Raw genomic sequence first — 56246 nt, 5'->3', positions numbered from 1 at the left:
CACTGCTGGACGCGCTCGGAGTGCTCAGCGGCGCGCGGGAGCGCGGCGCCCGCGAACTGGACCGGTTCCGCCTCCTGGACGGTGACCGGGTGCTGATGGAGGCGGACTACCGACTGCTCCCGCCCCCGTACGACCACCTGTTGACCGTTCCGCGCCCCCATCTGCTCGATGAACTGCTCGCCCACTGCCGCCGGTCACCACATTTCCGCTATCTGCCCGGACGGCGGGCCGGGGGGCTGCTGCGGTGCGAGGGGCGGATCGCCGGGGTCGTCGCGGACGGACCGTCGGGGCGCTGCGCGGTGCGCGCCCGGGTCGTCGTCGGCGCGGACGGCCGTCTCTCGCGGATCCGGCGGCTCGCGGGCATCGGGGCGGGCCGTACCGGACCCCTCGGCCAGGACGTGCTGTGGTGTTCGCTGCGGACGTCCCCCGGCGGGGCGCCGCCGCCGGACGAGGTCCGCGTGGTGCGCACCCCGGGCGGCCCGGTGCTCGTCCACGGCGGCTGGCCCGACCGGATCCAGCTCGGCTGGACCCTGCCGCAAGGCCACGGCGGCGCGCTGACCGCCTCCGGCCTGGAACCGGTCGCCGCGCGGCTGGCAAGGGCCGTCCCGGAGTACCGCGGGCTGATCCTCGACCAGCTCCTCGCACCGGAGGACGTCACCGTGGTGGACGTCTTCTCCGCACGTGCCGAGCGATGGGTCGACGACGGTCTCGTGCTCATCGGCGACGCCGCCCACACCCACGGCCTCCTCGGCGCGCAGGGCGTTCATCTGGCCGTCCAGGACGCCGTGGTGCTGCATCCGGTGCTCACCGGTGCGCTGGCCGCCGGGGACACCGGAGCGGCCCGGCTCGCCGCCTTCGAGCGCCGTCGCGGACCCGATATCGCGGCCGTCATGCGCCGCCAGAGCCTCCACAACCGGGTGATGCACGCCCAAGGCACGTACGCCACCCGCGTACGCCCCCGGCTTGCGCGCGCACTGCGCCATACGCCGCTCTACCGCCGGGCGCTCCAGCGCGTCGCCTACGGCAATCCATCGATCCGGATCGCCGATGACCGCGCCTGCGGCTGGGCGTAGTGGGAGGGCCGCGCGATGGCCACGGGCCGATGGCCGGAATCAGGTCGCCCCTCCGATTCCGGCCAGGGCCGCCCTAGGGTGGCCGTATGCACACCGTTGCCGTCCTGGCGCTGGATCAGCTCATCCCCTTCGATCTGGCCACGCCGATCGAGGCGTTCTCCCGCACCCGGCTGCCCGACGGCCGGGCGCCCTACCGGGTCCTGGTCTGTGCCCCCGCGCCATCGGTGGACGCCGGGCTGTTCACCCTCCGGGCGCCGTACGGACTGGAGGCGCTGGCCGACGCGGACACCATCGTGCTGCCCGGGGTGAGCGACCCCCGGGTCCCCGTCCCGGACGAGGTGACCGACGCGCTGCGGCGCGCGGCCGCCCGCGGCGCCCGCCTCGCCTCGATCTGCTCCGGGGCGTTCGTCCTGGCCGCCACCGGACTGCTCGACGGCCACCGGGCCACCACCCACTGGCAGGCCGGGGCGCTGCTGGCCGAGCTCCATCCCCGGGTGGAGGTGGACCCCGGGGTGCTCTACGTCGACAACGGCCAGTTCCTCACCTCCGCGGGCGCGGCGGCCGGACTCGACCTGTGTCTGCACATCATCCGGCGGGACCACGGTTCGGCCGTGGCCGCCGACACCGCCCGCCAGGCCGTGATGCCGCTGGAACGCGAGGGCGGCCAGGCCCAGTTCATCGTCCACGACCATCCGCCGGTGCCGCAGGGCTCCCAACTGGAACCGGTACTGCGGTGGATGGAGGACAACGCCGGACGTGAGCTCACCCTCGCCGAGATCGCCGCGCAGGTCGGGATGAGCACCCGCACCCTCAACCGCCGCTTCCGGCAGCACACCGGCACCAGTCCGCTCCAGTGGCTGCACCGGGCCCGGATCCGGCAGGCGCAGTACCTGCTGGAGTCCACCAGCCAGCCGGTGGAGCGGATCGCCGGGCAGGTCGGCTTCGGATCGCCGACCGCGTTCCGCGACCGCTTCAAGCGGGTGGTCGGCACCAGCCCGCACAGCTACCGGGCCGCCTTCCAGCACGCCTCCGGCTGACCGCACCGCTCCCGCCCGGACGGTGGCGGGCCGTCACCGGGTACGGGTCGAGGCGGGCTCGAGTCACGGCGGCGACCATGGGCGTCCCCAGCGAGAACACATGCGAGGAGCGCCGATGGTGTCACACGCAGCCGGACTGTCGGTCGTGGTGCTCGGCGGCACCGGCGCCCTGGGCCGCCAGGTGTGCCGGGCCTTCCAGGACGCGGGCGCCCGGGTGCTGACCGTCTCCCGCGGCGGCCCGCCCGGCGGCCCCGCCGGGCCCCCGGACCACCTCCGGCTGGATCTGACCTGCGCCCGGGCCGACGCCCTGGCGGAAGTGCTCGCCGCGGCCGGCGCCGATGTGGTGGTCAACGCGGCGGGCCGGACCGATGGCGGCGCCGGGGAGCCGCTCGCCGCGGTCAACTCCCGGCTGGTGGATGTCCTGGTGGAGGCCACCGCCGCGCTGGAGCGCCGCCCGCGGCTGGTCCACCTGGGCACCGTCGAGGAGTACGGTCCGGTCTGCCCGGGCGTGAGCGTCACCGAGGACCTGCCGCCCTCACCGGTCAGCGGCTATGGCCGGAGCAAACTGCTGGGCGCCCGTGCGGTGCTGGACGCCACCCGGGCCGGGGCGGTCGACGGCACCGTGCTGCGGATCGCCCATGTCTTCGGTCCCGGGGCGCCGCGCGGCAGTCTGCTGGGCACCGTCGCCCACCATCTGGCGGTGCGGCGCCCGGCGGCGCTGCGGCTGGGCCCGCTGGACGGCCGGTGGGACTTCGTGGACATCCGGGACGTGGCCACCGCCGCGGTGGCGGCGGCCGCCTCGCCGCGCGCGGTCGGACAGGTCGTCAACATCGGCGGAGGACAGGCGCTGGGCGTACGGCGGCTGGTCGAGCGGATGATCGTGCTCAGCGGCTACCCGGTGCCGCTGGTGGAGGACCCCGGCGCGGACGGCGGGTTCGGGCCCGGTCCCGACTGGCAGCGGGTGGACATCTCCCGGGCCCGGCTGCTGCTGGGCTGGCGGCCCCGGCAGCGCACCGCCCGCTCGCTGCGCGACCAGCTCGCGGCGGCGGGGGTGCCCGAGCGGGGCGGGGCGTTCGCCCGCGCGGTCAGCCCGCCCTGGGCCGCCGCCCTGGAGCGCGCGACCGCTCCCGGACGTCCGGGAGCCCCGGGGAGCGCCGGGAGCCATGGGCCGCTGGCGGTGGAGCGCCCGTGATGGACCTCGGTCTGGAGGGGCGCACCGTCCTGGTCACCGGTGCCACGGGCGCCGTCGGCCGTGCCGCCGCCCGTGCCTTCGCGGATCAGGGCGCCCGGGTGGCGCTCGCCTACCGCCACCGGCGGGACGCAGCCGAGGAGTTGGCCGCCGAGCTGGCCGGGCCGAACGGCGGGCGGGCCTTCGCCGTGCCGTACGCGCTGGAGGACTCCGCCTCACCGCGCTGGGTGGTGGCGGCCGTGGAGGAGCGCTGGGGCGGGCTGGACGTCCTGGTGGCCAACGCCTGGCGGTGGGGCGAGCGGCAGGGCGCGGGCGCCCGTTTCGAGGAGGTGAGCGAGCAGGACTGGCTGCCGGTCGTGGCGGACAACCTGGCCCCCGCCATCCGTACCGTCCAGTGCGCGGTCGCCGGGATGCGCAAGCGCGGCTGGGGCCGGATCGCGCTGGTCTCCCCGCACCCCGCGCTCGTCGCCGGGCACGGCGGGGAGTTCCACGGGGTGGCGAAGGCCGGGCTGCACGGTCTGGCGCGCTCCCTGGCCGAGGGCGGCGCGGGCGCCGACGGGGTCCTGGTCAACGCCGTCTGCGCGGGCCCTCCGGCGGCCGGGGAGGCGAGCGCCCCCGAGGACGTCGCCCGGGTGCTGCTGTTCCTCTGCTCGGCCGCCAACGCCGCCGTCGGCGGCCAGACGCTCACGGTCGCGGGGGCCCGCTGACGGATCCGGCCCGAGACCCACCCGGCGGGCGGCCACCCGGCGCCGGACCGACCGGTCCGGCCTCGCTCGACATCCCGGAGGAGACTGTGCGCGTCCTCTTCACCACCTGGGCCTCCGGCGCCCATCTCGTTCCCCTGGTGCCGCTGGCCCGTTCGCTGCTGGCCGCCGGTCACCAGGTGCGGTTCGCGGTGCCGTCCGGCTGTGCGGCGGCCGTCGCCCGGACCGGTCTGGTCCCGGTCCCGGTCGGTTCGCTGCCCCCGGCCGCCGTCAGGGTGGCGGCGGCCGCGCGCCGTCCGGCCGGGCACTGGCCCGCGGACTGGCCGATGCGGCCCGCCGTGCTCAGCCCCGAACAGCACGGTGTGCTGCGGGCGTTCGGCGACCGGCAGGTGCGGATCGCCGAGGGGATGGCCCAGGGGCTGGTGGCCTTCGCCCGCTGCTGGCAGCCCGATCTTGTGGTGCATGACGCCAGCGCCTACGCGGGCACGGTGGCCGCGGCGGCGCTGGGGGTGCCCGCGGTGGGCCAACTCTGGGGCAGCACCGCCGTGGTGCGGCTGGAGCGGCACCGGCTGGAGGGGCCACCGCTGCCCGGGTACTCCCGCCTGATGCGCCGTTACGGGGCGGACCCGGAGCGGGAGCCCGATCTGTGGCTGGACCCGTGTCCGCCGAGCCTGGCGCTGCCCTCGCGGTCCCGGCGGCTGCCGGTGCGCTTCGTCCCCGTCGACCTCCCGGCCGACCCGCCGTACGCGGCGCCCCGGACGTCGCCCGCCCCACCCCGGCCCCGGGCCGCGCCCGTGCCCCCCGGCCGTCCTCCGTACCGCCCGGTGCGGTCCGGGCCGGTGCGGGTCTGCGCGGTCTGGGACGACGCCGCGGGTCCGCCCGAGGCGGTGCGGGCCGCGCTGCGGGTGGCCGAGTCACGGGGCGTGGAGGTGGTGCGGGTGGGCAGTGCCGCCGAGGGGCGGCCGCCCGCCGGACCGCTGCACCGGGTGCTGCCCGGCTGTGGCGCGGTGCTCCACCCCGGTGGCGGTACGACCCTGATGGCCGCGACGCTCGCCGGGGTGCCGCAGCTCGTGGTGGCGCCCCGGCTCGAACAGCAGCTCAACGGGGCGCGGTTGGCGCGGGTGGGTGCCGGGACACTGGTGCCCGCCGATCACCTCGACGGTTCGCCGAGGACGTCCGCGGCGGCCGGGGCGCGGCTGGCCCGCCATCTGTTCGCGCTGCTGGAGCAGCCCTCGTACGCCGCCGCGGCGCGCACCCTGCGGCGGGAGGCGCTGGGGATGCCGGGGCCGGACGAGGCGGTGGGTGTGGTGACCCGGCTGACGGACCCGGACCGGGGCCGGGCGGACCGTTCCGTCACCGACCGGGGCGCCACCGACCGTTCCGTCACCGACCGGGACGGCCGTCGCCGTGCCGATGAGTCATGACCGCGCCGCTGCTCCTGGGCGTGCGCAAGGGGCATGCGAAAGGCCCCCCACCGAAGTGAGGGGCCTCACACATGTCTGTGCGCCGCCAGGGACTCGAACCCCGGACCCGCTGATTAAGAGTCAGCTGCTCTAACCAACTGAGCTAGCGGCGCCTGCTGACGTAGAAGACCTTAGCACCCTGGTCGGGCTGGGTGAAAATCGATATCCCTCAGCCCGGAAAAACGGCGGGAGCGCTGGTCACAGGGGTGGTGGCGAGATCGGCACCACCCGCGCGGGCGGCCCGGACACATGCCCACAGCAGCACCTCGGGACCGGGCAGCCAGGGGTTGCGCACATCCGGGGCCACCAGCCAGCGCGGGGACGGCGCCGCCGCGGTGTCCCCGGGGGACTCGGCCGCGGGTGGATCCGGGGGGAACAGCGGCGGAACGGTCACCGCGTCGCCCCAGCCGTAGCAGAGCAGCGGGGGAGCGGCGGCGCCCCACTCCTCCCAGCCGAGCAGCGCGGGCAGCCGCTGGGCCGCGCCCGGGGTGGCGAAGAGCATGACGCGGCCCCCCTGGGCGGCCACCGGGCCGGTCCCCGGGCCGTCCGTCCATAACCGGCTCACCACCCGGCGGCCGAAGAGCGCGTCCATGCTCACCACATCGAAGGCCGTACCGCAGGGCAGGGCCACGGACGCGGCCGGATGCCGGGCCCACAGGGCGTGCACATCGCGGGGGGAGTGGCTGGCCGAAGCGAGCCAGTCCGCGCCCGCCGGGGTGACGAACGCGGCGGTGTGCTGGATTTCCCGAGGCCATCTGCTCATGTTTCTACCTTTACCGTCGGTACGGACGGCGTAGGGGGATGAGTCAAAACCGGGACACGGCGGCGGGGAATGGAGTACCTTCCGCCCGCATATGCCCCCGGCTCGTGATCGCGGCACCGGGACCGACGTCCCCTCCGCACCGCGGGGCACGACCCGCACATCAGCCACCCCTCCTTCACCACGGATCCCACGACCGTCAGTCCGACGGGTCGCCGCCCCGCATCAGCTCCCGGCCGAACTCGACCATCTTCTTCGCGTAGTCCTCGGTCCACTCCGCCCGCTCGGCGATCACGGCCGGGGTCAACCGGTCGAACCGCCGCGGGTCGGCGAGCTGGGCGGCGGCCATCGCCTGGAACTCCATGGCACGGTCGGTCGCCGCGCGGAACGCCAGTACCAGCTCGGTGGAGCGGGCCAGCAGCTCCCGCGGGTCCTCGATGGACTCCAGGTCGAAGAAGTGCGCCTCGTCCTTGACGGCGGCCGCCGGCTCGAAGAGCAACGGTGCGGGTTTCAGCCGCCGGGGCGCGGCGCCGTGCGGGCCTTGAGCCGGATCCGGCTCGGGCATGTGATCGCTCCTCCTGGGTCGTGAGACACGGTCGGTTCGCGGTGCTTCCCGCTCTCCATTGTCGCGCGCGGGGCAAGAGCGCCCCCGCCGTACGCCGCCGACCAGGGTTTCTCTCCCCACCCCGCCGCCCCGTGAACCATACGGCGGGCAGAAGCCGTGGATCGGCACCTCCCCGGACCGCTCCGGCACGCCCCCCGGCCGGCTCGGGAGGGCGGGTCAAGGGGCCGGGCGGTCCGGCGTCAGGATCCGGACAGCACCTTGGACATGGCCTATGGCCGCCAGGGCACCCGGTGCTCGGAGAGATGGGACAGGACCGCGTGGTTGGCCTCCCAGCCGTCCGGGAACTTCACCGTGACGCCGAGCTGGACCGGCTCGGTGGACGGGTGCTCGTCCAGCAGCTCGGCCACCCCCGCACGGCAGACCACCACACAGGCGTGCCGGTGCCGGGAGGCGAGGACGCACAGCCGCCCGGTCTCCAGATGGAAGGCGGTGGCGTCCGGCCGCCCGGACAGCGGGTGCAGGACCACCGTCACATCGAACTCACGCCCTTGGAGGCGGTTGGCGGTGTCGACAGTGACGCCACGGACCCCGAGCCCGCTGAGCGCCGCCCGTACCGCCGCCGCCTGGTCCCGGTGCGCGGTGCCGACCGCGATCCGGTCCGCGGTGAGCGGCACCGGCTCCTCCGAACGCTCGCTGACCGAGGCGCCGCCCCGGTCCAGCAGCCGCCGCACCACCTGGGCGACGGCCGTCACCGCCTCCGGGTCGGTGCGCGGGGTGCGGCGCGCGGGCAGCTCCAGCAGCCCCCAGCCCGAGACGGCCGCCTCGTCCAGCACCCGGTCCGGCCCCGAGCCGTCCGAGGCGACCCCGAAGCTCAGCCGCCGCTCACCGTGGCCGGTGCCGCTGCGGAACGGGGTGTACGGGTAGAAGGCGTCCGAGACCAGCGGCGCCGCCGAGGCGGGCAGCCGCCAGGACACCGGCAGCCGGTGCTGCGGAAGCGTCGGGTTGTGCGCGAGCAGCGTGGTCACCGCGCTCGCCGACGGGTCGTACGACAGCCCCGCCCACTGGTCCGCGCCGACCACGCTGAACGGGTCGAGCTGCCCGGGGTCACCGACGAACAGCGCCCGTTCGAAGAGCCCGGCGACGGCCAGCAGTGCGTCGGAGCGCATCTGGTACGCCTCGTCGACGATCGCGTGCCGCCACGGCTCCACGTTCTTGATGTGCGCCCACTTGGCGGCGGTGGACACCACAATGTCCAGCCCGGCGAGATCCGCGACCTTCGCCGAGGCGCGCACCGACGGATGCGCGTCGAGCACCGGGTCGTAGGGGTGCGGATCGCTGCTGTGCAGCCGCCCCACCGGAAGGTCCGGATCGGCGGTGGCCAGCCGGTCCACCAGATCGTCCACCTGGGCGTTGGTCTGCGCGACCACCATCAGCGGCCGCCCGGCGGCGGCCAGCTCCCGTGCCGCCCGCACCACCAGCGTCGACTTGCCCGCGCCGGGCGGGGAGTCGACCACCACCCCGCGGTGGGCGCCGCGCAGGGTGTCGCGCAGGATCGCGTCGGTCGCGCGGGCCGCGGCGGCCGACGGGTCGAACGGTCCGTCCCCGTGCACCGCCCCGGCCGTCCCCGGGCCACCGTCGACACAGTCCGTGCCGGTCACAGATAGTCCTCCTCGGTCACCGGGTCGGGGGCGGGGCCGGGCATCACGGCCTCCGGCGGACCGCCGTGGGTCCACGGGGTGCTCTCCGCGTCCGGCAGCTCCGGGCCGCCGCGCGGCGCGTGCTCGAACAGCGTCCAGCACGTCCGGTCACCCGGCTCGGGCACCGAACCCGGCTCCGGGGTCTTGCCGCGCCCCATCCCGCCGGTCAGCCGCACCACCAGGGCACCCGGCGCGTGCGCGCCCGCGAACTCCCCGGTCTGCGTCCGGCCGTCGGCCATCACCCGGTACAGCTTGACCTGCTCGGCCAGCTGCGGACGGTCCTCGGTGACCACCGTGACCAGGGGCCGCGGCCGGGGCACCTTCGCCTCCGACCAGGCCATCTCCACCTCGGTGACCTCGCCCGCGAACGCCTCCCCGGCCAGCCGGCGCCCCGCCATCACCAGCGGGTCGTCCAGCGCCTCCTGGGCCTCCAACTGCGCCTGCGCGGTCTCCCGCGCGGCCAGCTTCTGCGCCGCGGTCACCGCGTCGTCCCGTTTGGGCTGCGGCGGTTCGCCCGCGCGGACCCGGTCCCGGTGGCCGGTGAACGACCAGCGGTCCCGCTTCCAGCGCTCCGCCACCCGCTCGCCCGGCGGCAGCTCGCGCAGCAGGTCCACACCGTGCCAGAGCGCGTCCCAGGTGGGCCGCAACTGGGAGGCGATCAGCTCGCGCAGTCCGTTCTCGGCGAGCCGCAGCCGGGCCTCGCCCCCGGCCACGCCGCCGCCGACCTCCGCGCGCGCCGCGTCGTAGCGGGCGATGGCCGGGGCCAGCAGCTTGTTGTCGAAGGCCGGGTCGGTGGCCGGGCCCGCGGGCGGGCACAGCAACTGGCCGCCGGCGTCCCGCGCGGATTCCGCCCGCAGCGCGGCCTCCGGTCCGGTGACCCCCGCCGGGGGGTCGATCCAGGCCAGCAGCGAGCCCAGGTGCTGGTCCTCCAGATTGCTCTGGCCGGTCGCCCAATGACGGCCCAGCAGCTCGGTCAGCGACAGCAGCAGACTCGACCCCGGCACCCGGGACCGCTCGCCGTAATGCGTCAGCCAGCGGCCGAGCAGCGGTACCCGCGCGGGCGCGGGGTAGGGCGTGTCCGGGTCCTGGTCGGCCGTCCGCCGGAACCGCATCGAGCGGCCCAGCAGCCGGACGAAGGCCACGCCCGCCGCGCTGGGCACCAGGAGCTGCGGGGCGTCCGCGCACAGCTCCACCTGGACCGGCACCTTCTTGCCGGTCTCCGGATCGGTCTCCTTGCGCTCCTCCAGGTCCACGGCATCGGCGTAGGAGTCCAGGTACGGCAGCGTCTCCTCGGCCAGCTCGGCGAGGAAGGCGAACCGCAGATCACGGTTGCGCGGCTGGGGGACGACCAGCAGCCGCGGCGCGTCCCGGTCGGTGCCCACCAGCGCCCCCAGGGGCGCGCCCGCCTCACCGGCGGTGGTCAGCGGGACGAACACCAGCGGACGGTCGGACAGATGGCGGTGGCGCACGGTGGCGACCGGCCGCGCCCGCCCGTCCCGGACGGCTTCCATCCGGGCCAGGGTGGTGATCAGCGACATACCGCCGCCCCGGGCGCCGCGAGCGCCTCGGCGCGCAGGGCCGCCGCCCGGCGCAGGGCGTCCACCGCCGGATCGCCGGTGGGCCCGGCGTCGGTCTCGAGGGCGGCGGCCAGCACGGCCTCCACCGTGGTCAGCCCGCCCAGCTCGCCCCGCACCCCGCGGCCCAGCGACTCCACGGCGCCCGCGCCCCGGGACCGCGCCCGGCAGTGGACCGCCAGCTCGCACGCGGCCAGGCACTCCGGGGCGTAGGCCGCGTCCACGGCGTCCACGGCGTCGGTCAGCTCGTCGACCGGGCGGGTCGCGGTGCGGCCGTCGTCCGCCAGCCGCAGGTCGAACGTGGTGCCCTCGGGGAGGGCGGCGGCGATGTCCTCGATCCGGGTCAGCCGGGTGAGCTGCCGACGGGTGACGGAGAGCTGCTTGCGCACATCGACCAGTTCGGCCGTCGGCAGGTTGGAGAAGTCCTTGGGGCACACCAGCAGCACCTGGTGGCGCACCCGGGCGGTCCGCGCCGCGCCCCCGCCGTCCGGTCCGGGCTCGCCGTCCGGCTTGAGCTCGCCGACCCGCGCCGCCACCTGCTCCAGGGCCAGCGCGTACACCGCGGACTGCCGGGCGGCGGCGCCCACCTTGGCCGGGTCCGCCGAGCCGTCGACCATCGGGAAGGACTTGATCTCGACGACCGACCAGGAGCCGTCGGGGTGCACCACGATCGCGTCCGGCTCCAGGAAGGCCGGGGAGCCCGCCACGTCCAGGCTGACCATCGGGTGGTCCAGCACCGCCCACCGCCCCGCCGCGGTGGCCTCGCGCAGCGCCAGGGCCGTCCGCGCGGTGCGGCCCTGGGGGCCCGCGGCGGTCAGATCGGGGGCGTCCACGCCGCCCGGAGCGGGTGCGGGCGAGCCGTCCCGCAGCCGCTCGTGCAGCAGCCGGACCAGCGCCTCACCGCGGTCGGCGGTGACCCGCGCCTCGAAGGAATGGCCGCGCTGGATCGCGAACTGGGACTGTCCGAAGGAGGCCGGGGAGCCCAGCGCCCGCGCGAGCGCGCCCTTGTCGATCCCGGCGCCGTCCAGCAGGGCACGGCGACGGCAGCCGGGGTTGGCGGCCAGCGCCGCCAGGGCGCGGGCGTCCATCGGATGCGGAACGGTCCGCGGACCGCGCAGCTCAGCGAGCCGCTGCCGCAGTGCTGTCGTCGGTCTCGGCCGCGGCACCGGCTCCTGCCGTGCCGTGGTTGCGTTCCCTGTCCGCGCCCCTGCTCTGCTGTCGGGGGATCCGTTCCCGTTCACGCGCCGCAGTCTCGCACTTGTCACTGACATTCGTGGCCGCACCGGGGTTTCCGGTGGCCGCGGCCACCGGCCGGGCGGTCTGCGGAACGGCCTCCCCGGCGGGGCGGAACCGGGCGAACAGCCGGTCGGCCAGGCGCAGCGCGGGCTTGGCGAGCAGCGCGCCGACCCCCATGACGGCCGCACCGGCGGCCGCGTCCAGGAAGTAGTGATTGGCGGTGCCCATCACCACGATCGTGATGGTCAGCGGATAGAGGACCGCGAGCACCTTGGTCCAGGCGGCGCGGCCGTGCCGCCACAGCGCCACCCCGCACCACAGCGCCCAGCCCACGTGGAGACTGGGCATCGCCGCGAACTGGTTGGTCAGCCCGCCGAGCCCGCGCGGCGCGCTCGCCTCACCGCCCCACCAGCCGTACGAGCTGTACTGGGCCATGGTGTCCACGAAGCCGTATCCGCCGTCCAGCAGCCGGGGAGGGCAGGTGGGCAGCAGGGTGAAGCCGATCAGCCCGATGAGGGTGGAGACCAGCAGCCAGGTGCGCAGGAAGCGGTAGTCGGACGCCTTGCGGCGCTTCCACATCCACACCAGGACCGCCGGGGTCGCCACGTAGTGCAGCGAGGCGTACACGAAGTCCGCCGGTATGCCGATCCAGGCGTGCGCGGTGAAGATGTCGTTCAGCGGCGACTCGAAGTCCAGGTGGAAGCGCTGTTCGAAGCGGAGGAGGCCCAGACCGTGGTCCACTGCCGTGGACACATCACCGCGGGCCAGCAGACGACCTGCCGAATACGCGGCGTACACCACGGCTATCAGCGGCAGTTCGGTCCACCAGCGGGGCCGACCGCCCTGTGATGCCCCGGCACGGGGCGCGGTAGCGGTAAGGGGCATCCGGGCGCTCTCCCAAATATCAGGCGACCACAACAAGGCGCTCGGCCAACCGTACGGTGTAGGCGGAGCGACCCGTGCACCGCCCCCGGAATGCCCCGGTGACGGCGGGGACGCCCGTCGCCGGTCCCCCCGGCCGACAGATGCGCGAAGGGGAAGACGCCGGGATCGCCCCGCGGGTTGCCTCCAGAACGCGTGAGCGATGATGGAGGGCGGCGGACCCTGCGCGGTCCGCACCCGCGTTCGCATCGGTCCGCGGGCGGCGGTGTGCGACGGGGCACGGCGGCGCGCCGCGGTGGTCCATCCGCTGAAAGGCACCCCCATGGCGACACAGCCACCCCGCATTCTCCTGGCCCGGCACGGACAGACGGAGTGGTCGCTGCTCGGGAAGCACACCGGCCGCACCGACATCCCGCTGCTCGACGAGGGGCGGCGCGGCGCCAAGCTGCTCGGTGAGCGGCTGCACCGCACGCCGTGGGCCGGACTGCCGGAGGCCGAGGTCCGCACCAGCCCGCTCTCGCGCGCCAGGGAGACCTGTGAGCTGGCGGGCTTCGGGGACCGGGCCCAGGAGTGGGACGCGCTGCTGGAGTGGGACTACGGCGCCTACGAGGGGCTGACCCCGGCCGAGATCAAGGCGTCCCGGCCGGACTGGCTGATCTGGCGCGACGGCGTCCCGGAGGGCGAGGCGAGGGAGGCGATCGCGGCCCGCGCGGACCAGGTGGTGGCGTGGGCGCTCGCGGCCGACCGCGATGTGCTGGTCTTCGCGCACGGTCACATCCTGCGCACCCTGGCCGCGCGCTGGCTCGGCTACGACATCTCCTTCGCGTCCCGGATCCGGCTGGATCCGACCTCGCTGTCGATCCTGGGCTGGGCGTACGGCGAACCGGCCCTGGAGCGCTGGAACGACACGGGCCATCTGGCCTGACCCCGGCTCGGCCGGGTGCCGCCTCCGGCGGGTGGGGGCGTGGTGTCGCGGTGACCGCGCCGTTCGGGGCGGCCGCGGCCACCCCGGCCCCTCGGGTGACTCCGGCCGCGGCCTCGTATGGCGGCCGCTGGTCCCCGGGCGGCGCGTCCGGTGGGCGCGGACGTGAGCGTGCAGGGCCCGAGCCCGCGTCGTGCGCGGTGCTGCGGTACCGCCTCCGCTGGGGCGGGAAGGTCCGGCGGCGCGGCCCCGGAGCGGATACGTCATGCCGCTGTGCCCGCGGCGACCCGCGCGGTCCGGCGCCTCCAGGGGCCTCGTACGACGGTGGGCGGCGACGGGAGCGCCCGGCATCGCCGCGCCCGGTAGGAGCGGACGGATCCGGTGCCGTCCGGGTGCGCGGTGCCCTGCCCGGGACGAGGCGGGCAGGCCGGTCCCGGGTCGGCGTCGGCGATTTCCGGGGTCCCGCGCCGCATGTCACACCCGGTGGGCGGCCGTCTCGTAACGGTCCAGGAAGTCCGCGACCGGGGCCTCGCCGCGGTGGAGGCGGAGCCGCCGGGCGGTCTCGTCGAGCATGCGGCGGATCCGGGACGAGGTGACCTGATCCATCAGCCGCAGGGCGCGGCCCGCCGCGGCGGCGGCCTCGTCCGGCGCGCCCTGCTGCGCGAGGTCGCCCGCCAGCTCGGTGGTGAACAGCGCGATGTTGCGGGTGAAATGGGGGTCCTGGAGAGCGACCGCGCGGCGCGCGTGGTCCACGGCGCGCCTCCAGTCGCCCAGCGCGGACCAGCACTGGGCCTCCAGCCCCTCCAGCTCGGCCTCGCCGTAGAAGCTCATCCACTCGGGGTCGGCGTCCGAGGGGCCGCGGCCGAACAAGGTCTGGGCGCGCAGCAGGGCCGTCTCGCAGCCGCCGCGGTCGCCGAGCCAGGCCCAGCCGCCCGCCTCGCGCAGCGCCAGCAGGGACAGCAGCCGCGGCGAGGAGAGCCGTTCGGCGACGCGCTGGGCGGCCTGGGCCGCCCGGACCGCCTCGCGGGGGCGGCCCGCGTCGCGCGCCAGGAAGGCGGTGTTGCAGAAGGCGTGGGCCTCCAGGGCGGCGTCCCCGCTGACCCGCGCGGTGGCCAGCGCCTCGGCGTAGTGCGAGCGGGCGTCCGAGAGACGGCCGGAGTCATGGGCTAGCCAGCCCACCGAGATGGCCAGTTCACCGGCGCCCGCGTAGAGCCGGGCGGCGACCGAGCGGCTGTAGCCGCCCGCGTCCAGCAGGGCGTAGGCGGCGCTCAGCGGTTTGGAGGTGTGGCTGTAGAGGGTGTCCGCGCCGTGCCGGTCGTCCAGGACCCGGATCCGGCGCACGGCCTCCTCCACGGCGGCGGCCTCCGCCTCGCCCACCCGGCGCCCGGACCGCCGGGGCGGGGGGACGAGCGGGGTCGCGGCCACGGCGGCGGCCGCCGCCCCACTGGTCATGAAGGCACGGCGTAGCAGTTCGCTCTCCTCGAAGACGTCGACGGTCGCCCCCGCCCCGGGTGCGGGCGCGGGGAGGGTGCCCGCGCCGTGGCGGGCGCCGTGGCCGCGGACCGACTCCCGGGAGGCGAAGCCCAGATCGGTCAGTGAGCGGCCGGGGAACATATGGCGGAAGACGCGCTCGTAGGCGTAGTTGGGGCAGCGGATCGCCCCGGACTCGACCCGGCCGATGTAGCGGGCGTCGCAGGAGACCTGTTCGCCGATCTCCCGCGCGGCGCGGCGCACGGAGGCCGCGAACTCGGCGGCGGAGAGCGGGCCCCGCAGCCGCCGGAACGCGTCGTTCGGCCGGGGCGGCGGAAGGTCTGGAAGCGGCGTCATGTGCAGCCTCTCCCTTGGGTACTGCCAGGTGGGCGGGGGAGAACCGTAGCGGCTGGGAGAATCCCGCCATTGGGAGAATTCCAGCAAAAGGGATATGTCACCCGTGATCTGCCATGAACTGCCATCCTTTACGGCGGCATTCGGCCGTAGCCGTTGACACCGTCCGGGCGTTGAACCCCTTGCAACCCGATGAAGAGGGAGGCCGGAGTGGACATCAGCCGCTCACGGACGACTGCCCAGCATCCCCCGCGCACCGCTCACCATCACCATCCGCCGCGCCAGGACTGCGATCTGGTCACCGTGCCCGCCCGGCAGGGGCTGGAGGCGGTGGACATCCTGCGCCGCGCCTGCGACGGACTCGGTCCCGTCCTGCACGACACCGCCTGCGACACCCTCGGCTTCCTGGTGCCGCCGGGTACCGCGGACGGCTGGGACCTGCCGGGCAGCGCCTGCACCCAGACCTCCGGGCGCGGCATCCGGATAAGCGCCGTGCCCGGCTCAGGTCCGGGAGGTGATCCGGTGAGCGGGGCGCCGCCCCGTGCGCCGGACGAGCCCCCGGGCATCGGCACCGGCTGGCTGGTGCCGCCGGACGCCGCGTACACCGTGGCCACCGATCCGGTGGAACTGCGCGCGGCGCTCGGTGAGGCGGCCCGCACCATCGAGGCCGTCGACCGCTGCCAGTGAGCACGGCGACGCCCGGTGATCCCGGGCGTGATTCCCGGGTCTGATCCCCGGGCCCGATTCCTGGGCCCGATTCCTGGGTGCCGGTGACCGTCCGCGGCCGCTGTCGGTGGCCGGACGCATACTGGGGTCCATGGCGAAAGGCACACACAAGCGAGCGGCGCACGGGCGCGGAGCGGGCCGGGGACGCACCCCGGAGCCGGCCGCGGCACCCGTGGACGGGGGGCTCGCCGAGCTGGTGCCGGACCGCGACCACCCGCGCGCCTTCACCCTGCTGCTGGACGGCAAGCCGCAGTCGCATGTGGACCTCGACGACCCGGCCCGCCTCGGCTTCGAGTACCAGCGCCGGTTCGGCCATATCGCCGATCTCGCCGCGCCGCCCGGCCGTCCGCTGCACGCGGTCCACCTCGGCGGCGGCGCCTTCACCCTCGCCCGTTACATCGCGGCCACCCGTCCCCGCTCCACCCAGCAGGTCATCGAGATCGACGCCCCGCTCGTCCAGTTCGTCCGGCGGGAGCTGCCGCTTGACCCCGGCGACCGGATACGGGTGCGCTCCACCGACGCCCGCGCGGGGCTGGCCAGGATCCCCGACGGCTGGGCCGACCTGATCATCGCGGACGTCTTCGGCGGTGGCCGTACCCCCGCCCATCTGACCAGTGTGGAGTTCCTCGGCGAGGTGCGGCGGGTGCTGCGGCCCGACGGGAGCTATGCCGCCAATGTCGCCGACGGGCCCCCACTGGCCCATCTGCGGGCCCAGATCGCCACCACCCGCGCGGTGTTCCCCGAGGTGTGTCTGACCGCGGACCCCGCCGTGCTGCGCGGCCGCCGCTTCGGGAACGCGGTGCTGCTCGCCGCCGACCGCGCACTGCCGGTGGCCGAGCTCACCCGCCGGGCCGCGAGCGATCCGCACCCCGCCCGGGTCGAACACGGCCGCCCGCTGCAGGACTTCACCGGTGGCGCGGTCCCCGTCACCGACGCCACCGCGGCACCCTCCCCGGCCCCGCCGCCCGAGGTCTTCGACTGACGCGGGACCGCGAACCGGAGCCGTGGCACGGGTCAGGGCTCGTCCACCCGTACCTTGGGCGGACCGTCGTGCCAGGTGCAGTAGACCGAGGTGGTGTCCGTGCCCGAGACGAAGTCCACCCGGATCCACTGCGTCTGCTTCCACACCTGCATCTGCCAGCCGCTGTCCGGGGTGGCCGACACCAGATCCGCCCAGGAGTCACGGATGTCGAAGACGACCCGGCCGCCCCGCACCGGATAGCTGCGGACGTTCCCGCCCGCCTCCGGCTTCGACTCCTTCGTCGGCCCCACCGTGGGATCCGGTTCGCCACCGCGCGACGGCGGCTTCGGGGAGCGGTCGGGCGACGGTGACGAGGGCTGCGCGTCCGGCGACTCCGGGGGCGGAGCGGGCTGGTGGGTCGAGGAGGAACGCTCCTGTGTCGCCGGCCGGCCGTCGTCCGCGATCGTCAGTGCGCGCGGCGGATCGTACGCCGTGCCGGTCAGCACCGTGCGCACGCCGAACCAGGACAGCGCGACCGCGGCTCCCGTGGCCAGCACCCACGCCAGGCATTGGACCAGACCTCGTTGCATTCCCCCCATCCTGCCTCACCCGGATGGCGTACGGTGCCGCTCATGGCAAGTGTGCTCGTCGTCGAGGACGACCAGTTCGTGCGGTCGGCCCTCATCCGCCAGCTGACCGAGGCGTCCCATACCGTCCGCAGCGTGGGGACCGCCCTGGAGGCGCTGCGTGAGGTGGCGCAGATCGGATTCGACGTCGTCATCCTGGACCTCGGCCTGCCCGACCTGGACGGGGCCGAGGCGCTCAAGATGCTGCGCGGGATCACCGACGTCCCGGTCATCGTGGCGACCGCGCGGGACGACGAGGCGGAGATCGTCCGGCTGCTCAACGACGGTGCCGACGACTACCTCGTCAAACCCTTCTCGGTGGCCCACCTCTCGGCCCGGATGTCCGCAGTGCTGCGCCGCTCCCGCTCCGCCACCGCCGGGGAGACCCCGCCCTCGGGGGTGCTGCGGGTCGGCGGCCTCACCGTCGATCCGCTGCGCCGTCAGGCCGCCCTGGACGGGGCCGGACTCGACCTCACCCGGCGCGAGTTCGACCTGCTGGCCTTCCTCGCCGGACGCCCCGGGGTCGTGGTGCCGCGCAAGGAACTGCTGGCCGAGGTCTGGCAGCAGTCCTACGGCGACGACCAGACCATCGACGTCCATCTGTCCTGGCTGCGCCGGAAGCTGGGGGAGACCGCGGCCCGCCCCCGCTATCTGCACACCCTGCGCGGCGTCGGGGTGAAACTGGAACCCCCGGTGCAGAGCGGGGAGTACCGGGAGCGCCGGGAGTACCGGTGAGATGGGCCCTGGTCAAGGTCTGCCTGGCCGTCACCGCCATGGTCGTGGTCGCCTTCGCCGTACCGCTCGGCCTCGTCGTCAAGGAGTTGGCCCGCGACCGGGCGTTCGCCGACGCCGAACGGCAGGCCGCCCAGATCGGTCCGGCCCTGGCCATCACCACCGAACGGGCCCGGCTTCAGCGTGCCGTGGCCAGCACCCAGGCGGGCGGGGACGGCCGGATGGCGGTGCACGTCCCCGATGTGCCGGGCAGCCGGGGCAGCGGCTATGACCTCGGCAGGACCCGGGCCGACCGGAGCGCGGTGGCCACCGCGCGCAAGCTGGGCCGGTCCTCGGTCGCCGAAGCGCCCGGCGGCTACACCCTGCTCCAGCCCACCGCGCTGAGCACCGCCCAGGTCGCGGTGGTGGAGGTGTTCGTGCCGCGTGCCACGGTCACCAGCGGGGTCACCACCTCCTGGCTGGTGCTGGCCGGGGTCGGTGTCGCCCTCATCGTCGGCGCCGTGGCCACCGCCGACCGGCTGGGCACCCGGCTGGTGCGCCCGGCGAAACGGCTCGCCGGGGCCGCGCACGACCTGGGCCAGGGGGAGCTGGGGGTGCGGGTCCCCGAGGAGGGTCCGGCCGAACTGCGCTCCGCGGCCGTGGCGTTCAACTCCATGGCCGACCGGGTGGTCCAGCTCCTGGCCGGGGAGCGTGAGCTGGCCGCCGACCTCTCCCACCGGCTGCGCACCCCGCTCACCGTGCTGCGGCTCAACGCGGCCTCGCTCGGCGACGGACCGGCCGCCGACCAGACCCGGGCCGCCGTCGCCCAGTTGGAGCGCGAGGTAGACCAGATCATCCGCACCGCGCGGCAGCAGAAGGCCCAGGTCCCCTCCGGCTGCGATGTCTCCGAGGTGATCCGGGAGCGGATGGACTTCTGGTCCGCGCTCGCCGAGGACCAGGACCGCACCGTACGGCTGGCCGGGGTGGACCGCACCGTACGGGTCCCGGTCGCCCGCCCCGAACTCGCCGCCGCCCTCGACGCGCTGCTCGGCAATGTCTTCCGGCACACCCCCGAGGGCACCGCGTTCGCCGTGGACGTCCACAACGGCGAGGACAGCGTGATCGTCCTGGTCTCCGACGCGGGCCCGGGGATCGCGGACCCGGAGGAGGCACTCCGCCGCGGCCACGGTGACGGCGGGCCCGGTTCGACCGGGCTCGGGCTCGACATCGTGCGCCGGGTCGCCGAGTCCACCGGTGGTGATCTGCGCATCGGGCGTTCGGTGCTGGGCGGTACCGAGGTGCGGGTGTGGCTCTCGCTGCGCGATGACGGGACGGGGCGGGGCGCACGGCGCGGCAGCCGCCGCAGAGCCCGGCTGAAGGCGCGCTCCCTCACCGGTCGGCTGACCTCACGGGCTTAATCACCCCCGATGGCCTCCTTAAGGGCGTCATAAGAAGCGTGCCCGGTGTCCGGGAAGGGTGACTCGTCGCTTTCCGTCCCACTAGCGTGCTGCCCCGCACCAACCCCCCACCCCCGTACGTCGAAGGCAGGCAGCTGATGAGCACTACGCACCGTCGCAGGGTGAGCCGGACCAGCAAGGTGATCGGCGCGGTGGCCGCCGCCGCGGTGGCGGGCTGCGCGGCGTTCGCGCTCAGCGGTGCGGCGAACGCCGGAACGGTCGCCGAGAAGAAGCACTCCGCGACCAAGAGCGCGCACCAAGGCGCCGCGAAGAGCAAGAAGGGCAAGAAGGAGAAGAAGACCCCGCGGGCGGGCGCGGGCTTCGCGCCGTACGTCGACACCTCGCTCTCGCCCGCCTTCGACCTGGTGGGCGCGGCGAAGAAGACCGGCGTCAAGGAGTTCAGCCTCGCCTTCATCACCTCGGGCGGCGGCTGTACGCCCACGTGGGGCGGGGCCACCGACCTCGGCGGCGACGGCGTGGCCCGCCAGATAGGCGCGCTGCGCAAGGCCGGTGGCGACGTCCGGGTCTCCTTCGGCGGTGCCTCCGGCTCCGAACTGGGCGTGGCCTGCACCTCGGCCGAACAGCTCACCGCGGCGTACGCCAAGGCCGTGGACACCTTCAAGCTCACCAAGGTGGACTTCGACATCGAGGGCGCCGCACTGCCGGACACCACCGCCAACACCCGCCGCGCGAAGGCCATCGCCGCCCTCCAGAAGAGCCATCCGGGCCTGGACGTCTCCTTCACCCTGCCGGTGATGCCGACCGGGCTCACCCAGGACGGCGTCAAGCTGGTCGCCGACGCGAAGAAGAACGGGGTGAAGGTGTCCGCCGTCAACATCATGGCGATGGACTACGGCGCCTCCTTCGACGGCGACATGGGCCGGTACGCGATCGAGGCGGCCACCGCGACCCAGGCCCAGCTCAAGGACGCCCTCGGGCTGTGCGACCGGGCCGCCTGGCGGACCGTCGTGGTGACCCCGATGATCGGCGTCAATGACGTGGTCACCGAGGTTTTCACGGTGGACGACGCCCGGCAGCTCGTCGACTTCGCGCGGTCCAAGAAGCTGGGCGGGCTGTCCATGTGGTCCGCGACCCGTGACAAGGCCTGCCCGGGCGGTCCGCAGAACTCCGCGTCGCCCACCTGCAGCTCCGTCGAGCAGAAGGAGTTCGCGTTCTCCAAGGCGCTCGGCGCGTACCGGGGCTGACCGGCTGACCGGCCGACCCACGGCAGCGCGACGGCCCCCGGGAACGCGTCCCGGGGGCCGTCGCCATGCGGTCGTCGCCTACGGATGGTGCTCCCGCTGCCGCTCGAACTCCTCGCGCGTGGGCTTGGCGATCTGGCCGTACTCACCGAAGTAGGCACGGGAGAGCCGCACCCGCAGCCGCTCCTTGAACGACAGCTTCCGCTCGACCCCGGACTCGTCCACCGCGGGTGGCAGTTCCAGCGGCCGGTACTGGTCGAACGAGACCAGGGTGTACCGCTCGGCCGGTGTCAGCGGCTCGTGCAGCTCGGTGAACTCGCCGTGCGGCAGCCGCTGGATGACCCCGGTCTCCCGGCCGTGCAGCACCTTCTCGTGATCGCGCCGCTGGAGTCCCAGACAGATCCGTTTGGTGATGACGAACACCACGACCGGCGCCACGAAGAAGGAGATCCGGCAGGCCCAGGTGATGGTGTTGATCGACAGATGGAAATGGGTGGCGACCAGGTCGTTGCCGCCGCCGATCAGCAGCACGATGTACAGGGCGATCCAGGCGGCGCCGAAGGCGGTGCGGGTCGGGGCGTTGCGCGGGCGTTCATTGAGGTGGTGCTCGCGTCTGTCCCCGGTGACCCACGCCTCCAGGAACGGATAGAGCCAGATCACCAGCAGTACCATCGGGAAGATCATCAGCGGGATGAACACCCCGAGGACGAGGGTGTGGCCCCAGAGATTGATCTCCCAGCCGGGCATCAGCCGGATCAGCCCCTCGGAGAAGCCCATGTACCAGTCGGGCTGGGCGTCGGTGGACACCTGGTCGGGGCGGTACGGGCCGTAGGACCAGATCGGATTGACCGTGGCGATGGCCGACATCACGGCGGTGATGGCGAACACCAGGAAGAAGAACCCGCCGGACTTGGCCACATAGACCGGCCACAGCGGCGGACCCACGATGTTCATGTCCCTGCGGCCGGGACCCGGGTGGTGGGAGTGCTTGTGGTAGACGAGCAGCATCATGTGCAGCGCCAGCAGCCCCAGCATGATGCCCGGGATCAGCAGGACGTGCACGGTGAACAGCCGGGGCACGATGATATGGCCCGGGAATTGTCCGCCGAAGAGGAAGAACGAGATGTAGGTGCCCACGATGGGCACCGAGAGGATCGCGCCCTCCATGAAGCGCAGACCGGTCCCGGAGAGCAGATCGTCGGGCAGTGAATAGCCCATGAAACCGTCGAACATGCCGAGGATCAGCAGTCCGGCGCCGGAGAGCCAGTTGATCTCACGCGGTTTGCGGAACACACCGTTGAAGAACGTGCGCATCATATGGACGAGCATGCTCGCGATGAACAGGATCGCCGCCCAGTGGTGAAGCTGCCGCAGCAGCAGACCGCCGCGGACGTCGAAGCTGATGTCCAGCGTCGATTCATAGGCCGCGGACATCCGGATGCCCTGGAGCGGGGTGTAGCGGCCGTGGTAGACGACCTCGTTCATCGAGGGTTCGAAGAACATGGTCAGATACACACCGGTGAGAATGATGATGATGAAGGTGTAGAGGGCGATCTCACCGATCAGGAAGGACCAGTGGTCCGGGAAGACCTTCCGCAGATTGGCCTTGGCCATCGAGAAGAGGCCCACCCGCCCGTCCGCCCAGTCGGCGAGGGCCTCGCCCCTGCCGACCCGTTTGGTCCGGGCGGAGTCGTCGTCGCGGACCCTCTGCCGGCGCCCCGGGGAATCACTCATGTTTCGGATTTACCAGTCCCTCCAGCGCCCCGCCCGCGTCGGCCGGGCGCGGCTAGCCCCTTTGGCGGAAATGTTGGAGGAAACGTGGGAAGAAACGCGGCATTCGCATGGTCCGGGAAAACCGGGCATGGATCGAACAACCGCTCGGTCGCCGGGGCGCCCCGGCGGGCCGTCCGGAACGGGGGTCATACCTCCGGCAGCTCACCCGTCCCGGCCACCGCCGCGTACCAGCGGGCGCTGGATTTCGGAATGCGGGCCTGGGACGGATAGTCGATGTACACCGCGCCGAAGCGCTTGCTGTAGCCGTACGCCCATTCGAAATTGTCCATCAGGGACCACAGGAAATAGCCGCGCAGATCGGCGCCGTCCGCCAGCGCCCGGTGCGCCGCCGCCAGATGGCTCCGGAGGTAGTCGATCCGCTCCGGGTCGTGCACCCTGCCGTCCGCGTCCGGCTTGTCGTCGTAGGCCGCGCCGTTCTCCGTGATGTACAGCGGCACCCCCGGCGCCTCGTGGGTGTAGCGCATCAGCAGGTCGTACAGCCCGCTGGGATCCACCGACCAGCCCATCTCGGTGCGCCCGCCGGGCGGCTGGTGGAAGGCGATGTGCTCGGAGCCGGGCCAGGGGGAGTGAGTACCGGCCCCGTGGCCGTCATGGCGCGGCGCGGGCTCCTCCGCGGCCGGGGCGGAGACCAAGGACGGGGTGTAGTAGTTGATGCCCAGCGCGTCCAGCGGCTGCCGGATGGCCGCCAGGTCGCCGTCCTGGACGAAGTCCCAGTCGGTGATGGACCGGGTGTCCTCGATCAGATCCTTCGGGTACGCGCCGCGCAGCAGCGGCCCGGTGAAGACCCGGTTGGCCAGTGCGTCGATCCGCCGCCGCGCGTCCTCGTCCGCCGGGCTCGCGGTCAGCGGCCGGACCACCGCCGGATTGAGGCTGATGGCGATGCGGGCGCGGGCGGGCAGCTCGGCCCGCAGCGCCTGGGCGGCCAGACCGTGGGCGAGGTTGAGATGGTGGGCGGCGCGCAGCGGGGCCAGCCGCTCGGTGCGCCCCGGCGCGTGCACCCCCGAGCCATAGCCCAGGAAGGCGCTGCACCAGGGCTCGTTGAGGGTGGTCCAGAGGTCCACCCGGTCACCGAGCGCCCCGGCCACGATCCCGGCGTACTCGGCGAACCGCTCGGCCGTCTCCCGCTCCGGCCAGCCGCCGCCCGCAGCGGAGCCGCCGCGGAACCGGGACTCAAGATCCTGTGGCAGATCCCAGTGGTAGAGCGTCAGGACCGGCTGGATGCCCGCCGTCAGCAGCTCGTCCACCAGTGAGCGGTAGAAGTCCAGCCCGCGCTGGACGGCCGGACCGCGCCCGGTGGGCTGGACCCGGGACCAGGACACCGAGAAGCGGTACGCGCCCAGCCGCAGCTCGCTCATCAGCCGGACGTCCTCGCGGTAGCGGTGGTAGTGGTCGGCGGCGATGTCGCCGGTGTCACCGCCGAGCACCTTCCCGGGGGTGCGGCTGAAGGTGTCCCAGATGGACGGGGTGCGGCCGTCCTGCTGTGCGGCGCCCTCGACCTGGTAGGCGGCCGTGGCCGCGCCCCACAGGAATCCGGGCGGAAAGGCGAGTGTCATGGAAGCGCTCCCATGCGTACGAGGGGGGACAGGGAGGGAGGGGCGGTGGTGCTCAGCCCTTGACGGCGCCCTGCATGATGCCGCCCACGATCTGCTTGCCGAAGAGGACGAAGGCGATCAGCAGCGGGAGGGTGCCCAGCAGCGCACCCGCCATGATCACCGACTGGTCCGGGATATATCCGCGGCCCAGACCGGTCAGGGCCACCTGCACGGTCGGGCTGCCGTTCTGGGTGAGGGCGATGACCGGCCAGAAGAAGTCGTTCCACGCCTGGACGAAGGTGAGCATGCCCAGGACGGCCATGGCCGGACGGGCCGCCGGGAACACCACATGCCAGATGATCCGCAGACTGCCCGCCCCGTCCATCCGGGCGGCCTCGACCAGTTCGGACGGCAGCGCCTGGAGCAGGTACTGCCGCATGAAGAACACCCCGAAGGCGCTGACCAGGGTGGGCAGGATGACCGCCTGGAGCTGGTCGGTCCAGCGCAGCTCGGCGATGGTCATGTACAGCGGCACCACGCTGAGCTGCGGCGGCACCATCATGGTCCCGATGGTGAGCAGCAGCAGCGCGTTCTTGAACCGGAACCGCAGCTTGGCGAAGGCGAACCCGGCGACGGTCGAGAACAGCACGGTCCCGGCCGCGATCGTCCCCGCCACCACCGCCGTGTTGAGCAGCGCCGCGCCCATGTTGGCGTCGTGCCAGGCGATGTCGAGGTTCCTCGCGAGGTTGCCGCCGAACCAGAACGGCGGTGGGGTCCCGGCCAGCCGGGTGTTGGTGCGGGACGCGGCGATCGCCGTCCACACCAGCGGGAACAGCGAGCCCGCGGTGAAGAGGATCAGCACGGCGTAGGTCACCGGTCCGCCGTGGAGCTGACGCCCGGCCCGGCTGCGGCCACGCCCGGCCGGGGTCGCGGGACGCGGTGCGGACTCCGCCGTGGGGTCAGCCGCCGGACGGGACGGCACGGTGGCGGTCATGGCCCTCCCTCACCTCCTTCGTCGTCTGCTTCGTCGTCACGGGCCTCACCGGCTCTTCCGCAGCCGGCGCCCGATCAGCCAGTTCACGGCGCCGATCAGCAGCAGGATGAGGAACATCGTCCAGGCGATGGCGGAGGCCCGGCCGAGGTGGAGATTGACCCAGCCCTGCTCGTACAGATACAGACCGAGCGTCTGGTACTGGTGGTCGGCGCCCCCGGTGGCGCCCGCCGATCCGTTGAACAGCAGCGGCTCACCGAAGAGCTGGGTGGCCCCGATCGTGGAGACGACCACGGTGAACAGGATCGTCGGCCGCAGCGAGGGGATCGTGACATGGCGGAACTGCTGCCGGCGCGAGGCCCCGTCCAGCGCCGCCGACTCGTACAGATCGCCCGGCACGGCCTGCATCGCCGCCAGGTAGATCAGCGCGTTGTAGCCCGTCCAGCGCCAGATCACGATCGTGGAGACCGCCAACTGCGAGGTCCAGGTGCCGTTCTGCCAGTCGATACCGTCGAATCCGAGGAGCCCCAAGGCCCAGTTGACCATCCCGTAGTCCCGGCCGAAGAGCAGGACGAAGACCAGGGTCGCCGCCGCGACCGAGGTGGCGTACGGGGTGAGGATCGCGACCCGGAAGAACATCGAGCCGCGCAGCCGGTAGTTGAGCAGATGGGCGAGGCCGAGGGCCATCAGCAACTGCGGCACCGTGGAGATCACCCCGATGGTGAAGGTGTTCCGCAGCGCGTTCCAGAAGAACTCGTCGTCCCACAGCCGGGAGTAGTTGTGCAGCCCCGCCCACTCCATATGGGTGGGGTCGGTCAGCTCCACCCGGTGCAGTGAGGCCCAGCCCGTGTAGAGGAGCGGGAACAGCCCGAAGGCGGCGAAGAAGAGGAAGAAGGGGGCGATGAAGGCGTACGGGCTCCAGCGGGTGGCCCGGCGGTGGCGGCGCGCACGGCGGGCGCGGCGGCGCTCCTCGGCGGGAGCGCGTGCCGCGGTGAGCGCCGTCACCGGTCCAGGGCGTTGTCGATGGACCGGACCGCGGCCTTCCAACCCTCGTCCGGGGACTTGCCCTGCTGGTCGACCTGGAGCAGTCCGACATCGGTGATGTTCTGGTGGATGAGCGAGTCCTTGGGCCCCAGCACCTGTGTGGGGACGCCCTCGGCCGCCTTGCTGAAGAGGGCGCCGATCGGGGCGTCACCGAAGTACGGATGCCGGGCGTCCGCCACCTGCGGCAGCTCGTAGGCGGCCCGGGAGCTGGGGAAGCTGCCCTGCTTCTCGAAGAGGGTGGCCTGCTGTTCCGGCGCGGTCAGCCAGGCGGCCAGCTTCACCGCCTCGTCGGTGTGCCGCCCCGCCCTGGGCACGGTGAGGAAGGAGCCGCCCCAGTTGCCGGGCCGGGGCGCGGCGGCCACGTCCCACTGGTCCTCGGCCTCGGCCCCGGCCTTCTCCTTGATGTAGCCCAGCATCCACGGCGGGCAGGAGACGGTGGCGAACCGGCCGTTGGCGTACGCCTGGTCCCAGGTCTTCTGGAACTGCTGGAGCCGGGCGGTCAGCTTGCCCTTCGCGGCGGCGGTGGCGATCCGCCAGGCTTCCCTGACCGCGGGGCTGTCCTGGTAGACGGGCGTGCCGTCGGTGTCGTAGTAGCGCTGAGCGCTGCTGGAGACCGCCGCGTTGTAGACCCCGGCCGCCGAGTCGACGAAGGCGGTGCCGCCGGGGGCCCGCTTCATGTACCGCTTCCCGGTGTCCAGGTACTTCTGCCAGTCGCCCGCCCACAGCCGGGCGACCTCCTTCCGGTCGGTGGGCAGTCCGGCCCGGCGGAAGAGGTCCTTGCGGTAGCAGATCGCCATGGGGCCGATATCGGTTCCGAGACCGATCGTCCGGCCGTCCTTGGTGGTGGATTGCGCCCATTTCCAGGGGATGAAGCTGTTCTTCTCCACCCCCTTTGCCTTCGAAAGATCAATGAACTTGTCCGCCTGGGTGGTGGTGACCTCATTGATGTTGGCCACCTCGACCGCCTGGATGTCGGCGAGCCCGCTGCCCGACCCGAGGTGGGTGAGCAACTGGGGGTAGTAGTTCTCGTTGCGCTCGATCGAGGTCTCCTCGATCCGGACGTCCGGATGGAGCCTCATGTACCGGTCGTAGAGACCGGCCTGCTTGTAGCCGAAGACTCCGAAGACCCCGATGGTCACGGTGGTTCTGCCGCTTCCGCCACCGGCCCCGGAGGAGGTCCCCGCGCGGTCGTCGCCGTCGTCGGCACAGCCGGTCAGCAGTCCCGCGCCGAGGGCGGCGGCGGCCATGAGGGCCACCGTCCGGCGCCGGGATCCGGCCGCTCTTCCTGAACTCGTGCGCATTGCGTCCTCCTCGCACCCTGACGTACCGCTCCCGGCCAAGGGGTGGGCATACGTGGGACTTCGGGCTGCATCGGCTCGGGCGGGGAACGTGCGGCTTGTGTATGGCGAAGACAGTGTGGGAGCGCTCCCAGATTGATCTGTTGAAGGTTCGCGGCTCCCTGATGGGGTGTCAAGGGAGCGTGCGCAACAACGTCGCCGAACCGCACTGCTGTTGAATGTCCCTTCGCAGCCGCCCAGGGAGGGAGAGCTGCCGGGTACGTACGGCTGGAGGCGCGACATGGCAGGAACGCGGCGGCGCGGCGCGGGGCGCGGTCGGCCCACGCTGGAGGAGGTCGCGGCCCGCGCCGGAGTCGGCCGGGGCACCGTCTCGCGGGTGATCAACGGCTCGCCGCGGGTCAGCGACCGCACCCGCGTCGCCGTACAGCGGGCCGTCGCCGAACTCGGCTACGTCCCCAACCGGGTGGCCCGTGCGCTGGCCGCCGACCGGGCCGACGCGGTGGCCCTGGTGATCCCCGAGCCCGAGACCCGGCTGTTCGCCGAGCCCTACTTCTCCGACATCATCCGCGGGGTCGGCGCCGGACTCGCCGACACCGACCTCCAGTTGCTGCTGACCCTCATCCGCACCCCCAAGGAGCGCCAGCGCTTCGCGGACTACCTCGCCGCCCACCGGGTGGACGGGGTGCTGCTGGTCTCGGTGCACGCGGACGATCCGCTCCCGGACCTGCTGGAACGGATAGAGATCCCCGCGGTGCTCAGCGGACGCCGCTCGGCACATGAGTCGGTCGCGTACGTCGACTCGGACAACACCGGCGGTGCGCGGGCCGCGGTGGCCCACCTCGTCGAGCGCGGCCGTACTACGGTCGCCACCATCACCGGACCGCTGGACATGTATGTCGCCCAGTGCCGTGTGGACGGCTATCGCGACGCGCTGCGGGCGGCGGGCCGGGAAGTGGATCCGGCGCTCGCGGTGGCCGCGGACTTCACCGAGGAGGGCGGCCGCCGCGCGATGCGCGAACTGCTGGCGCGCCGACCGGATCTGGACGCGGTCTTCGCGGCCTCGGACGTGATGGCCGCGGGCGCCCGGCAGGTGCTGCGCGAGCAGGGCCGCCGGGTGCCGGAGGACGTCGCGCTGGTCGGCTTCGAGGACTCCGCGGTCGCCCGCCATATGGATCCGCCGCTCACCAGCGTCCGGCAGGCCACCGAGGAGATGGGGCGGGCGATGGCGCGGGTGCTGCTGGAGGAGATCGAGGGCGGGGCGGGGCGTACGGCGGTGCCGCCCCGGCTGGTCCTGCCGACGGAGCTGGTGGCGCGCGCCTCGTCCTGAGATTCGCCCCGGCCCGGTACGCCGGTTCAGCTGACCGGCCCCGGACCCGCCACCGCGTCCACTGCCACCGTGGCGTCCGCCGGTCGCCCGTCCCGCTGGGCCAACGCCGCCTCCAGCCGCTGGATGTGGCGGTGCTGGAGCCGGGCGGTGCGCTGGAGCGAGAGGACCGCCCGCAGGAACTGGTCCATATCGGCGGCCCGGGTGAGGATGTCGTCCGGTACCCGTGCGTCGTCGTGGCAGTCCGGCGCCTCCCGGCCGAGCACCGCCTGCGCCCACGCCCGGGTCACCGGCTTGAACATCCGCGGGTGGTTGGCCACGATCCGGGCCCGCACCGCGAGGTCGTTCTCCGCGGCCTCCACATGGAGTCCGTCGTCCTTGTTGCGCGCCCCGAAGAGCGGTTCGTGGAGGTGGTGGGCGGTGAAACCGCGTTCGGCGCAGGCGATCCAGAAGTCCCAGTCCTCCCCGGCGCGCATCTCCTCGTCGTAGCCGCCCACCGCCTCCCACACCTCACGGCGGTAGAGCGAGCAGTAGAACATGATCAGACGGCGCAGCAGCAGCCGCGGGTCGTACGCGGGGAGGGCCAGCACCTGCGGGGGGAGGTCCTTGTCGTCGGTGAAGGCGGAGACATCGGTGGAGGCGATGGCGATGTCCGGGTCGCCCTCCAGCACCGCGACGGTCTTCTCCAGCATGGTCGGGGCGATCACATCATCGGCGTCCAGCGGCAGCACATAACGGCCGGTGGAGGCGGCGATCCCGGCGTTACGGGCCGCGGACACCCCCGCGTTGGCCTGGCGCAGCAGCCGGATCCGGCGGCCCGGGTGGCGGGCGATCAGGGACTCGGCCACCGCCGCGGTGTCATCGGGGCTGCCGTCGTCCACGACGAGCAGCTCCCAGTCGTCGTAGGTCTGGGCCAGGACGCTCGCCACCGCCTGCGGCAGATATCGGCCGTAGCCGTAGCAGGGGATCACCACGGAGACGGCGGGGCGCGGGGCGCGGTCGGCATACGAGCCGGACGCGGCCCCCGGGAGGCGAGTCTCCAGGGGGCCGCGCTCAGCCGTCGCGGACGCCGTCCTCACCGGGCTCCGGTCGCGGTCGTGGACGGCGCGGAGATGTTGATGCACCCGGGGTCGAACCTGATGGGCGCCACCACGACGTTGCCCGCGTTGGAGACGGCGGAGTCGCAGTGGTTCCGCTGGGTCACGGCCTTGTCGTCGCCGAAGACATGGGCGAAGTCCAGGCAGTCGACGGTGGTTCCGGCGGCGGCGGACCCGGTCGTGCCGACGCAGGCGACGCCGGAGTCGAGCGGGTCGGCCAGGGCCTGGCCGCCGATGAAGACCACCGCGCCCGCCGTCGCCGTCACCAGGGCGGCCGTTTTGCCGATGTTCATGAAAGCCTCCTCGTGGACGCTCCGCGGGGGTACCCGCGGGCCTGTGTCCAACGACGGTCCGCGGGGCGGGCATCGAAGCCGCGGGGGGCTTCACCTGTCCGGCGCAGCGAGCGGTGAAGGTGTCGCCGTGCGGGGCGGCGCGGCCCGCACCGCGGTGTCGTCAGGGCGCGGACCGCGGCTGCGGCAGGTCCGCCGTGGCCAGGGGCAGCCGGGCCGCCATCGCCCGTGTCCGCTCGTCGTACGCGTCGTCCGTCCACCGTCGGGTCGCCACCTCGAAGAGGCGGGCGAGATGCGCCGCGTCGCAGGTGTTGGCGCCGTGGCAGACGTAGGTGTACAGCTCCGGCGCGTCCACGGCGACCACGAGGCCCGCGTGCACCACCTCCAGCGTGACCGCCGAGTCCTCACCGCGCCGCAGCGCGGGATAGCGCGGCATCATCGCCGTGGCGCAGAGCATGGAGTTCTCCCACACCCGCGCCCCGGAGAGGGCCAGGGCGCGCCGGGCGGGCCACCACAGCCGCTCGCGGGCGAGGAAGCAGGCGTCCGCCCCCGTGCCGGCGACCGCGGCGAGCTGCACCTCCAGCCGCTCCGGGTCGTACACATCGTCGTCGTCCCACTGGCACACATACGGTCCGGCGGCCAGGTCCACCGCGAGGTTGCGCAGCTCGCCCAGGGTCAGCCCGGGGCGCGGGGTGCGGTGGTGCCGGATCCGCGGGTCGGCGAGGGCCCGGAGGTGACGGGCCAGGGTGTCGTCCGTGCCGTCGTCCACGACGACGAGTTCGGCGGGGGCATGGGTCTGGGCGAGGAAGCACCGGACCGCGCGGGCCGCGAACCCCGGCCGGTCCCTGGTCACCATCAGGCAGGACACCAGCGGTGCCGGGCCGCCGGACGCCCACCGGGCGCGCCCGGCGTCGAGGTCGAGCTCACCGCGCGCGTCCGGCCGCCCCCGCAGGCTGGTCCAGTACCGGACGGTCCGCCACTGGCGGGGCGGTGTGTCCTGGTCCGTACGGGTCCGTCGATCAAGGGGAGGTGATCCGCTCTGCTGGGGCATCCGCACAGTATGTCCAGGTGTGGCGGAGCCGCCGCCGAACGTGTCACCCGCTCGGCCCCACGGGGTGCGCGGATCGCCCGTCTGGGGCGCCCGGGGTGCGGGGGCGGGCCGTCAGCCGCACGTTGGACCCATGACCGAGAGTGAGATCCCACGTATCACCCGACCGTCGATCGTGGTGCTCGGCGTCCAGCCGGGGGAGCCCCCCTACCGGCTGGTGGAGGTGGCCGGTGAGCTGGCGGGCAAGGCGCACTCGGTCCTGGACGTGATCGAGATCGCCCGGTCGGTCGGGCTCGACGACGTCGACCTCGACGACCCCGACATCGTCCGCTGGGTGGGCGGCGACAAGTTCACCTGGACCTCGTGGTGGCCCTACCACCCGCCGCCGCACGAGGAGGGCGAACGGCACGGGAAGCGGCAGCGGCGGCGCGGGCGGAGGGAGCCGTCCGAGGGGTCCGAGGGGTCCGAGGGGGGCGGACCGGACGAGACGCACGACTGAGGCTCGCGGCGGCGACGCCGCCGGTTACGCCAGGTCCAGGAGCTGCTCGTAGAAGCCGCCGAAGCCCTTCTCCCGATTGACGAAATGGAGCTCCAGGATCCAGTGGCAGGTGCGGCCGGACCGATCGGTGCGGCGCAGCGGGGTGCTGTTCTCGGGGGTGATGTAGGACTCGGCCTTCGCCCCGTCGTTGGTCTCGTGCGGGAACTCGCCGACCAGGTGGCCGGCGTGCCAGATGCCGATGTCCCACCCCGCGTCGGCGGCCAGGCGTTCGACTTCCGCGTAGAGCTGCCTACCGGTGATGTCCTCGTCCGCCTGGAAGGCGGCGCGGCCGGCGGCGAAGATGCGCGGAAGATCCTCCAGGAGACGGTGTTTGTCGGGGTCGTCGCCGAAGACGTAGGTGCGGCCGAAGTCGGCCTCGTACTCCTCGAAGATCGGGCCGAAGTCGGCGAAGGCCACGTCGTCCTCGCCGATCGTCCGGTCCGGCGGGTTGTCCCGGTAGGGCAGAAGAGTGTTGGGGCCGGAGCGGATGATCCGCTTGTGCCAGTGCTTGGTGGTGCCGAACATGTCGTTGGCCAGGTCGCGGATGAGATCGCTCACCTCCCGTTCACCCCGGCCGGGAGCCACCAGCCCCCGCGCCTCGATCTCGGCGAACAGCGCGATCGCCTTCTCCTGCGCGGCGATCAGCCCTGCGGCGCGCCCGCTTTCCCCATCTGCCATGCCCATCCCCGTTCTTCATGACATGTGCACCGAATACACCGTCAGCCTCGCACAGGACACCCCTGAGGCGCGGGCCGGGGGCCTGGTGAGCGGCCCACGAGCCCATGGGGCAGCCGCGCCCGACGGTCACCCCCGAATGGGAAAGTCCCTGGTCACCACATCGCGGCCACGGCTGGCAGTGTGTCAGTTGATCTTGTTAACGTTCTCCGCGCCGGTCGCCACGAGGCGTCCGGCGCGAACAAGGAGTGGAGAGCACGTGAGCAAGACCAGGTTGCGCAGGGTGGGCACGGTGGCGGCTTTGGGGGCCGCCCTGTTCGCGGGAGCCCTCACTGTGGCGCCGACGGCGAGCGCGGTGGGCAGCAGTGCCTGCGCCAAGAACGTCACGAACCACTGGCGGCACATCGATGTCCTCGCCTCCCAGGGCGCCTACGACTCGTACATGCACAGCGGTCCCGGCGAGACCTACAAGGTCGTCAAGGGTCTGGGCTACGGGGACGACTTCAAGGCGTACTGCGGTGGATACAGCTCCCACGGCAACTGGTGGTACTACTCCAAGCTGCCCAATGGCAAGAAGGGCTGGATCTTCGGGAGGGACAGCTCCAAGGGCCGCTTCTGAGGTCTGAGGTTCTGGGACCTCCGGGGCGGTGCCGGGCTCTTCCGCGCCGCCCCGAGCGCCAGGCACCGCCTCGGTGTGCCGTGCGGGGCCGCGCGGCGGATGAGGTCCGCCGCGCGGCCGCCGACTCCGGTCAGGCCCGGGCGGACGGGAAGACGTAGAACCCGTCCTCGGTGCTGACCCAGCCGAGGTCGGTCCCGTTGAAGTGCGGGACGAGCCCCTGGTCGAGCTCCTTCGCCAGGACCTTCTTGGTACGGGCCGTCACGGCGATCCCGGTGGTGTGCGAGCTCCCGTCCTCCAGCGTGGCCTGGGTCCCGTAGAGCACCCCGGTCGGGGAGAACTCCGTGGCCGTCATGGAGGTCTCGCCCGCCTCCTGTGCCCAGTACTCCTTACCGGTCTTCAGGTTCCACACCGCGGTCCCGTTCTCGGTCGCGACGGCGGCCAGCCGCTGCCGGGTGTCGAGGACGGGGGGTGCCGCGTCCTCGGTCAGCGAGGTCTTGGGCAGCCGGATGCCGGGGCCGGTGGCCAGCGGCTCGCGGGAAGAGATCTTGTACGAGGCGAAGATCCGCTCACCCGGGCTCAGGGCACCCTTGCCCCACCGGGTGTACACGGTGTCGCCGTCGACCTTCAGCACCCGCAGGTCGGAGGAGGTCCGCTCACCGTCCTGGAAGTGCACTCCGCGGGGCGGCTCGATGTCCTCGGTGCTCCACACCTTCTTGCCGGAGGCCAGCTCGTACATCGCGAGCTGGGACTTGTCGCCGTCACCCTTGCCGGAGAGGACGCCGAAGCAGTACTTCCCGGCGAACAGCGGGGCGCCGACCTCGAGGTCCGCGATCTCCTTGCCGTCGTAGACGCCGGAGATCGTCCGCTTCTTCTCGCTCTTTCCGCCGGTGCCGATCGGGGTGGCGGTCACCGTGCCCCCGCCGGTGGGCGAGGGGTCGTACGCACCGCGCTTACGGCTCTCCACGAGATGGCCGTCCACGATGTACAGACCGGTGCCGTCGCCCGCGTGCCGGACCGTGCCCAGAACCTTCCCGGACGGGTCGTACACGGTGATCGAGACGGAGTCCTTCTCCTTGCTGAGCCCGTCGGACGGGGTGGTGGTCACCGTACGGACCTGGACGGCCGGGGTCCCACCGTGCCAGGTCGCCCCCGCCACCGCGGAGGCGGAGACCTTCACGGACGTGCGCTCCGCGCCCGTCGCGCGGTCCCGGAACTCCAGGACCTCCGGCCCCGGCTCCTTCTCGCTCTCCTCCATGCCGGCCTGGCCCGCTGTGGAGTCGATGAGGTCGTAGGACGCGGGCTTGTCCGCGAGGTTCTTGCGGAAGACGAGCGTCTCACCCAGGTCATAGGGCTGGGCCACACTGTTGCCCGACGCGGGCAGACTCCACGCCTGCTTCTTCGCCAGCCCGGGAATCGCGGGCCCCCGGTACACGGGCCCGGCCGCGGCGGCTTTGCCCCCGCCGTCCCGGTGGGCTCCGCCCGCCGAGGGGCCGTCGCCGTCATCTCCCCCCGAACCGCACCCCACGGCCATCCCCAAGGACAACACCACGCCAACGGCCGCCATCGTGCGCCTGAGCTCCACGTCCCCCAACTTTCCGCGTTCTCCCGGTACCGCCGCGCCGCCGGTCATCGACATGGACACGGCACGCTTGTCGATCAGCAAGGTATCCGGTGCCGGGAATGACGAAGGCCCCCGTCCGCTTCCGCGGCCGGGGGCCTTCCTCGTTCAGGGTGAGTAACGGGACTTGAACCCGCGACATCCTGGACCACAACCAGGTGCTCTACCAGCTGAGCTATACCCACCATGACCGGTGCTTTCCGCACCGGCCGAGAAAAAGTGTACAGGGTCGGCGGGGGTGCTCGCACCCGGCTTCCGGGGCGCCGGGTGCGAGCGGTGGATCATGCGTGCCGGGCGGGCAGAACGTGCTTGGCCGCGATCGACTTCGCCGTGTCCGAGTCCGGCCCGGGCTGCGGTACGAAGACCGCCTCCCGGTAGTAGCGCAGCTCGGCGATCGACTCATGGATATCGGCGAGCGCGCGGTGGTTGCCGTTCTTCTTGGGGCTGTTGAAGTAGGCCCGCGGGTACCAGCGGCGGGCCAGCTCCTTGATCGAGGAGACATCGACGATCCGGTAGTGCAGATAGCCCTCGAGGACGGGCATGTCGCGGAGCAGGAAGCCGCGGTCGGTACCGACCGAGTTCCCGCACAGCGGAGCCTTGCCCGCGTCGGGGACATGCTCACGGATGTACGCCAGGACCTTCTCCTGGGCGTCCTCCAGCGTGGTGCCGCCGTCGAGTTCGGCGAGCAGGCCGGAGGCCGTGTGCATCTCCCGCACCACCTCGGGCATGGTGGCCAGCGACTCGGCGGGCGGCCGGACAACGATGTCCACTCCGTCGCCCAGGATGTTCAGCTCGGAGTCCGTGACCAGCGCGGCCACCTCGATGAGCGCGTCGTCCGACAGCGAGAGCCCGGTCATCTCGCAGTCGATCCACACCATGCGATCGTTCATACGTCTCACCCTACGGGGCGTTCCCGCTGGCCGGGCAGGGTCGGGCGGCCCGGAGCCCGTCCCGCCGCCTGCTCGGGCAGACGTGGGGCGTAGGCGTCCGATTCCGGTTTGCCCGGGTCCGCGCCCCCGTGCGGATGCGCGGCGTGATGGTGGTGCGCCGCGGAGTGACCGAGCGGCGCTCCGGGGCGCCGCAGCGGCAGGGCGTGCTCGCCCGGACGCTGCTCGATCACCTCGGCCCGCTCCGGCCGGTCCATCCGCTCGCCCCGCTCCAGCCGCTCCAGCCGGTCCGGCCGGTCCGCGGAGCCGCCCTGCGGCCTGCGGGCCCGGTAGGCCGCCCGGTACGCGGCCGGGGAGGACCCCAGCTGCCGCCGGAAGTGCCCGCGCAGGGCCACCGGCGAACGGAAGCCGCAGCGCCCGGCGACCTCGTCGACCGAGTAGTCGGAGGTCTCCAGGAGCCGCTGCGCCTGGAGCACCCGCTGGGTGATCAGCCACTGGAGTGGAGCGCTCCCAGTGAGGGACCGGAAACGCCGGTCGAAGGTGCGACGGCTCATATAGGCACGGGCGGCCAGGGCTTCGACGTCGAACTGCTCATGCAAATGCTCAAGCGCCCACGCCACCACCTCGGCGAGCGGATCCGCGCCGATCTCCTCTGGTAAGGACCTGTCCAGGTAGCGCTCCTGGCCTCCACCGCGGCGCGGCGGTACGACGAGGCGGCGGGCCAGGGCCCCCGCGGCGTCGGCGCCGTGGTCGGTGCGCACGATGTGCAGGCACAGGTCGATCCCCGCGGCGGTGCCCGCCGAGGTCAGTACATCGCCGTCGTCCACGAACAGTTCGCGTGGATCCACGTGGACGGACGGATAGCGTTTGGCCAGCGTCGGCGCGTACATCCAGTGCGTGGTCGCCGGGCGTCCGTCGAGCAGCCCGGCGGCCGCCAGGACGAAGGCCCCGGTGCACAGGCCCACGATCCGCGCACCCTCCTCGTGCGCGCGCCGCAGGGCGTCGAGCGCCGCGGCCGGTGGCGGCTGGGTGATCGACCGCCAGGCCGGTACGACGACGGTTCCGGCCCGGGACAGCGCCTCCAGGCCGTACGGTGCGGTCAGTTCCAGTCCGCCAGTCGTTCGCAGTGGCACATCTTCGCCCGCGCACACCAGCAGTCGGTAGCGCGGGACTCCGGCGTCCTGCCGGTCGATACCGAAGACGGAGAGCGGGATGGAGCTTTCGAAAATGGGGCCGCCGCTGAACAGCAGCACCGCGACGATTTCTCGTCGCCGGCGTCCGGAGAGCTTGCGCGAGGTCTCCGGTACGGTCGTGGAGTCCTGGCTCATGGCTCTAAGCCCCCCTCGGTGGTCGCGTCCTCTCGGTCCTGCACGTTTCCCCTCGGTCCTGAACGGTTCCCCCGCCGGTCATGGCCAAGATCGAATCTACTGTGTCGCGTGTGGTCGCCGTGACCAGTTCACCACCCGCCACTATGTCGACATGACAACTTGGCGCGAAGCATTCGATCACGAAGCGTTGCACTCGTAGCCCTCGCTGTGAAGTGCGCCTAGTGCGGACATCCACTTCGCGTAGGGGGTCAGAACACCGCACGCCCCTTTCTACGCTGGCCTGAACGCGGTTGAGCACGCTGTTTGCCAAGGGAAGAACTGTGACGTGAAGTTGGCCGAAAACAGCCGGGTGCAGATGTAGAAAAGCGTCATGCGACAGGCGTACGTCCCTCTCGTACTCCATCACCGCAGGGTGTACGCGGCACTACACAGCGCTCTTCCGGGAGCGCTCCCATCGCGGTCCGTGCGTGCCCGGATACGCCTCAGCCGTGCCGTCCGCCGCGGTGCGCGCCGATCCCGGTACGTCCGTGCCGTCCCCGGTGGGGGAGGCCCGCGTCCGGGTCCGGCCGGGCCGCCACCCGCTCGGAGTGGCGCAGCAGGGCGCGGCTGGCGGCGGTCACCGCGGCCAGGCCCGCGGCGGCGGCCAGTGCCACCCCGCACGGCAGCCCGCACAGCAGGAGGACGAACGGAACGACCGCGCAGCCGAAGGCCGCCCAGCGGATCAGCTCGTTCACCGTCCCGTCCGCCGGGGCCGCCTCGGGGAGGGCCGGCGGGAGCGCCGTCCGGGCGGCCGGGGCGGGGAGCGCGGCGGGGGTCCGCGCGGCGGCCCCGGCGCGGCCGCGGGGGCGGCTGCGGGCCCGGCCGCGGGAGGCCGCACGGGAAGCTGCGCGGGAGGTGGTCGCCGGGGTGCCGCGGCGGGCCGCGCCCCGGGTGCGGCGGACGGCGCGGGCTCGGGGGACGGGCACGGACGCAGGGCTCCTCTCGCGCCGCTGACGGGCACCGGCGGGGCCGGTCCCGGACGTCCGGCCGGGCCGCCGGGGCCCGGTGGCGTCCCGGTCGCGGCTACTACAACGCCGGGCCCGCCCCGAGGTCACTGCGTGGCCGCCGCACGGCGTACGCACAGGGACCGTAGGGCCCCATGGGGGACCACTTGGGGCATTGCGTATCGGGCCGCCCTCCGGCATGCTCCGGGGAACGCTTCGGGCGCTCCGCTGCCGAAGCGGCCTCTGGGCAGGCGAGGAATGGCGCCGTACCCTTAGGGGTAAGGGCTTGGAAAGATGAATCCCGGACGGATTTGGTTCGTTCGATCCCGTCCCCGAGCTCCAGCGGAGTTCCGTCCCCGACAACCTCAACCCGAGCCCCCGCCGATTCCCTCCGCACGAGGACATCTCTCGCCGAGACACCGATGGCCGGTCACGAAATCCCCGAACCCGCGGACCGCAAGCGGGTCGCCGATCACATGGCGCACCCCGAAGCGGCGGAAGAAACACGTCATTCCTGCGATCCGGCGTTCCAGCACGGAGTGGTGGTCGGATTCGACGGCTCCACCTCCAGCGAACGCGCCCTCGCCTACGCGATCGGGATGGCCCGTCGCTCGGGCTCCGGCCTGATCATCGTGCATGTGGCCAACCGGCTGCCGACGACCGTATGGGCGGGCTGTGAGCCGCCCGTCTTCGTCGATGTCCCCGATCACCGCACCGAGGTGCTGGGGCTGGAGCTGGCCTGCGCCGACCATCTCTCCGAGGTGCCCTGGGTCCTCGTCGAGCGGGGCGGGGACATCTGCCATGAGCTGGAGGAGGTCGGCCGGGAGTACGCGGCCGACGCCATCGTGGTCGGCTCCACCCACGGTCTGGTGGGGCGGATCTTCGGCTCGGTGGCGGGGCGGCTCGCACGGCGTGCGCAGCGGCCCGTCGTGGTCATCCCCTGAGCGCTCCCGGTCCCGCTCCCGGGCACCGCGCCTGTCGCCGGGCACTCCCGACCCTTGAGCGCTGTCTGTCCCTGAGCACCGCCTGACCGGCGGCTGAGCGCCACTTGACGTTCGCCCGCGTCCCGCCGGACTCCGCTTGAACCGCTCTTGAGGCCACCTCGAGGCCGTATCGGACCGGCGTCGCTCCGCGGTCGTATCCGCCCCCACCGCCACCCCTGGCGCTCCAGCGAAACTCCGGCGGCGCTCCAGTGAGCCGTCAACGGGCCTCCGGTCGGCCTCCGCCCGGACTGTGCTGGACCACTGGCGCCGTACCGGCGTTCCACGAGTCGGCGTACCTCTTCTCGTCCTGCCGCCCCAAACCGCCGTACCGCGCCGACGGTTGGTGATGCACCGGGAATCGGACACCGCCAACTGCCCTCGACCGCAGGTGAGATGGCGTCAAGTCCATCTTGACAGTCGATAAATCTACCGACGCGTAGAGGTGGATTGTGCGCTTGTGAGGGGTACGTACGCATCATTCGCGCTGTCGCGCGGGAAGTGACGGTTCCCGTGGGGCGGCCGCCGCCGGCGGAGGGCGACGCCGGCCAAGGGAGGCGGCCCCCGCGTGTGTTGGTGGCACACGCGGGGACCGCCGGACGGACTCCCGGAGGGGCTACTCCACCGTCACCGACTTGGCGAGGTTGCGGGGCTTGTCGATGTCCCGGCCCAGCGCCAGCGCGGTGTGGTAGGCGAGCAGCTGGAGCGGGATGCCCATGAGGATCGGGTCGAGCTCCACCTCGTTGCGGGGCACCACGATGGTGTGGTCCGCCTTCTCCTGCTCCTGGTGGGCGACGGCGAGGATCCGGCCGCTGCGGGCCTTGATCTCCTCCAGGGTCGCGCGGTTCTTCTCCAGTAGGTCGTCATCGGGGAGCACCGCCACCGTCGGCACCTCCGGCTCGATGAGCGCCAGCGGCCCGTGCTTGAGCTCGGAGGCCGGGTACGCCTCGGCGTGGACGTAGGAGACCTCCTTGAGCTTCAAGGACGCCTCGCGCGCGACCGGGTAGCCGCGGACCCGGCCGATGAACATCATGCTCTTTGCGTTCGCGTACTCCGCGGCGAGCTTCTTGATCTCCTCCTCGCCGCGCAGCACCTCGGCGATCTGCTCCGGCAGCCTGCGCAGTCCGGCGATGATCCGCTTGCCGTCGGCCACCGACAGATCGCGGATCCGGCCCAGGTGCAGGGCGAGCAGGGCGAAGGCGACGGCGGTGTTGGTGAAGCACTTGGTGGAGACGACGCACACCTCCGGGCCCGCGTGCACGTACACCCCGCCGTCCGTCTCGCGCGCGATGGCGCTGCCGACGACGTTGACCACGCCCAGCACCCGCGCGCCCTTGCGCTTGAGCTCCTGTACGGCGGCCAGAGTGTCGTAGGTCTCGCCGGACTGGCTGACCGCGATGTAGAGGGTGTCGGGGTCCACCACCGGGTTGCGGTAGCGGAACTCGCTCGCGGGCTCGGCGTCGGCCGGGATCCGGGCCAGCTCCTCGATGAGCTGGGCGCCGATCAGACCCGTGTGGTACGCCGAGCCGCAGCCGAGGATCTTCACCCGGCGCACCCCGCGCGCCTCCCGGGCGTCCAGGTTGAGCCCGCCCAGCCGGACGGTGGAGAAGCGGTCGTCGATCCGGCCGCGCAGCACCCGGTCCACGGCGTCGACCTGCTCGTGGATCTCCTTGTGCATATAGGTGTCGTGGCCGCCCATGTCGTACGACTCGGCCTCCCACTCCACCGTCGTCGGCGCGGGGGCGGTGCGGCTGCCCTCGGTGGTGTAGGTGCGGTAGTCGTCGGCCTTGAGGGTGGCCATCTCACCGTCGTCCAGAGTGACCACCTGGCGGGTGTGGCTGACCAGCGCGGCGACGTCGGAGGCGACGAACATCTCCTTCTCGCCGATGCCCAGCACCACGGGCGAGCCGTTGCGGGCGACGACGATGCGGTCGGGGAAGTCCGCGTGCAGCACGGCGATGCCGTAGGTGCCCTCGATCAGGGTGAGCGCGTGGCGGACCTTCTCCTCCAGGGTGCTCGCCTGGGAGCGGCCGATCAGATGCGCCACTACCTCGGAGTCGGTCTCGGAGACCAGCTCCACCCCGTCGGCGACCAGCTTGGCGCGCAGATCGGAGGCGTTGTCGATGATCCCGTTGTGGACGATGGCGACCTTGCCGTCGGCGTCCGTGTGGGGGTGCGCGTTGATGTCGCCCGGCGCGCCGTGGGTGGCCCAGCGGGTGTGGGCGATGCCGACGGTGCCCGCGAAGCGCTTGGGCAGCCGGGACTCGAGCTCACGGACCCGGCCCTTGGCCTTGGCGGTCTTCAGTCCGGCGCCCTGGGCGCCCTTGGCGGGCTTGGCCTGGATCGCGATGCCCGCGGAGTCGTAGCCGCGGTACTCCAGTCGCTGGAGACCTTCCAGCAGCAGCGGCGCCACATCGCGTTTGCCGATGTATCCGACGATTCCGCACATGGTGTTCAGGCCCTCCCTAGTGGATCGGTCGCAGGGTGCTCGTGGTCCGGGACCGGCGGTGGCGGCCGCCGTCCGCGGTGTCAGCCGTAGACGATGCGGCGCAGCTGCCGCAGCGAGAGTCCGGGCGGCGCCACCGCGCGGTACGGCAGCTCGGCCGTGATCCGCTCGAAGATGTCCGCGTTGGTCAGTCCGCCGGACTGCAGCTCGCGGTGGCGGCGGCGGACGAACTCCTCGGTCGTCTCGTCGAAGTACGCCAGGACGTCCAGCACCACCCGGGCCGCCTCGCCGCGGCTGAGCGGCGTGGAGCGGACCAGGTGGTCGACAAGGTCATCGTGGGACATACGGCGATCGAGCACCCATCGATACTGCGGGGAAGAGGGTTCTTTCGCAAGAATCCTGCCCGACATCGGGCAAGGGATGGCGTGAATGGCTAGAAACGGCGGAGTACGGCCTGCTTGGCGGCGGTGAACTCCTCCTCGGTGAGCACTCCGCCCTTGTGGAGATCGCCGAGTTCGCGCAGCCGTCGCAGCAGGGTGTCGTGATCCGCGTCACCCTCACCCGCCCCGCCTGGCGCCGCCTGACCGTTATATGCGGTATGCCCCGACTGCTGGTCTCCGGTGGGCAGGGCCGGGGCCGCGTCGGCGGGCCCGGCGGCCGGGGCCGTGGCCGGGGCCGTGCACGGATGCGGCAGCCGGGCGGTGACGGCCGCCGCGACCAGGGTCATCAGCGGGTCCTTCTTGAAGCCGTAGAGCACCACGGTGTGCGGGTCGTACTTGGGCGCCGCCGGAGCCCCCGCCCGCGCCGTGCGGAACCGCAGATGGCCGTTGTCCAGTCCGACGGCGGGGTGCCACTCCACCGCCTCCAGATCGGCCAGCCGGATGGTCCGGGTGCCGCCCGACTTCTTCGACTCCTCGGTCTTCCAGTTCCACTCCAGCCGGATCCGCTCCCCGTCGAAGGAGACCGTGGCGTCCCCGGCCGACACCGACAGCGGGACATACGGGCCGGGCAGCAGATAGCGGTCACACGGTCCGGACGGCACCTGGTCCAGCAGCAGTGCCCGCCGGACCTCCTCGACCAGGTACTCGGCGACGCCGGAACGGTCCGCCTCGACCGAGAGCTGATACGGGTCGGCCGCGTCCGGCAGTTTGCCGCGGGTCGCCTGGAGCAGCGGATCCGCTCCCTCGCGCAGCTTCAGCCGCAACCGCCCCGCCTTGCGGCCCGGTTCATGGGCGATGCCCGCCACCGCCCCCAGCGGGACGGTCAGTTCGCCGAGCGACTGCCGCACCGGGTTCACACTCTTGTCCCGCCCCGGGACGATCCGTATCGCGCCGCCGTCGAAGGACCAGGCACCATCGCGCTGGGTGATTTCCGCCATGACGTGAATTCTGACAGGCGGTCGGCTGCGTATTGGTCTACACCTTGACCACGGCGGGGGCGCGCGGTACCCAGGGACGCGACGCCTCGTTGAAGGGATTCCCTGTGAGACGACGCCGTGCCCGACTTCTGTGTTCCCTCCTGCTGACCGTGGCGGCCGGGGCGGGGACCGCCGCCACGGCGGAACCGTCCGCCGCCACCGAGCACTCCGCCGCCGCGCCCGTCCCGCTGGACCGGGTGGTGCCCGCGCCCGCCTCGGTACGCCCCGCCACCACCCCGTACGCCCTCGGTCCGGACGCCCGGATCCGCATCGTGGGGAAGAACCCCGCGGCGCGGCGGGTCGGCGACTACCTCGCGGGCGTGCTGCGCCCCTCCACCGGCTACCGGCTGCCGGTGACCGCGCGGGACGGCGGTGACGGCATCCGGCTGCGGCTCACCCCCGGTGCGCGTGCCGTACGCGGCCTCGGCGCCGAGGGCTACCGGCTCCAGGTGACCGGCCGCGCCGTCACCATCAGCGCCCGCGCCTCCGCGGGGCTCTTCCACGGCGTCCAGACGCTGCGTCAGCTCCTCCCCGCGTCGGTGGAGCGGACGACCCGGCAGCCCGGACCCTGGCGGATCTCCGGCGGCACCATCACCGATGAGCCGCGGTTCGGCTACCGGGGCGCGATGCTCGATGTCTCCCGGCACTTCTTCACCGTCGACCAGGTCAAGCGCTATGTGGACCAGCTCGCCCTGTACAAGATCAACAAGCTGCATCTGCATCTGTCGGACGACCAGGGGTGGCGGATCGCCATCGACTCCTGGCCGCGGCTGGCCACGTACGGCGGCTCCACCCAGGTCGGCGGCGGCCCCGGCGGCTACTACACCAAGGCCGACTACCGGGAGATCGTGCGCTACGCCGCCGACCGCGAGCTGACCGTGGTCCCGGAGATCGACCTGCCGGGCCATACCAACGCGGCGCTCGCCTCCTACGCCGAGCTCAACTGCGACGGGGTCGCCCGGCCGCTCTACACCGGCACCGAGGTCGGTTTCAGTTCGCTGTGCGTGCCCAAGGAGGTGACCTACGACTTCGTGGACGACGTCATCCGCGAACTCGCCGCGCTCACCCCGGGCCGGCTGCTCCACATCGGCGGCGACGAGGCGCACTCCACCAGCCACGCCGACTACACGGCCTTCATGGACCGGGTGCAGCCCGTCGTGGCCCGCTACGGCAAGACGGTGGTGGGCTGGCACCAGCTCACCGGCGCCCGTCCCGCCGAGGGAGCCATCGCGCAGTACTGGGGGCTGGACGGCAGCGAGAAGGAGGTCGTGGACGCGGCCAGGGCGGGCACCCGGCTGGTCCTCTCGCCCGCCAACCGCGCCTATCTGGACATGAAGTACACCAAGGACACCCCGCTGGGGCTCTCCTGGGCCGGATATGTCGAGGTCCGGCAGTCCTACGACTGGGACCCGGGCGCCTACATCAAGGACGCCCCGGCCTCATCGGTCCTGGGCGTGGAGGCGCCGCTGTGGACGGAGACCCTGTCCACCGGCGCGCATATCGAGTACATGGCCTTCCCCCGGCTGCCCGGGATCGCCGAACTCGGCTGGTCACCCCGGGCCACCCATGACTGGGACGCCTACAAGGTGCGGCTGGCCGCCCAGGGGCCCCGCTGGGACGCCCTGGGCATCAGCTACTACCGCTCACCGCAGGTGCCCTGGCCCGCGTCCTGACGGACGGGGATCGACTGAGCGGCGGTGAGCGGCGGGAGGTGGTGGGCCCCGGTGGGGCCCGCCGCCATCAGCCCGCGAAGCCCAGCTCCCGGGCGATCAGCATCCGCTGGACCTCACTGGTGCCCTCACCGATCTCCAGGATCTTGGAGTCACGCCACATCCGGGCCACCGGGTACTCGTTCATGAAGCCGTAGCCACCGTGGATCTGGGTGGCCTCCCGGGCGTTGTCCACCGCGACACCGGAGGAGTAGAGCTTGGCGATCGACGCCTCCTTCTTGAACGGCTCCCCGCGCACCAGCCGGGACGCCGCGTCACGCCAGGCCACCCGTGCCATATGGGCACGCATCTCCATGTCCGCCAGCTTGAACTGGATCGCCTGGTTGGCACCGATGGGACGGCCGAAGGACTCCCGGGTCTTGGCGTACTTCACCGACTCGTCCACACAGCCCTGGGCCAGCCCAGTGGCCAGCGCCGAGATCGCGATCCGGCCCTCGTCCAGTATCCGCAGGAACTGGGCGTAGCCCCGGCCCTTCTCACCCAGCAGATTGGCCGCGGGGACCCGGCAGTCGGTGAAGGACAGCTCGCGGGTGTCCGACGCATTCCACCCCACCTTGGAGTAGGGGGCGGCCACGCTGAACCCGGGGGTGCCCGCGGGCACGATGATGGAGGAGATCTCGGGGTGGCCGTCCGGCTTGCGGTCGGTGACGGCGGTGACCGTGACCAGCGCGGTGATATCCGTACCGGAGTTGGTGATGAAGCACTTGGAGCCGTTGATCACCCACTCGCCGGTGGCCTCGTCCAGCCGCGCGGTGGTGCGGGTGGCGCCCGCGTCCGAACCGCCGCCGGGCTCGGTCAGCCCGAACGCGCCCAGCGACTCGCCGGAGCACAGCCCCGGCAGCCACTGCCGCTTCTGCTCCTCGGTGCCGTAGAGGAAGATCGGCATCGCGCCGAGGGAGACCCCGGCCTCCAGGGTGATCGCCACCGAGGAGTCGACCCGGGCCAGCTCCTCGAGGGCCAGGCCGAGCGCCAGGTAGTCGCCGCCCATCCCGCCGTACTCCTCGGGGAAGGGCAGTCCGAACAGGCCCATCCGGCCCATCTCCCGGATGATCTCGTACGGGAACTCATGCTCCTCCCAGTACTTCCCGATCTTCGGGGCGACCACGTCCTGCGCGAACTCCTCGACGGTGCGGCGCAGTTCCTCGTGCTCGGTGGAGAGACGGTGGTCGATCGTCATGACTCAGATCTCCTTCTGGGAGAGGGCGCGGACGGTACGGGACGGGCTGGGCCGGCCCAGGTGCCGGGCCATCCACACGCTGGTGGCGGTGAGACGGCCGAGGTCGACCCCGGTCTCGATGCCGAGGCCGTCGAGCATCCACACCAGGTCTTCGGTCGCGAGATTGCCGGTGGCGCTCTTGGCGTAGGGACAGCCGCCGAGGCCACCGGCGGAGGCGTCCACGGTGGTGACACCGTGCTGGAGGGCGGCCAGGGTGTTGGCGAGCGCCTGGCCGTAGGTGTCGTGGAAGTGCACCGCCAGCCGGTCATCGGCCACGCCCGCCTCGTTGAGCGCGGTCAGCAGCTCGGTGACATGTCCGGGGGTGGCCACACCGATGGTGTCGCCGAGGCTCAGCTCGGCACAGCCCATCTCGATCAGACGGCGGCTGACCGAGACGGTCTGGGAGACCGGGACCGGACCCTCCCAGGGGTCGCCGAAGCACATCGACAGATAGCCGCGCACCGTCGCCCCGGCCTCCAGGGCCCGGGTGACCACCGGTGCGAACATCTCCAGCGCCTCGTCCACCGTGCGGTTGAGATTGGCCTTGGCGAAGGACTCGGTGGCGCTGGCGAAGACGGCGATCTCCCGGGCGCCCAGGGCGAGCGCGCGCTCCAGCCCGCGCTCATTGGGCACCAGCACCGGGAGCCGGGCGGGGACATCGTCGATCAGCGGCATCAGCTGCTCGGCGTCGGCCAGTTGGGGCACCCACTTGGGGTGGACGAAGCTGGTGGCCTCGACCGTGTCCAGGCCCGCCTCGGCCAGCCGCCGGATGAACTCGGCCTTCACGGCCACCGGCACCAGCGTCTTCTCGTTCTGCAGGCCGTCCCGCGGGCCCACCTCATGGATCCGGACCCGGGCGGGCAGCCCGGGGGCCGGAACGGTCATGGGGAGCCCGGCCGGTCCGGCGGGGGTGTCCGGCACGGACATCACACACGCTCCTCGGTCTCGCCGGCCTCGCCGGTCCCGGACGGGGTGACGACCGCCAGGAGCTGGTCCATGGCGACCGTGCTGCCGGGGGTGACATCGAGCTCGGTGACGGTGCCGTCGTGCGGGGCGGAGATGAGGTGCTCCATCTTCATCGCCTCGACCACCAGCAGCCCCTGGCCCGCGGTGACCTCGTCACCGACGGCCGCCTTGACGACCGTGACGGTGCCGGGCATCGGGGCGGTGAGCTCCCCGGCGTGGGCGTCGGACCCGCCGCCGCGCAGCGCCTCCTCGACCGGGTCATGGCCCACCACGCGCCAGGTGTCGGCCTCGCGCCCCAGCCACTGGCTCGCGCCGTCCGCGACGTGGCGGAAGGGGAAGGTGACCCCGGCCAGATCGAGCACCACCCGGTCGTCGCCCGCGCCGAGCCCGGTCAGCCGGGCCCGCAGGGGCTCGGCCGCGGGCGCGTCCTGGGCGGCCGGGGTGTCGTCCTGGCGCTCGATCACCACATCGGCGCCCTGTGCCCGGCCGCGCACCCGCACGGTGACCGGGGGGTGGCCGGAGATCCGCAGCCGGTGGACGGTCCAGGTGGGCGTACCGCCCAGCCGCCAGCCGGTCGGCACCGAGAACGGGTCCACCCAGCCGCCGGACTCCGGCCGCGCACCGGCCCCGCCCGGCTCCAGGGCCGCCTGGCGCAGCAGTGCGGCGGCGGCATAGACCTCGTCCGGGACCCGGTCGGGGACCAGGGAGGCCGCCGCGCGGTCGACCAGTCCGGTGTCCAGCTCGCCGGAGACCACCTGGGGATGGGCGGCCAGCCGGCGCAGGAAGCCCGCATTGGTGTCCACGCCCAGCACGCTCAGCTCGGCGAGGGCGGCCCGCAGCCGGCGGAGCGCGGTGGGGCGGTCCGGTCCGTAGGCGATGACCTTGGCGAGCATCGGGTCGTAGGTGGTGCCGACCTCGGTGCCGGTGCTCAGCCCGGAGTCGACCCGGACGCCTTCGCCGACGGGCTCGTCCAGCGCCAGCACGGTGCCCGCGGAGGGCAGGAAGTCCACCCGGTCGCCGGTGGCCCGGGCGGTCTCGGCGCAGATCCGGGCCTCCACGGCATGGCCGGTGAAGGTGATGTCCTCCTGGGCGTGGGGCAGCGGCTCGCCGGCCGCCACCCGGAGCTGCCACTCCACCAGGTCAAGACCGGTGATCAGCTCGGTCACCGGATGCTCGACCTGGAGGCGGGTGTTCATCTCCATGAAGCAGTACGCGGAGGGATCGTCGCCCGGGACGATGAACTCCACGGTGCCCGCGCCGACATAGCCGCACGACCGCGCCGCGGAGGCCGCCGCCTCGCCCATCAGCGCCCGGGTGGCCTCGTCCAGCAGCGGACTGGGCGCCTCCTCGATGATCTTCTGGTGACGGCGCTGGAGCGAGCACTCGCGCTCGCCGAGGTGGATCACTCCGCCATGGCCGTCGGCGAGCACCTGGATCTCGATATGGCGCGGCCGGTCGATCCAGCGCTCCACGAGCAGGGTGTCATCGCCGAAGGCGCCGCGCGCCTCGCGCCGGGCGGCCGCGATCTCATCCGCGAGCAGCGCCTCGTCCCGCACCAGCCGCATGCCCTTGCCGCCGCCGCCCGCCGAGGGCTTGAGCAGCACCGGCATCCCGATCTCCCGGGCCGCCTCGGTGAGCTGGGCGTCCGTCAGACCGCTGCCGGAGGAGCCGGGCACCACCGGCACCCCGGCCGCGCGCACCGTCTCCTTGGCGCGGATCTTGTCGCCCATCAGCTCGATGGCCCCGGCCGGGGGGCCGATGAAGGCCAGCCCGGCATCGGCACAGGCGCGGGCGAACGCCGCGTTCTCCGCGAGGAAGCCATAGCCGGGGTGGACGGCCTGGGCGCCGGTGCGGGCCGCCGCCTCCAGCAGCCGCTCGATCGACAGATAGCTCTCCGCGGCCTGGGCGGGGCCGATCCGCACGGCGGTGTCCGCCTCCCGCACATGGCGGGCGTCCGCGTCGGCGTCGCTGTAGACGGCGACCGAGCGCACCCCGAGCCGCCGCAGGGTGCGGATGACGCGCACCGCGATCTCACCGCGGTTGGCCACCAGGACTGTCTCGAACATCGGGTGCATTCCCCTCACATCCGGAAGACGCCGTAGCCGGGCGCCGCGGGGTCCTTCTCGGGCAGCGGGGCGCTCGCACACGCGGTGAGCGCGAGACCGAGCACCGTACGGGTCTCCAGGGGGTCGATCACTCCGTCGTCCCACAGCCGGGCGGTGGCGTAATAGGCGCTGCCCTGGGTCTCGTACTGCTCGCGGACCGGGGCGCGGAACGCCTCCTCGTCCTCGGCGCTCCACTCCTCGCCGCGTGCTTCGAGCTGGTCGCGTTTGACGGTGGCGAGCACCGAGGCGGCCTGCTCACCGCCCATCACCGAGATCTTGGCATTGGGCCACATCCACAGGAAGCGCGGTGAATAGGCCCGGCCGCACATCGAGTAGTTCCCCGCGCCGTAGGAACCGCCCACCACCACGGTGAGCTTGGGGACCCGGGTGCAGGCGACGGCGGTGACCATCTTGGCGCCGTGCTTGGCGATACCGCCCGCCTCATAGCTGCGGCCGACCATGAAGCCCGAGATGTTCTGCAGGAAGACCAGCGGGATACCGCGCTGGTCGCACAGCTCGATGAAGTGGGCGCCCTTCTGGGCGGATTCGGAGAACAGGATGCCGTTGTTGGCGACGATGCCCACCGGGTGGCCCATGATCCGGGCGAAGCCGGTGACCAGCGTGGTGCCGAACTCGGCCTTGAACTCGGCGAACCGCGAGCCGTCCACCACCCGCGCGATCACCTCGCGCACGTCGTACGGGGTGCGCGAGTCGACCGGCACCGCCCCGTACAGCCCTGCGGGGTCCACCGCGGGCTCCTGGGACGGCTCCACCCGCCAGGGCAGCGCGCCCCGCTGGGCGGGGGAGGACGGCAGGGTGGCGACGATGTCGCGGACGATCCGCAGCGCGTGGGCGTCGTCCTCGGCGAGGTGGTCGGTGACGCCGGAGACCCGGGAGTGGACCTCCCCGCCGCCCAGCTCCTCGGCGGTGACCACCTCACCGGTGGCGGCCTTCACCAGCGGCGGCCCGCCCAGGAAGATGGTGCCCTGGCCACGCACGATGACCGCCTCGTCGCTCATCGCCGGGACATAGGCGCCGCCCGCGGTGCAGGATCCCAGCACCGCCGCGACCTGGGGGATCCCGGCGCCGGACATCCGCGCCTGGTTGAAGAAGATCCGGCCGAAGTGGTCACGGTCGGGGAAGACCTCGTCCTGCATCGGGAGGAAGGCGCCGCCGGAGTCGACCAGATAGACACACGGCAGCCGGTTCTCCAGCGCGACCTCCTGGGCGCGCAGATGCTTCTTCACCGTCATCGGGTAGTAGGTGCCGCCCTTGACGGTGGCGTCATTGGCGACCACGACCACCTCGCGGCCCGCGACCCGGCCGATCCCGGCGATCACACCCGCCGCCGGGGCCTGCCCGCCGTACATTCCGTCGGCCGCGAGCGGGGCCAGCTCCAGGAAGGGGGAGCCGGGGTCCAGCAGGGTGTCCACCCGGTCGCGCGGCAGCAGCTTGCCGCGCGAGGTGTGGCGCGCCCGCGCCTTCTCTCCGCCTCCCAGCCGCGCCGCGGCCAGCTTCTCGCGCAGGCGCGCGGCCAGCTCGCGGTGCGCGGCCTCATTGGCCTTCCAGGCGTCGGACGCCGGGTCGGCGCCGCTCCGCAGCACCGGTGCCTGCTCCATCGGTTCGAGCCCCCTCGCTCGCTTCGCCGGACGGGTTAATAAGCGTTAACCCACCCATCAGGTTAACGACCACTAACCCCGCTGTCTAGAATTGATTTCATGAGCACGCATGCCCCCGCCCCGACCCGCCGTGAGCAGATCCTCAAGGAGGCCGCGCGGCTCTTCGCCGAGCGCGGGTTCCACGGTGTCGGCGTCGACGAGATAGGCGCGGCGGTCGGTATCAGCGGCCCCGGCCTCTACCGCCACTTCGCGGGCAAGGACGCGATGCTCGCCGAGCTCCTGGTGGGCATCAGCGGCCGGCTGCTGACCGGCGGGAAGAAGCGCGCCGCCGAGGCCGAGGGCGGCGGTCTGAGCCCGGCCGAGGTGCTGGACTCCCTCATCGAGGGCCATATCGACTTCGCCCTGGACGACCGGCCGCTGATCATCCTCCACGACCGTGAGCTGGACCGGCTCCGGGACACCGACCGCAAGCTGGTCCGTTCGCTCCAGCGGCAGTACGTGGAGCTGTGGGTCGAGGTGGTGCGCACGGTCTACCCCGGGCTCGCCGAGGCCGAGGCCCGCGCCTGTGTGCACGCCGTTTTCGGGCTGCTCAACTCCACCCCGCACCTCGGCCGCCCCGGTGCGCTCCCCGGGCGTGAGGCCACCGCCGCCCTGCTGCACCGGCTGGCGCTGGGCGCCTTCGCGGCCGCCCATGCCGCCGACGGTTCCTCTGGACAGGGTCGCTGACCGGCCGGTAGCTTTCGCTGAGCAAGCGCTTAGGCGTCTGCTGTCAACCCGGCATGGTGCGACCACGGCGGCGCGCGGTCACGGCCGCGCGGGCGGAGGTGGCCGGGCCGCGAGAACGAGTAGGGAGTGGCTGATGCGCCGCACGGTGTTCAACGAGGACCACGAGGCGTTCCGGCAGACCATCCGTGACTTCATCGCGGCCGAGGTCGTGCCGTACTACGACGCGTGGCGCGAGGCCGGTCAGGCCCCCCGTGAGTTCTACAAGAAACTCGGTGAGCTGGGTGTCTTCGGGATCGAGGTCCCCGAGGAGTACGGCGGCGCGGGCGAGACCAGCTTCAAGTTCAACGCGGTGATCACCGAGGAGTGCGCCCGCGCCGGGGTCAGCTTCGGCGGCAGCGGGGTGCACACCGCGCTGTGTCTGCCCTATCTGCTGGCGTACGCCACCGAGGAGCAGAAGCGGCGCTGGCTGCCGCCCTTCGTCAGCGGCGAGATGATGACCGCCATCGCCATGACCGAGCCGGGCACCGGTTCGGACCTGGCGGGTATGAAGACCACCGCCAAGCTCTCCGAGGACGGCACCCACTACGTCCTCAACGGCGCCAAGACCTTCATCACCGGCGGGGTGCTCGCCGACCGGGTGCTGGTCTGCGCCCGCACCGCCCCCGCCACCGCCGAGGACCGCCGCGCGGGCATATCCATCCTCGTGGTCGACACCAGGAGCGAGGGGTACGCGGTCGGCCGGCGGCTGGAGAAGCTCGGCCTGAAGACCTCCGACACCGCCGAACTCTCCTTCACGGACGTCAAGGTGCCGGTGGAGGACCTGCTCGGCGAGGAGGGCAAGGCGTTCGGCTACCTCGCCCACAATCTGCCCCAGGAGCGGCTGGGCATCGCCATCGGCGCCTACGCCCAGGCGGCCGCCGCCGTGGAGTTCGCCAAGGGATACGTCCAGGACCGCTCGGTCTTCGGGAAGTCGGTGGCGTCCTTCCAGAACACCAAGTTCACGCTCGCCGACTGCAAGTCCGAGGTGGACGCGATGCAGGCGGTCGTGGACCGGGCGCTGGACGCGCACGACGCCGGTGAGCTGACCGCCGCCGACGCCGCCTCCGCCAAGCTGTTCACCACCGAGCGCGCCAATGTCGTCATCGACAAGTGCCTCCAGCTGCACGGCGGTTACGGCTACATGATGGAGTACCCCATCGCCCGGCTGTACGCGGACACCCGCGTCAACCGCATCTACGGCGGCACCAGCGAGGTCATGCGCTCGATCGTCGCCAAGTCGATGGGGCTGTGATGGCAGCCCGCGCCGCCCGTCCCGCCCGTCGGCGCCCGTGCCGCGGCACCGCTCTGCAAGACTGCGCGAACCATGAATGACGCACTCCAGGGCCTGCTCGAACTGCTCGACCTCGAGCGGATCGAGCGGGACATCTTCCGCGGCACCAGTGACGCCGCGCCCATGGTGCCCCGCGTCTTCGGCGGCCAGGTGGCCGCACAGGCGCTGGTGGCCGCAGGGCGCACCGTCCCGGAGGACCGGTCGGCGCACTCGCTGCACGCCTACTTCCTGCGGCCCGGCGACCCCGGGGCGCCCATCGTCTACACGGTGGACCGGATCCGTGACGGCCGGTCCTTCACCACCCGCCGGGTGGTGGCCGTCCAGCACGGCCAGCCGATCTTCCACCTGTCGGCGTCGTTCCAGACGTACGAGGAGGGGCTCGAGCACCAGGAGCCGATGCCGGACGTCCCCGATCCGCTGTCCCTGCCGACCGCCGAGGAACTGCTGCCCCGCTACAAGGACCTCATCCGGCCGGAGGTCAGCAGGCGGATGCTGAATTCCCGGGCGGCGGTGGACCTGCGGTACGTGGACGAGCCGCCCTACGGCAGCGTCGGACGGCCGCGTGAGGCGAAGTCGCGGGTGTGGTTCCGGACCAACGGCAAACTGGACGGCGTGGCCGACGATCCGCTGCTGCACGTCTGCCTGGCCACCTATGTCTCCGATATGACCCTGCTGGACTCGGTGCTGCTCGCGCACGGCCGGGGCGGCTGGGTGGTGGGGGACATCGTCGGCGCCAGCCTCGACCACGCCATGTGGTTCCACCGGCCGTTCCGGGTGGACGACTGGCTGCTGTACGACCAGGAGAGCCCCTCGGCGTCCGGCGGACGCGGCCTCGCCAAGGGCCGGATCTTCACCGCCGACGGGCGGCTGGCCGTCTCGGTGATCCAGGAGGGCGTCATGCGGGTGCCGCACAAGGCGTGACGGCGGTCTCCCGGACCTGCGGCGGGGGTCCGGGGTCCGGCGCGCGGCGGGGACGCGCGCCCGTGGTGCCGGAGTGCCCGGTGGCTCGGCGCCTCGGCGCGTGAGCGGGTGAACGCCTCGGTGCGCCGGGCGAGGTACCGGGGGCCGGCGCGTCAGAAGCGGGGTTCGAGCCCGGCCGCGTCCAGGAGATAGGCGGTCATCGGGTCGTAGAACCGCGGATTGGTGACGTGGTCGTCCAGCGGGACGACCACCGAGAGGCTGCCCTCGGACTCACCGAGGAAGAGCGCGGGGTCATTGCAGTCCGCGTACCCGACGGCGTCGATGCCCCGCTGTCCGGCGCAGCCGGCCCAGCCGTGGTCGGCGACCACCAGATCGGGCAGCGGACGCCCCTCACGGGCCAGCCCGTCCAGGATCGCCGCCATCGGGGCGGGGGAGTGGGTGTGCCAGAGGGTGGCGCCGCGCTCCAGCATCGCCACGTCGCAGAACTGGAAGACGTACCCCTCGTCCGCCTGGAGCCCGCCGGGGATCTCCACGATGTCGCAGCCCGCGGCCCGCAGGGCCGAAGCGGTGGCCCGGTGGGCCTCCAGCAGCCCGCCGGGGTGGCCGGTGGCGAAGAGCACCCGCTCCTGGGTCTCGGCCGCCTTCCGCAGTACCGACGCCATCCGGTCCAGTGCGCCGACCGTGAGCTCGGGGTCGATGGTGTCCTGTCCCGAGCGGTGCTGCGGATCGTCGATCACCCCGCACCGCTCCGCCATGACGGCCAGCACGTCCTGTTCGTCGGTCCAGCGGTCGCCCAGCTCCAGGCCGAGCCAGTAGTGGCGGTCGCCGTTGGCCAGTTTGCGGTAGTGGGAGAGGTTGTTCTCCCGGGGAGTGGCGACATCGCCCGCGATGCGGGTACGGACAAGGTGGTCGATCAGCTCGGCACGACTGGGCACGGTACTGGGTATCGGCATGTGGCCCATTGTCGCCCCTGCCGAGGCGGAATGGGGGCCTCCATCGCGCGGCGGACCGGGCCTGTCATGGCGTGACGAGGGTCACGTGACCGGCCTGGCACAGCCCCGCGGCGGCGCCGCCACGGGGCCGGGCACGCGGCATGAACGAGCCGGGGCCCGCACCCTCATCAGGTGCGGGCCCCGGCTGTCAGCCGTGACGCGTCAGGCGGGAACGATGTTCTCGGCCTGCGGGCCCTTCTGGCCCTGCGTGACGTCGAACGACACCTTCTGGCCCTCGTGCAGCTCACGGAAGCCCTGGGCGGCGATGTTCGAGTAGTGGGCGAAGACGTCGGCGCCGCCGCCGTCCTGCTCGATGAAGCCGAAGCCCTTTTCCGAGTTGAACCACTTCACGGTGCCAGTTGCCATGTCAATCTCCTTCAATGGGGGCTGAGTCGGAACCCGAATTCTCCGGATCCCGTGTCGCCGCAATGACCCCATCCGGAAATGACCGGTAAAAACAAAATGCGCCTGATGGCTACATCCCGTCAGGCGCACACAAAGTTCATGGGTACCAAAACTGCAACTGCAGGCAACTATAGCACGTGCCCCGGCCGGGTGGGAGGAACCCGCGAAATCTCGGGCGCTTCCCCTGGGGCGGCCGGTGTGGGACGCTGGATTTCCCGATCCCCCTCTCTCCCCGTTGAGGCACTATGCGCTGCATTATCGCCAATTTCGCCTTCGACCTGACCGCTCGGGAGGTGACGGAGGCGATGACCGGCGTCAGCCCCGAGCCCATCACCGGCCCCTCGGTCCGCATCGGGCGCCGCACCTACCCGGTGAAGCAGGTCGGGGCGGTGGTCACCCGCCAGGACCGGCGCGACTTCACCGCGGGTGAGGTCACCCGCGCCATGAAGCGTCTGGGCTTCACCTGCTTCCCGGCGCCGGACGCGACCCCGGCCGACCCGGACCCGGTCAAGAACGCTTCCGGGCTGCTGGGAGGACCGACGCAGGAGGGCTGAGCAAGTGGACGCGGTGTCCAAATGGCCGGCGCCGGACCCTCGGGAACGTACATGTGACGCGCGGGCGGATCTGCCTACGCTCCTCCGTATGACCTCAGCACCCCGGCAGTCCGCCGCCCCCGTCGGCCCCGTCGACTCCTCCCGTGTCCCGCGCTTCGCCGGCCCCGCGACCTTCGCCCGGCTGCCGCGTGTGGACGAGGTCGGCGGCACCGCGGACGTCGCCGTGGTCGGTGTGCCCTTCGACAGCGGTGTCTCCTACCGGCCGGGCGCGCGCTTCGGCGGCAACGCCATCCGGGAGGCGTCCCGGCTGCTGCGCCCCTACAACCCGGCGCAGGACGCCTCGCCCTTCGCCCTGGCACAGGTGGCCGACGCCGGAGACATCGCCGCCAACCCGTTCAACATCAACGAGGCCGTCGAGACCGTCCAGGCCGCGGCCGACGACCTCCTGGGCACCGGCGCCCGGCTGATGACCCTGGGCGGCGACCACACCATCGCCCTCCCGCTGCTGCGCGCGGTGGCCCGTAAGTACGGCCCGGTGGCCCTGCTCCACTTCGACGCCCACCTGGACACCTGGGACACCTACTTCGGCGCCGAGTACACCCACGGCACGCCGTTCCGGCGCGCGGTCGAGGAGGGCATCCTCGACACCTCCGCCCTCTCGCACGTCGGTACCCGGGGTCCGCTCTACGGGAAGAAGGACCTGGACGACGACGCCAAGATGGGCTTCGGCATCGTCACCTCCGCCGATGTCATGCGGCGCGGTGTGGACGAGATCACCGACCAGCTCCGCCAGCGCATCGGTGACCGTCCGCTGTACATCTCCATCGACATCGACGTCCTGGACCCGGCCCATGCGCCGGGCACCGGTACCCCCGAGGCGGGCGGTCTGACCTCCCGCGAGCTGCTGGAGATCCTGCGCGGTCTGGCCGGCTGCCACCTGGTCTCGGCCGACCTCGTCGAGGTGGCCCCGGCGTACGACCACGCCGAGATCACCTCGGTGGCCGCCTCGCACACCGCCTACGAGCTGACGACGATCATGGCTCGTCAGATCGCCGCCTCCCGGAGCGAGTGACCTCCTCCGCACCCCTCGACTGACGCCCGGGCCGGGGGGGGGCCCGGCACGGCGGGGCCCCGGCCCGCGGGGGGCGGGGGGGGCGCGGCGCA

The 56246-nt window shown here is 72.7% G+C and carries 51 protein-coding genes and 2 tRNA genes (1 of these 53 only partly in view); 21 read left to right on the top strand and 32 right to left on the bottom strand.

The annotated features are described in order from the left end of the window. The 5 genes from NMK44_RS10600 to NMK44_RS10580 form a co-directional block, all read left to right on the top strand. Positions 1-1073: the 3' portion of an FAD-dependent monooxygenase gene (locus NMK44_RS10600; RefSeq protein WP_254740773.1), read on the top strand. The gene continues 163 nt to the left of window position 1, outside the view; only the last 1073 of its 1236 coding nucleotides appear in the window; its start codon lies off the left edge, out of view; it ends in the stop codon at positions 1071-1073. 86 nt (positions 1074-1159) lie between these two features. After that, positions 1160-2110 carry a GlxA family transcriptional regulator gene (locus NMK44_RS10595; protein ID WP_254740771.1) on the top strand — a complete coding sequence of 317 codons (951 nt, stop codon included), beginning with the start codon at positions 1160-1162 and terminating at the stop codon, positions 2108-2110. 115 nt (positions 2111-2225) lie between these two features. Beyond that, entirely contained in the window at positions 2226-3302 is a 1077-nt protein-coding gene (locus tag NMK44_RS10590) for an NAD-dependent epimerase/dehydratase family protein (RefSeq protein WP_254740769.1), read from the top strand. Further along, entirely contained in the window at positions 3302-4006 is a 705-nt protein-coding gene (locus tag NMK44_RS10585) for an SDR family NAD(P)-dependent oxidoreductase (protein WP_254740767.1), read from the top strand. The genes NMK44_RS10590 and NMK44_RS10585 overlap by 1 nt, the downstream gene beginning before the upstream one ends. 86 nt (positions 4007-4092) lie before the next feature. Continuing rightward, on the top strand, positions 4093-5427 hold the full coding sequence (locus NMK44_RS10580; RefSeq protein ID WP_254740765.1) for a nucleotide disphospho-sugar-binding domain-containing protein: 1335 nt from the start codon (positions 4093-4095) through the stop codon (positions 5425-5427). A 78-nt stretch (positions 5428-5505) separates the two neighbouring features. On the opposite strand, the gene NMK44_RS10575 is transcribed toward NMK44_RS10580, so the two are convergent. The 7 genes from NMK44_RS10575 to NMK44_RS10545 all read right to left on the bottom strand — a co-directional run bounded on the left by NMK44_RS10575 (position 5506) and on the right by NMK44_RS10545 (position 12183). Continuing rightward, positions 5506-5579 (bottom strand) — tRNA-Lys (locus tag NMK44_RS10575). A gap of 56 nt (positions 5580-5635) precedes the next feature. Then, on the bottom strand, positions 5636-6229 hold the full coding sequence (locus tag NMK44_RS10570) for a bifunctional DNA primase/polymerase (RefSeq protein WP_254740763.1): 594 nt from the start codon (positions 6227-6229) through the stop codon (positions 5636-5638). Between the two features lie 196 nt (positions 6230-6425). Further along, on the bottom strand, positions 6426-6791 hold the full coding sequence (locus NMK44_RS10565) for a DUF8844 domain-containing protein (protein WP_254740761.1): 366 nt from the start codon (positions 6789-6791) through the stop codon (positions 6426-6428). A gap of 269 nt (positions 6792-7060) precedes the next feature. Beyond that, positions 7061-8401: an AAA domain-containing protein gene (locus tag NMK44_RS10560; protein WP_254740859.1), complete on the bottom strand. Its 1341-nt coding sequence runs from the start codon at positions 8399-8401 to the stop codon at positions 7061-7063. Between the two features lie 44 nt (positions 8402-8445). Then, positions 8446-10026, bottom strand: coding sequence for a hypothetical protein (locus tag NMK44_RS10555; protein ID WP_254740759.1), 1581 nt, complete (start codon positions 10024-10026; stop codon positions 8446-8448). Next, positions 10017-11150: a hypothetical protein gene (locus tag NMK44_RS10550; RefSeq protein ID WP_254740857.1), complete on the bottom strand. Its 1134-nt coding sequence runs from the start codon at positions 11148-11150 to the stop codon at positions 10017-10019. Before NMK44_RS10550 ends, NMK44_RS10555 begins: the two co-directional genes overlap by 10 nt. Before the next feature lie 31 nt (positions 11151-11181). After that, positions 11182-12183 carry a phosphatase PAP2 family protein gene (locus NMK44_RS10545; protein WP_254740757.1) on the bottom strand — a complete coding sequence of 334 codons (1002 nt, stop codon included), beginning with the start codon at positions 12181-12183 and terminating at the stop codon, positions 11182-11184. A 319-nt stretch (positions 12184-12502) separates the two neighbouring features. Between NMK44_RS10545 and NMK44_RS10540 the strand changes: the two genes are divergently transcribed. Continuing rightward, on the top strand, positions 12503-13105 hold the full coding sequence (locus NMK44_RS10540; RefSeq protein WP_254740755.1) for a histidine phosphatase family protein: 603 nt from the start codon (positions 12503-12505) through the stop codon (positions 13103-13105). A 471-nt stretch (positions 13106-13576) separates the two neighbouring features. Here NMK44_RS10540 and NMK44_RS10535 read toward each other — a convergent pair whose 3' ends face one another. Further along, positions 13577-14929, bottom strand: coding sequence for an NsdA family TPR-like regulatory protein (locus NMK44_RS10535; protein ID WP_254740753.1), 1353 nt, complete (start codon positions 14927-14929; stop codon positions 13577-13579). 189 nt (positions 14930-15118) lie between these two features. Here NMK44_RS10535 and NMK44_RS10530 point away from each other — a divergent pair, with 189 nt between their 5' ends. Continuing rightward, complete coding sequence (locus tag NMK44_RS10530; protein WP_302888003.1) at positions 15119-15613, top strand: hypothetical protein; 495 nt, start codon at positions 15119-15121, stop codon at positions 15611-15613. A 130-nt stretch (positions 15614-15743) separates the two neighbouring features. Further along, positions 15744-16634: a spermidine synthase gene (locus NMK44_RS10525; protein WP_254740749.1), complete on the top strand. Its 891-nt coding sequence runs from the start codon at positions 15744-15746 to the stop codon at positions 16632-16634. 32 nt (positions 16635-16666) lie between these two features. On the opposite strand, the gene NMK44_RS10520 is transcribed toward NMK44_RS10525, so the two are convergent. Then, positions 16667-17203, bottom strand: coding sequence for a hypothetical protein (locus NMK44_RS10520; protein WP_254740747.1), 537 nt, complete (start codon positions 17201-17203; stop codon positions 16667-16669). Positions 17204-17245: 42 nt separating this feature from the next. Here NMK44_RS10520 and NMK44_RS10515 point away from each other — a divergent pair, with 42 nt between their 5' ends. The 3 genes from NMK44_RS10515 (at position 17246) to NMK44_RS10505 (ending at position 20612) form a co-directional block, all read left to right on the top strand. Further along, positions 17246-17974 (top strand): response regulator transcription factor, encoded by a 729-nt coding sequence (locus NMK44_RS10515; protein WP_254740745.1) that lies wholly within the window; start codon positions 17246-17248, stop codon positions 17972-17974. Continuing rightward, positions 17971-19368 (top strand): HAMP domain-containing sensor histidine kinase, encoded by a 1398-nt coding sequence (locus tag NMK44_RS10510; protein WP_254740743.1) that lies wholly within the window; start codon positions 17971-17973, stop codon positions 19366-19368. The genes NMK44_RS10515 and NMK44_RS10510 overlap by 4 nt, the downstream gene beginning before the upstream one ends. Before the next feature lie 137 nt (positions 19369-19505). Next, entirely contained in the window at positions 19506-20612 is a 1107-nt protein-coding gene (locus tag NMK44_RS10505; RefSeq protein ID WP_254740741.1) for a chitinase, read from the top strand. A gap of 78 nt (positions 20613-20690) precedes the next feature. Here the strand turns inward: NMK44_RS10505 and qcrB are convergent, their stop codons facing one another. From qcrB to NMK44_RS10480, 5 genes are all read right to left on the bottom strand, one after another. Then, positions 20691-22343: a cytochrome bc1 complex cytochrome b subunit gene (gene qcrB / locus NMK44_RS10500; RefSeq protein WP_254740739.1), complete on the bottom strand. Its 1653-nt coding sequence runs from the start codon at positions 22341-22343 to the stop codon at positions 20691-20693. Positions 22344-22528: 185 nt separating this feature from the next. After that, positions 22529-23956 carry a GH1 family beta-glucosidase gene (locus tag NMK44_RS10495; RefSeq protein ID WP_254740737.1) on the bottom strand — a complete coding sequence of 476 codons (1428 nt, stop codon included), beginning with the start codon at positions 23954-23956 and terminating at the stop codon, positions 22529-22531. A gap of 52 nt (positions 23957-24008) precedes the next feature. Further along, complete coding sequence (locus NMK44_RS10490) at positions 24009-24929, bottom strand: carbohydrate ABC transporter permease (protein WP_254740735.1); 921 nt, start codon at positions 24927-24929, stop codon at positions 24009-24011. A gap of 45 nt (positions 24930-24974) precedes the next feature. Beyond that, on the bottom strand, positions 24975-25931 hold the full coding sequence (locus NMK44_RS10485) for a carbohydrate ABC transporter permease (RefSeq protein ID WP_254740733.1): 957 nt from the start codon (positions 25929-25931) through the stop codon (positions 24975-24977). Next, positions 25928-27271, bottom strand: coding sequence for an ABC transporter substrate-binding protein (locus tag NMK44_RS10480; protein WP_254740731.1), 1344 nt, complete (start codon positions 27269-27271; stop codon positions 25928-25930). Before NMK44_RS10480 ends, NMK44_RS10485 begins: the two co-directional genes overlap by 4 nt. Positions 27272-27548: 277 nt before the next feature. On the opposite strand from NMK44_RS10480, the gene NMK44_RS10475 reads away from it, so the two are divergent. After that, complete coding sequence (locus NMK44_RS10475) at positions 27549-28595, top strand: LacI family DNA-binding transcriptional regulator (protein WP_254740729.1); 1047 nt, start codon at positions 27549-27551, stop codon at positions 28593-28595. 26 nt (positions 28596-28621) lie between these two features. On the opposite strand, the gene NMK44_RS42030 is transcribed toward NMK44_RS10475, so the two are convergent. The 3 genes from NMK44_RS42030 to NMK44_RS10460 form a co-directional block, all read right to left on the bottom strand. Next, the gene (locus NMK44_RS42030) at positions 28622-29671 is read right to left on the bottom strand and encodes a glycosyltransferase family 2 protein (protein WP_308358453.1); all 1050 of its coding nucleotides are present in this window, start codon (positions 29669-29671) and stop codon (positions 28622-28624) included. Then, positions 29668-29982, bottom strand: a complete 315-nt coding sequence (locus NMK44_RS10465) for a hypothetical protein (protein ID WP_254740727.1) — start codon at positions 29980-29982, stop codon at positions 29668-29670. The genes NMK44_RS42030 and NMK44_RS10465 overlap by 4 nt, the downstream gene beginning before the upstream one ends. Before the next feature lie 160 nt (positions 29983-30142). Continuing rightward, the gene (locus NMK44_RS10460) at positions 30143-31030 is read right to left on the bottom strand and encodes a glycosyltransferase family 2 protein (protein ID WP_308358452.1); all 888 of its coding nucleotides are present in this window, start codon (positions 31028-31030) and stop codon (positions 30143-30145) included. Positions 31031-31160: 130 nt separating this feature from the next. Here NMK44_RS10460 and NMK44_RS42425 point away from each other — a divergent pair, with 130 nt between their 5' ends. Next, the gene (locus tag NMK44_RS42425; protein ID WP_308358451.1) at positions 31161-31526 is read left to right on the top strand and encodes a hypothetical protein; all 366 of its coding nucleotides are present in this window, start codon (positions 31161-31163) and stop codon (positions 31524-31526) included. A 24-nt stretch (positions 31527-31550) separates the two neighbouring features. Here the strand turns inward: NMK44_RS42425 and NMK44_RS10450 are convergent, their stop codons facing one another. Then, complete coding sequence (locus NMK44_RS10450; RefSeq protein WP_254740725.1) at positions 31551-32243, bottom strand: M24 family metallopeptidase; 693 nt, start codon at positions 32241-32243, stop codon at positions 31551-31553. Positions 32244-32499: 256 nt separating this feature from the next. Here NMK44_RS10450 and NMK44_RS10445 point away from each other — a divergent pair, with 256 nt between their 5' ends. After that, positions 32500-32859 carry an SH3 domain-containing protein gene (locus tag NMK44_RS10445; protein ID WP_254740723.1) on the top strand — a complete coding sequence of 120 codons (360 nt, stop codon included), beginning with the start codon at positions 32500-32502 and terminating at the stop codon, positions 32857-32859. Positions 32860-32989: 130 nt separating this feature from the next. On the opposite strand, the gene NMK44_RS10440 is transcribed toward NMK44_RS10445, so the two are convergent. The 5 genes from NMK44_RS10440 to NMK44_RS10420 form a co-directional block, all read right to left on the bottom strand. Continuing rightward, on the bottom strand, positions 32990-34423 hold the full coding sequence (locus NMK44_RS10440) for a PQQ-binding-like beta-propeller repeat protein (RefSeq protein ID WP_254740705.1): 1434 nt from the start codon (positions 34421-34423) through the stop codon (positions 32990-32992). Between the two features lie 166 nt (positions 34424-34589). After that, a tRNA-His gene (locus NMK44_RS10435) sits at positions 34590-34662 on the bottom strand. Positions 34663-34758: 96 nt separating this feature from the next. After that, positions 34759-35367 (bottom strand): oligoribonuclease, encoded by a 609-nt coding sequence (orn, locus tag NMK44_RS10430; RefSeq protein WP_254740703.1) that lies wholly within the window; start codon positions 35365-35367, stop codon positions 34759-34761. Between the two features lie 5 nt (positions 35368-35372). Next, the gene (locus tag NMK44_RS10425; RefSeq protein ID WP_254740702.1) at positions 35373-36692 is read right to left on the bottom strand and encodes a helix-turn-helix domain-containing protein; all 1320 of its coding nucleotides are present in this window, start codon (positions 36690-36692) and stop codon (positions 35373-35375) included. Between the two features lie 482 nt (positions 36693-37174). Continuing rightward, entirely contained in the window at positions 37175-37657 is a 483-nt protein-coding gene (locus tag NMK44_RS10420; protein WP_254740700.1) for a hypothetical protein, read from the bottom strand. Positions 37658-38097: 440 nt separating this feature from the next. Between NMK44_RS10420 and NMK44_RS10415 the strand changes: the two genes are divergently transcribed. Further along, on the top strand, positions 38098-38619 hold the full coding sequence (locus NMK44_RS10415; RefSeq protein ID WP_254740699.1) for a universal stress protein: 522 nt from the start codon (positions 38098-38100) through the stop codon (positions 38617-38619). 652 nt (positions 38620-39271) lie between these two features. Here NMK44_RS10415 and glmS read toward each other — a convergent pair. The 3 genes from glmS to NMK44_RS10400 all read right to left on the bottom strand — a co-directional run bounded on the left by glmS (position 39272) and on the right by NMK44_RS10400 (position 42479). Further along, positions 39272-41104: a glutamine--fructose-6-phosphate transaminase (isomerizing) gene (gene glmS, locus NMK44_RS10410; protein ID WP_254740698.1), complete on the bottom strand. Its 1833-nt coding sequence runs from the start codon at positions 41102-41104 to the stop codon at positions 39272-39274. Positions 41105-41184: 80 nt separating this feature from the next. Beyond that, on the bottom strand, positions 41185-41460 hold the full coding sequence (locus tag NMK44_RS10405) for a hypothetical protein (RefSeq protein WP_254740696.1): 276 nt from the start codon (positions 41458-41460) through the stop codon (positions 41185-41187). 74 nt (positions 41461-41534) lie between these two features. Beyond that, positions 41535-42479 (bottom strand): DUF4429 domain-containing protein, encoded by a 945-nt coding sequence (locus NMK44_RS10400; RefSeq protein ID WP_254740695.1) that lies wholly within the window; start codon positions 42477-42479, stop codon positions 41535-41537. A gap of 104 nt (positions 42480-42583) precedes the next feature. Here NMK44_RS10400 and NMK44_RS10395 point away from each other — a divergent pair, with 104 nt between their 5' ends. Continuing rightward, positions 42584-44191 carry a beta-N-acetylhexosaminidase gene (locus NMK44_RS10395; protein WP_254740694.1) on the top strand — a complete coding sequence of 536 codons (1608 nt, stop codon included), beginning with the start codon at positions 42584-42586 and terminating at the stop codon, positions 44189-44191. A gap of 67 nt (positions 44192-44258) precedes the next feature. Here NMK44_RS10395 and NMK44_RS10390 read toward each other — a convergent pair whose 3' ends face one another. From NMK44_RS10390 to NMK44_RS10375, 4 genes are read right to left on the bottom strand one after another with little or no spacing between them, the layout of a single operon-like run. Continuing rightward, positions 44259-45425: an acyl-CoA dehydrogenase family protein gene (locus tag NMK44_RS10390; RefSeq protein ID WP_254740692.1), complete on the bottom strand. Its 1167-nt coding sequence runs from the start codon at positions 45423-45425 to the stop codon at positions 44259-44261. Between the two features lie 3 nt (positions 45426-45428). Further along, positions 45429-46391: a hydroxymethylglutaryl-CoA lyase gene (locus NMK44_RS10385; RefSeq protein ID WP_254740691.1), complete on the bottom strand. Its 963-nt coding sequence runs from the start codon at positions 46389-46391 to the stop codon at positions 45429-45431. Then, a complete protein-coding gene (locus NMK44_RS10380) occupies positions 46391-48496 on the bottom strand; it encodes an acetyl/propionyl/methylcrotonyl-CoA carboxylase subunit alpha (protein ID WP_254740690.1) in 2106 nt (701 codons plus the stop codon). Before NMK44_RS10380 ends, NMK44_RS10385 begins: the two co-directional genes overlap by 1 nt. 14 nt (positions 48497-48510) lie before the next feature. Then, positions 48511-50154, bottom strand: coding sequence for a carboxyl transferase domain-containing protein (locus tag NMK44_RS10375; protein ID WP_254740688.1), 1644 nt, complete (start codon positions 50152-50154; stop codon positions 48511-48513). A gap of 99 nt (positions 50155-50253) precedes the next feature. Here NMK44_RS10375 and NMK44_RS10370 point away from each other — a divergent pair, with 99 nt between their 5' ends. The 3 genes from NMK44_RS10370 to tesB all read left to right on the top strand — a co-directional run bounded on the left by NMK44_RS10370 (position 50254) and on the right by tesB (position 53131). Next, positions 50254-50880 carry an SACE_7040 family transcriptional regulator gene (locus tag NMK44_RS10370; RefSeq protein WP_254740687.1) on the top strand — a complete coding sequence of 209 codons (627 nt, stop codon included), beginning with the start codon at positions 50254-50256 and terminating at the stop codon, positions 50878-50880. A gap of 133 nt (positions 50881-51013) precedes the next feature. Continuing rightward, a complete protein-coding gene (locus NMK44_RS10365; protein ID WP_254740686.1) occupies positions 51014-52171 on the top strand; it encodes an acyl-CoA dehydrogenase family protein in 1158 nt (385 codons plus the stop codon). 72 nt (positions 52172-52243) lie between these two features. Continuing rightward, positions 52244-53131: an acyl-CoA thioesterase II gene (gene tesB, locus NMK44_RS10360; RefSeq protein WP_254740684.1), complete on the top strand. Its 888-nt coding sequence runs from the start codon at positions 52244-52246 to the stop codon at positions 53129-53131. A gap of 152 nt (positions 53132-53283) precedes the next feature. Here tesB and NMK44_RS10355 read toward each other — a convergent pair whose 3' ends face one another. Continuing rightward, positions 53284-54093 (bottom strand): phosphatase, encoded by an 810-nt coding sequence (locus tag NMK44_RS10355; RefSeq protein ID WP_374215255.1) that lies wholly within the window; start codon positions 54091-54093, stop codon positions 53284-53286. A 192-nt stretch (positions 54094-54285) separates the two neighbouring features. Further along, positions 54286-54489 (bottom strand): cold-shock protein, encoded by a 204-nt coding sequence (locus NMK44_RS10350; RefSeq protein WP_254740681.1) that lies wholly within the window; start codon positions 54487-54489, stop codon positions 54286-54288. A gap of 284 nt (positions 54490-54773) precedes the next feature. On the opposite strand from NMK44_RS10350, the gene NMK44_RS10345 reads away from it, so the two are divergent. Further along, the gene (locus NMK44_RS10345) at positions 54774-55082 is read left to right on the top strand and encodes an SCO5918 family protein (protein WP_254740679.1); all 309 of its coding nucleotides are present in this window, start codon (positions 54774-54776) and stop codon (positions 55080-55082) included. Positions 55083-55170: 88 nt separating this feature from the next. After that, the gene (gene speB, locus NMK44_RS10340) at positions 55171-56154 is read left to right on the top strand and encodes an agmatinase (protein ID WP_254740677.1); all 984 of its coding nucleotides are present in this window, start codon (positions 55171-55173) and stop codon (positions 56152-56154) included. Positions 56155-56246 lie beyond the last annotated feature (92 nt).

This window comes from Streptomyces cucumeris (genome assembly GCF_024295805.1).
GTDB classification, from domain to species: domain Bacteria; phylum Actinomycetota; class Actinomycetes; order Streptomycetales; family Streptomycetaceae; genus Streptomyces; species Streptomyces cucumeris.
Note: the sequence above shows the minus strand (reverse complement) of the source record. Positions and strands in the feature narration are given on the sequence as shown.

Coding starts and splice junctions, on each gene's coding strand:
- NMK44_RS42425 (WP_308358451.1), top strand. CDS start 31,161: ATGACCGAGAGTGAGATCCCACGTATCACCCGACCGTCGATCGTGGTG.
- NMK44_RS10460 (WP_308358452.1), bottom strand. CDS start 31,030: ATGCCCCAGCAGAGCGGATCACCTCCCCTTGATCGACGGACCCGTACG.
- NMK44_RS10365 (WP_254740686.1), top strand. CDS start 51,014: ATGCGCCGCACGGTGTTCAACGAGGACCACGAGGCGTTCCGGCAGACC.
- NMK44_RS10565 (WP_254740761.1), bottom strand. CDS start 6,791: ATGCCCGAGCCGGATCCGGCTCAAGGCCCGCACGGCGCCGCGCCCCGG.
- NMK44_RS10555 (WP_254740759.1), bottom strand. CDS start 10,026: ATGTCGCTGATCACCACCCTGGCCCGGATGGAAGCCGTCCGGGACGGG.
- NMK44_RS10495 (WP_254740737.1), bottom strand. CDS start 23,956: ATGACACTCGCCTTTCCGCCCGGATTCCTGTGGGGCGCGGCCACGGCC.
- glmS (WP_254740698.1), bottom strand. CDS start 41,104: ATGTGCGGAATCGTCGGATACATCGGCAAACGCGATGTGGCGCCGCTG.
- NMK44_RS10440 (WP_254740705.1), bottom strand. CDS start 34,423: ATGGCGGCCGTTGGCGTGGTGTTGTCCTTGGGGATGGCCGTGGGGTGC.
- NMK44_RS10570 (WP_254740763.1), bottom strand. CDS start 6,229: ATGAGCAGATGGCCTCGGGAAATCCAGCACACCGCCGCGTTCGTCACC.
- NMK44_RS10480 (WP_254740731.1), bottom strand. CDS start 27,271: ATGCGCACGAGTTCAGGAAGAGCGGCCGGATCCCGGCGCCGGACGGTG.
- NMK44_RS10350 (WP_254740681.1), bottom strand. CDS start 54,489: ATGGCAACTGGCACCGTGAAGTGGTTCAACTCGGAAAAGGGCTTCGGC.
- NMK44_RS10590 (WP_254740769.1), top strand. CDS start 2,226: ATGGTGTCACACGCAGCCGGACTGTCGGTCGTGGTGCTCGGCGGCACC.
- NMK44_RS10520 (WP_254740747.1), bottom strand. CDS start 17,203: ATGCAACGAGGTCTGGTCCAATGCCTGGCGTGGGTGCTGGCCACGGGA.
- NMK44_RS10450 (WP_254740725.1), bottom strand. CDS start 32,243: ATGGCAGATGGGGAAAGCGGGCGCGCCGCAGGGCTGATCGCCGCGCAG.
- tesB (WP_254740684.1), top strand. CDS start 52,244: ATGAATGACGCACTCCAGGGCCTGCTCGAACTGCTCGACCTCGAGCGG.
- NMK44_RS10415 (WP_254740699.1), top strand. CDS start 38,098: ATGGCCGGTCACGAAATCCCCGAACCCGCGGACCGCAAGCGGGTCGCC.
- NMK44_RS10380 (WP_254740690.1), bottom strand. CDS start 48,496: ATGTTCGAGACAGTCCTGGTGGCCAACCGCGGTGAGATCGCGGTGCGC.
- NMK44_RS10525 (WP_254740749.1), top strand. CDS start 15,744: ATGGCGAAAGGCACACACAAGCGAGCGGCGCACGGGCGCGGAGCGGGC.
- qcrB (WP_254740739.1), bottom strand. CDS start 22,343: ATGAGTGATTCCCCGGGGCGCCGGCAGAGGGTCCGCGACGACGACTCC.
- NMK44_RS10515 (WP_254740745.1), top strand. CDS start 17,246: ATGGCAAGTGTGCTCGTCGTCGAGGACGACCAGTTCGTGCGGTCGGCC.
- NMK44_RS10345 (WP_254740679.1), top strand. CDS start 54,774: ATGCGCTGCATTATCGCCAATTTCGCCTTCGACCTGACCGCTCGGGAG.
- NMK44_RS10595 (WP_254740771.1), top strand. CDS start 1,160: ATGCACACCGTTGCCGTCCTGGCGCTGGATCAGCTCATCCCCTTCGAT.
- NMK44_RS10540 (WP_254740755.1), top strand. CDS start 12,503: ATGGCGACACAGCCACCCCGCATTCTCCTGGCCCGGCACGGACAGACG.
- NMK44_RS10370 (WP_254740687.1), top strand. CDS start 50,254: ATGAGCACGCATGCCCCCGCCCCGACCCGCCGTGAGCAGATCCTCAAG.
- NMK44_RS10535 (WP_254740753.1), bottom strand. CDS start 14,929: ATGACGCCGCTTCCAGACCTTCCGCCGCCCCGGCCGAACGACGCGTTC.
- NMK44_RS10385 (WP_254740691.1), bottom strand. CDS start 46,391: ATGTCCGTGCCGGACACCCCCGCCGGACCGGCCGGGCTCCCCATGACC.
- NMK44_RS10545 (WP_254740757.1), bottom strand. CDS start 12,183: ATGCCCCTTACCGCTACCGCGCCCCGTGCCGGGGCATCACAGGGCGGT.
- NMK44_RS10465 (WP_254740727.1), bottom strand. CDS start 29,982: ATGAACATCGGCAAAACGGCCGCCCTGGTGACGGCGACGGCGGGCGCG.
- NMK44_RS10390 (WP_254740692.1), bottom strand. CDS start 45,425: ATGACGATCGACCACCGTCTCTCCACCGAGCACGAGGAACTGCGCCGC.
- orn (WP_254740703.1), bottom strand. CDS start 35,367: ATGAACGATCGCATGGTGTGGATCGACTGCGAGATGACCGGGCTCTCG.
- NMK44_RS10425 (WP_254740702.1), bottom strand. CDS start 36,692: ATGAGCCAGGACTCCACGACCGTACCGGAGACCTCGCGCAAGCTCTCC.
- NMK44_RS10490 (WP_254740735.1), bottom strand. CDS start 24,929: ATGACCGCCACCGTGCCGTCCCGTCCGGCGGCTGACCCCACGGCGGAG.
- NMK44_RS10355 (WP_374215255.1), bottom strand. CDS start 54,093: ATGGGCCACATGCCGATACCCAGTACCGTGCCCAGTCGTGCCGAGCTG.
- NMK44_RS10505 (WP_254740741.1), top strand. CDS start 19,506: ATGAGCACTACGCACCGTCGCAGGGTGAGCCGGACCAGCAAGGTGATC.
- NMK44_RS10375 (WP_254740688.1), bottom strand. CDS start 50,154: ATGGAGCAGGCACCGGTGCTGCGGAGCGGCGCCGACCCGGCGTCCGAC.
- NMK44_RS10585 (WP_254740767.1), top strand. CDS start 3,302: ATGGACCTCGGTCTGGAGGGGCGCACCGTCCTGGTCACCGGTGCCACG.
- NMK44_RS10475 (WP_254740729.1), top strand. CDS start 27,549: ATGGCAGGAACGCGGCGGCGCGGCGCGGGGCGCGGTCGGCCCACGCTG.
- NMK44_RS10400 (WP_254740695.1), bottom strand. CDS start 42,479: ATGGCGGAAATCACCCAGCGCGATGGTGCCTGGTCCTTCGACGGCGGC.
- NMK44_RS10530 (WP_302888003.1), top strand. CDS start 15,119: ATGAAGAGGGAGGCCGGAGTGGACATCAGCCGCTCACGGACGACTGCC.
- NMK44_RS10550 (WP_254740857.1), bottom strand. CDS start 11,150: ATGGACGCCCGCGCCCTGGCGGCGCTGGCCGCCAACCCCGGCTGCCGT.
- speB (WP_254740677.1), top strand. CDS start 55,171: ATGACCTCAGCACCCCGGCAGTCCGCCGCCCCCGTCGGCCCCGTCGAC.